Genomic DNA, 57,671 nt, shown 5'->3' with positions numbered 1-57,671 from the left:
ACGTCTGTCTACCGGTTCCTGCTCGGCGGCACGATCATCCCGTTCGTGCTCTTCTTCGTGGGGCGCCACGTCGTCGTGCGGACCTCGGTCGTCCGTCTGTTCCTGTGGTTCTCGGTCGGTCTCTCGGCCTACTCGGCCATGATGGCCTTCTTCCAGTTCAACGGGCCGGCGTCGCTCATCTGGCCCCGGTTCATCGCGCAGTCGGAGGTCTGGCCGGGGCGGGCCGTCGGCATCTTCAACCAGCCCGTGATGAACGGACTGACCTTCACCACCGGCTTCGCCGCGGCCGTCGCGCTGGCGTCGTTGCCCGGCAGGCTCGCCCTGAGAGTCGTGGCCGGGCTCGTCGCGATCGCCTCGGTGTACGGCGTCTTCGCGACCCACACCCGTGGCACGTGGCTCGCCTTCGCTGCGGTCCTCGTGCTCGGTGCGCTCTTCGCCCGAGGCATGCGTTTCGGCTACCTGGCGACACTCGGTGCGATCTGCCTCGTCATCGCGACCAACTGGCAGACGTTCACCAGTGCGGACCGGGCCGAGGGCGGGGTCGGGTCGGCCGGGGAGGTCGAGGACCGGCTGAACTCGGCGGCCACGTCGCTCTGGGCGATCGAGCAGAAGCCGCTCTTCGGCTGGGGAATCGCCCGTTTCGTGCCCGTCAACACCTATCACCACCAGCAGTGGTCGCCCGACGTGCCCTGGGAACGGGGCTTCGCCATCGCCTCGCACCTCAACGAGCTGGGCATCGCAGCCGAGCTCGGGCTGATCGGTCTCGCGCTGTGGCTGGTCGTTCAGGTGCTGCTCGCGGCCAACCTGGTCAAGGCCTGGCGACGGACGCCGTCCGAGGACCGCTGGGGATCTGCGTTGGTCTTCGTCGCCGGCGGTTCCTGGCTGGCCCTGGTCATCAGCGGTTTCACCGCGGACCTGCGCTTCTTCGACTACTCGAACTCGATGATCATGCTGCTCGTCGGCATGGCCATCGGGTGGGCGGCACACAGGTCGAAGGACGCTGGTACCCACGCACCCGCCGCTGCGACGCCCCGACCCGCGCCGACAGCTGCCCGGACGGCCGGAGTCGTGGGGTGAAAGAAACGCCGTCCGTGGTGTGGGTCTCCACGAGCCTCGACACCCGCGGGGGAGTCGCGACCTGTGTCCGCACCCTCCTGGACAGCCCGCTGAGCGAGCGTTGGCAGGTGAGTCACGTCGCGACCCACCGGAACGGGTCGGTGAGCGCTCGTGTCCTCGCGTTCCTCCAGGGGACGGGCCGGTATCTCGTCCTCCTCGCGACTCGGCGACCCGAACTCGTCCATCTCCACACCGCGTCCTACGGCAGCTTCTTCCGCAAGGCGGTACTGCTGTGGATCGCGCGTGTGGCAGGGGTCAAAACCGTGCTGCACGTCCACGGTGCCGAGTTCCACCTGTTCCACGACCGAGCTCCGCGGCTCCTCCGGCTCGTCATCCGGCGCACGCTCGAGGAGACTGCGGCGGTCGTGGCACTGGGGGATCGCTGGGCCGAGCGGCTGCGGCGCATCTCGCCGGGTGCGCGGGTGGTCGTCATCCCCAACGCGGTCCGGCCGGTCGAGGACGGAGACACCCGAGAGGCGTCCGAGCGTGTCCAGGTCGTCTTCCTGGGCGAGATCGGTGACCGCAAGGGTGCCTTCGCCCTGCTCGACGCCTGGGCCGCGGCCACGACCGGTGATTCACCCGCGCGCCTCACGCTGGCCGGCGACGGCGAGGTCGAGCGGGCACGTCGTCGCGTCACGGAGCTGGGGCTGGTGGACTCGGTCGCCCTCCGGCGGTGGCTGACGCCCCGTCAGGTCGACGAGGTACTCGCGGGGGCCGATCTCCTGGTTCTGCCGTCGCGCAACGAAGGACAGCCGATGGCGGTGCTGGAGGCGATGGCCCGCGGCGTCTGCGTCGTCGCGAGCGATGTCGGGGGACTGCCCGACATGATCGAGGACGGCGTGAGCGGAGTACTGGTCCGCCCGGACGCACCGTCCGAGCTGGCCGCCGTCCTCGGGCGCCTGCTCGACGACGCGGACGAGCGCAGACGTCTCGGGGAGGGCGCACGGAAACGCTTCCTCGCGGAGTTCGACCTGTCGGTGGTCTGGCCCCGGATCGACCGGCTCTACCGGGAGGTCATCGCGATATGACTCCCACCCGGCCTCTCCGCCTGCTCTACATCGTCCCCGACCTCGGAGTCGGAGGCGCCGAGCGGCACGTCGTGACCCTCCTCCCCAACCTGGATCCGTCGCGCTTCTCCACGGCCGCGCTGTGCCTCGGCGAGCCCGGCGCGCTCTTTCCCGACCTCGCCGTTACCGGCGTCCCGGTCGAAGCCCTGCGTCTGGTGAAACGGCAGGCGTGCCGCCAGCTACGCGGAACCGTGCGAGCCATCCGGCGGTTCCGGCCCGACATCGTGATCGTGCGCGGCTACAACGCGGAGGTCATCGGACGGATCGCCGCAGCCCTGTGCCGCGTCCCGGCGGTGGTCGTCTGGGTCCACAACGACGGGGACATCACGCCTCGGGGGCGAACCCGTGTGCTGGTCGATCGCCTGCTCGACCGGTTGACCGACGCCTACTACGGCGTGGCCTACGGGCAGCTCGAGTACCTGACGGGGGAGCTGGGGCATCCGGCGGAGAAGATCACGATCATCCACAACGGCGTCGACCCGTCCGCCTTCGAGCCGGAAGCCGCGCCGGACCCCGAGCTGGCGCGGGAGCTCGGCATCTCCACCGCCGACCCGGTCATCGGCATCCTGGCAGCCCTACGGCCCGAGAAGGACCACGCAACCCTCCTCCGGGCGCACCGTCGCATCGTCGACTCGCTTCCCGCCGCCCGGCTGCTCGTGGTCGGCGACGGTCCGGAGCGCCCTCGCCTGGAGAAGCTCGCCGCGGAACTCGGGCTCACGACGAACGTGGTCTTCACGGGGAGTCGCTCCGACGTGCCGGAGGTCCTCCGGCTGTGCGACGTGGTCACGCTGACGTCGACGAGCATCGAGTGCTTCCCCATGGCCCTGCTCGAGGCGATGGCCTCCGGCCTGCCGGCGGTGGCGACGTCGGTGGGCGGCGTACCCGAACTCGTCGACGACGGCGTCACCGGACACCTCGCCTCGCCCCGGGACGCGGAGGGGATCGCCGAGAAGTTGCTCGCGATCCTCTGTGATCCCGCAAATGCGCGGCGGATGGGCCGGGCCGCCCGCCGGCGCGTGGAGGAACGGTTCACGCTGGAGCGTGCGGTTCGCGTCACCGAGCAGGCACTGGTGGACACGGTGCGCGAGGCAACGGGCCGCAGGGTCGAGGCGCCCGTCGAACTGACCCTCGTGATGGACCTGACCTGGATCGGCGGCGCGGAGCGCGTACTGCTCGAGACCTTCCGCGCGATCGACCGGACCCGTGTCAGGCCACGCCTCGTCTGTCTGCGGGAGGCCGGGCCACTCGCGAAGGACTTCCGCGACGCCGGGGTTCCCGTCGAGGTCCTGGACCGCACCGGCCGGTACGACCTCCGTACCCTTCCGCGACTGATCCGCAGCCTGAAGAGGAGCCGCACGGACGTCGTACTCGTCGCTCACCATCACCGCGCGGCCCTCGCCCTGGGCCGGGTCGCCGCCCGGATCGCGGGTGCCCGCAGCGTGATCGCCGCCCACGACATGGACCTGACCTCCGTGGGCGGCCGCTGTCTTCCCCGATCGACGGTCGAGACCTTGTGGCTGTCGGACGCGCTCGTCCTGCTCGCCCGTAGTCAGGGCGACTATCTCCGTCGCGAGGAGGGCGTGGGCCGTTTCCCCTGGCGTCGGACGCGGGAGGTCGTCGTTCCCAACGGCATTCCCCTACCACCGGCACCGATCGCGGCCGACCGTGCCGCAGTGCGCAGCGAACTCGGATACGGCCCCGACGACGTCGTGATCGGGATCGTCGCCCGCCTCTCGGCGCAGAAGGCTCATGAGGTTCTCTTCCGCGCCGTAGGTCGACTGACGAATGCTCTTCCCCGGGTCTCCGTGCTCGTGGTGGGCGACGGGCCACGCGCGGAGGAGCTGGCGAGCCTCACCAGGGACCTCGGGATCGACGACCGGGTCAGGTTCCTCGGAACTCGCCGAGACGTTGCGCGGCTCCTGGCGGGGGTCGACATCTCCTGCCTCTCGTCCGTGCACGAGGGCGTCCCGCTCACGGTCCTGGAGTCCATGGCTGCAGGTGTACCCGTCGTGGTCACCAGGTGCGGAGCCCTGCCCGAGATCGTGGACGACACGGTAGGGCGCGTCGTACCCGTCGGCGACGACCGGGCGCTCGCTGCCGCGCTGGCCGAGCTGACGTCCGACGAGAGTCTCCGTCGTGCGTTGGGCGCCGCTGGCCGGCGTCGCGCAGAAGATCGGTACTCGGTGAAGCGCACAGCCCGCGACCTCGAGAACCTCCTCCTGTCCCTCACCCCCGGAGCGTCGTCGTGAACAAGCGCGGACGAATCGTCGTACTCGTCGAGAACCTCTCTGTTCCGTTCGACCGTCGGGTGTGGCAGGAGAGCAGGGCGCTGACCGAAGCGGGTTACGAGGTGGCCGTCGTCTGCCCCAGGGGAACGACACAGGACACCGAACCCGAGGTCGAGCTCGAAGGAGTCCGGATCCTCCGCTACCCGCTCCGCGCCGCCAGCGGAGGGCCCCTGGGCTACCTGCGCGAGTACCCGCTCGCCCTGCTGCGCACCGCGCGGCTGGTGGCGCGTCTGCGGCGCGAAGGCCCGATCGACGTGATCCACGCCTGCAACCCGCCCGATCTGTTGTTCCTGATCGCACTGGCGCTACGGCCTGGCGGTACCCGGTTGGTGTTCGATCACCACGACCTGGTGCCCGAGCTCTTCCTCTCACGCTTCGGAAACTCACGTCCGGCCCTTCACCGGGTCCTGCTCCTGCTCGAGCGCCTGACCTTCCGGTGCGCCGACTCCGTGATCTCGACCAACGAGAGCTACCGCCAGGCTGCCATCACGCGTGGCGGAGTCGCTCCGGACGAGGTCACCGTCGTGAGGAGCGCTCCCGACCTGAGCCGGTTCGTCCGGCGCGACCCCGATCCCGCGCTCAAGCGCGGAAAGCGGCACCTCGCGGTCTACCTCGGGGTCATGGGACCGCAGGACGGCGTCGACCACGCGCTGCGGGCGCTGGCCCACCTGCGCCATGTGCTCGGCCGGGAGGACGTCCAGGCCGTGCTCATGGGATCAGGCGACTGCTTCGAGGAGCTCGTCAAGCTCCGGGACGACCTCGGTCTCGAAGACCATGTCGAGTTCACCGGCCGGGTCCCGGACGAGTTCGTGCAACGCTGCCTGTCCACCGCGGACATCGCGCTGTCCCCCGACCCCAAGAACCCTCTCAACGACGTGTCCACGATGAACAAGGTCGTGGAGTACATGGCTATGGGCGTCCCGATCGTGTCCTTCGACCTCAAGGAGGCGCGCGTCTCCGCGGGAGAGGCGGCCGTCTACGCCCCGGCCGACGACGAGGAGCTGTTCGCGAAGCTGATCGACCAACTCCTCGACGATCCGTCTCGGCGGCAGGAGATGAGCTCACTCGGCCGCAAACGCGTCGAGACGGAGCTCTCGTGGGAGGTGTCGCGTCGCCACCTTCTCGACTTCTACGCGCGCGTTCTGTCGGCAGGCAGAGCCACGGAGTGACTCACGCGTCTTCTGGTCGCAGGAGGATGAGGCCGTCGTGAGGCGGTAGGACGACCGAGGTCACGGAGGATCCGTCGTTGACGATCGGGTCCTGGGCGCCGCGCAGCTTGCGGAAGGTGCCGTCGAGATCCACGGTCCGGGTCGAGTCACTCGTGTTCGTGAGAACGATGCCGTGCTCGAAGTCCCGCCGGAACACCCCGGGGGCGACGGTGCCGACGCCGCCGTCGAAAGATGCGGTGAGTTCGTCCCACGTCGGGCCACGACCCTTGGGAAGGCCCAGGTAGCCCGGCCCCGCCCCGGCCCCGTCGAGTTCGTCGTACCACGCGGTTTCGCCGTAGTCGGCGCCCATCGGCGCCCAGTACCCGTCCTGCAGGAGCGTTGCAGTGAGGTAGAACCGTGCATCGGCCAGTGACCGAGGAGAGCCGGCCGGCGCTCGCCGCACGTTGATGTTCAGGGCGACTCCGGGCTCGTGGTGCGCCTCGCTGGACGCATCCGACACGTAAGCGTGCAGGTCGTTCGTCGGGCCTCCACGGTCGGCCACCGGATCGGCGAAGCTCTCGAACACCCGGCCGTCGAGGAGTTGACGCTTGAGTGTGCGGTCGCCGTTGGCGACGAGGACAGCACCCGGCATCCGCTCGCGCAGGATCGTCTCGGCCGACGTGATTCCTCGTTCCCACGGACTGTCCGCTCCGTAGATCGCCGATGCAGGGTCGTCGATGCCGTCGTCGTCGACGTCCCAGGAGTCGCGGTCCGCCCCGTAGATCCTGTCGCCCCAGACGTCGAGGAAGATCCCGTCCCACACACCCGACGACCACACCGTGTCGACAACCCAGTTCGCTGCGTACTCGGCGTAGGTCTCACCATCGACCTCGGGCGCCGTGTCCGCGAGGTTGGCCATGACCGTGCCGGGCCACTGCGTGATCAGGGCTCCGGAAGCCGTGTGGGCGAGCCACTCCTTCGGGAAATGACTTCTCGTCGAGCTGGTGTACTGCCACAGGCGGTAGCGATCCGCGTAGTAGCCGGCGGACCCGAGCCGCGGGGGATAGTCGACGACGTTCGCATAGGCCAGCAGGAGGATGCCCGGGTGGCGGTGGCGGAGATCCTGGAAGAACGACTTGTCCACCCGGTGCGCCCACTCGCTGTCGATCACGACCACGTCGTAGCGCGCCAGCTCCTCCGCTGCGGGCAGATGGTCCTGGGTCAGCCAGTAGACCGCGGAGCGGGGAAACGGAACGCCCCCGGAGACGACGCTCTCGTTGCGCCCGGAGGACCCCGAGATGCATGCCGCGACGAAGGAGAGCACCGCGCACAATGCGGCGGCCCTCAGCGCCGTCGTCCGACGACGGCGAAGGATCCTCACCGTTCTATCGTGCCGGATCGCCCTCCCGGGCGAACACGTGGTCACCGACCGCCGACTCGTCAACCTTGACCACCACCGAGCGCAGCTTGCCGCTACCGCTGCGCTCGATCCGGCTCACGACCGTGAACGTGACGTCCTGGCCCGGACCCATGAGCTCCTCCACGTTGCGCAGTGCGCGAGCGCGGACGGTATGTCCGTCGAAAGTCGGGCCCGGTACGGCGCGGATCTCGAACCTGCCGCGACCGAGCTGGACGATCTGGACCTCTGCCAAGCCCTCGAGGTCGTCGACGACGGTCGACGGGAGGGGGATCACCCGGCCGTCGGCGGCGGTGAAGGACTCCTCCACCCGCCCCGACAGCGCGCCCATGAGCGGGAACGGCCGGCCGCACGGACAGGGCTCCGCGGGCGCGGGTCCTACCTCGTCACCCGTGCGGTAGCGCAACAGCGGGAAGCCGAAGTTGTGGAGGGCGGTACCCACGATCTCGGACCGCCCCTCACCGCCCGGGAGAGGCAGCAACTCGGTGATCCCGTAGTCGGTGAAGAGGTGGTAGCCACTGTGCTCGCAGCCGCCCGCCAGCGTCACACGCTCCGTCTGGCCGTAGTGGTCGACGATCGGCGCCTCGTACACGGTGCTCAGCAACTGTCGCTGTGCCCGACCCATCTCCTCCGAGGACGTGATGACCGCCGTCAGCGGCAGACGCTCGCCCGCGTGGTCAAGGAGCCGCGCCAGCAAGGCGAGGCTCGAAGGCCACCCCTCGACGGCTTCCGCCCCGAAAGCGCGGATCTGCTGCAGGATCTGCGGGAGTGTCGCCTCCGTCAGGTGAAAGCTCGACACGAGCAGACGACGGTCACCTGGGACGTTCAGCGTCGGTCCGTTGCCCTCGAGGAACGGGGTACCCCTCAGCACGACGCGCCTGGCCCCACGGCGGAGACCGAACCAGCCCCACTGCCGCTGCAGAGCGGCCTGCTCGTACGCCGACGAGCCGGCGGTCCGGTAGACCTTCACCGGTCGCCCGGCAGTGCCACTCGACATCGACGGCCACATCAGGCCGGGCGGTATGACGGCGAAGTCCTCGGGCGCCGCCATGAGTTCCTCGCGTCCGATCAGAGGCAGACGGTGGAGGTCGTCGAGCGTGCGGATCGACGAAGGGTCGACGCCGGACTCGTGGAACCACCGACGGTAGAAGTTGGAACGCGCGGCCACGAGTCTGACCAGCAGGCGGAGCCGACGTTCCTGCACCTCACGAATGCGCCCAGGGGTGGAGCGCTCAGCTCGTGCCAGGGTTGCGCGCATCGCAGGGCCCGTGGGATACGCCCGGCGAACGCGGTGCTTGAGGCTCTGCAACCCGCCTGGGGGTGACACCCGACGTGCTCCTTCCGACTACTTCGCCGAGCGGTTCCGCTCGTCGTGGATTCGCTCGGGACGGGCCCGAGATCCGTTACCGCCTCGACGCCGCGGTCCTTTACGGTGTCCGGCCGTGACCCGACTCTCGTGGTACGCCCGTCGACTCCGGGTGATGTCCGCCGGCGAGATGGCCTGGCGCGCAGGCACCCTGGCCCGCTCGGCCCTTCGGCGAGACGGAAGGCCGGCGACCGCCGCGCGGCTCCGTGCGGGAGCAGACCTCGACTCCGCCTACGAGGACTTCCGCGCAGCAGCCGGCCGTCCCGTGCTCCTCGATCGGCAGCGGGCGCGCGCGATCGCCGAGACGCACTCCGACGCGGTCGCTCACCTGCTCCGGGTCGCCGACGAGGTGTGCGCCGGTCGTGTCACGTACTTCGGCTACCCGGAGGCGGTACTCGAGCGGCCGGTCGACTGGAACACGGATCCCATCTCGGGGACGCGATGGCCACGCATCAGCGCCCGTCGGATCGATCACCGGAGTGCGTCCGGGGATCCGAAGTGGATCTGGGAGCTCAACAGGCTGCAGCACCTGCCCTGGCTCGCCGAGGCCTGGCTGTTCTCCGGCGAGTCCCACTACGCGGAGATTGCGCTGCAGGACCTCGACGGCTGGGTCGCGCAGAACCGGCCGGGGGTCGGCATCGCCTGGCGGGGCGCCTTCGAGGCGGGGATCAGGGCGATCTCGGTCGCGGTGGCGCTCCAGGGCCTACGGGACCACCCGGAGTTGACGCGGGAGCGCTACCGGGCAGCACTCGACATGCTGGCCGAGTCGGGGCGACGATGCTGGGCCGATCGCTCGCGCTTCAGCAGCGCCAACAACCACCTCGTGGGAGAGCTCGCCGGGCTGGCCGTCATCTCGGCGCTGCACCCCGAACTCGCCGATGCATCGGCGTGGCGACGCAAGTCCCTCGGCGGGCTCGCGATCGAGGCGGAACGACAGATCCTGCCGGACGGGGCGGGGGCGGAACAGGCCTTCGCGTACCAGCTCTTCACCGGTGACCTGCTGCTGGTCGTCGCGGCACTCCTGGCCGCCGGCGGCATCGAGCCGGTGCGCGCGATCACACGAGCTCTCGACCGCAGCGCGGACTTCCTCTCCGCGCTCGTGGGCGTCGAGGATCCGCCGCTGCGATACGGCGACGACGACGAGGGCTTCGCGCTGCGTCTCGACGCCGAACCGGTACCGGACGTCCGTCGGCACCTCGCCGCCGTCGCCGCCGTCACGGGCAATCCCCAGGCGCAGCGCTCGGGACGAGCCGGTCTGACCGCCGCCTGGTTCGGGCGGACGCAGGGATCGGCGCCGACCGGTCGGCCGGACAAGCTCGCCTCCGCCTACTTCCCCGACGGCGGCCTCGTCCTCCTTCGCTCCGGCCGGCGTCGGATCACCATGGACGTAGGGCCGTTGGGTTACCTCGCGATCGCGGCGCACGGGCACGCGGACGCCCTCGCGGTGACCATCACCGAGGACGGTGTCGAGATCGTGGGCGATCCTGGAGCAGGGAGCTACTACGGCAACCCTGAATGGCGGCGCCGACACAGGAGCACCGTCGTCCACGGGACCCTGTCGGTCGATGACGACGACCAGTCCGAGAGTGGCGGAGCCTTCCTGTGGACGCGCCACGCCCGGGTTCGCGTCCGCGGAGTCGACCTGGACCGCGGTGTGGTGGACGCGGAGCACGACGGGTACCTCGTCCTCGACGCACCCGTTGTGCACAGGCGCTGGCTCAGCGCGCCACCCGGAGACCCGACGATCGTCGTGGTCGACATGGTGACGGGCGTGGGACGGCACCGGGTACGGACTGCCTGGCCGCTCCATCCCGACCTCGATCTCGAGAGCACCCGCGACGAGACGACGGACCTCGACCATCGGTCCGACTCGTGTCACGTCGCGACTCGGGCCGGCCGTCCGGCCTTGTACATCCAGCACACCGCCCCGTCCTCGATCTCGCTCGGCCTGCACCAGGAACGTGGTGGATCCGGGCCCCGGGGCCTCGGTTGGTGGTCGGACAGGCTGGAGGCGCGGCGCCCGTCCTGGCTCGTCGGAGCGGTCGCACAGGCCGATGCACCCGCGGTGCTGGCGAGCGTGCTGCGGACCGACGGCGCCGGGCCCGTGGAGGACCTCGGCATGTCCTACGACGGTGACCTCGTCCGCCTGGAGTGGCGCGACAACGGAAGAACGAGCGGGCTGACCATCCACGTCGACCGTGACGCGAGCTGTACACGTTCGTCCTCGTGAGAGGGCGAGGGCACTCTCGTAACGGCCGTCGGTCCGGGGGCGAGCAGGCAGACGTGACGACACCCGTGAGCGCGCCGGTCGGCCGCCCCCTCTGTGTGAGTGTCTTCGGGCTCGGCTACGTCGGTTGCGTGTCGGCCGCGTGCCTGGCGTCGCGCGGCTTCCCGGTCATCGGTGTCGACGCGAACCCCGACAAGGCCGACTTCCTCCGGCGCGGGCTGAGCCCCATCGTCGAGGAGCGGATCGGTGACCTCATCGCCGACGCGGTCACCGCCGGACGACTCACGGTCGCCGACGAGGCCGCGGCCGCGGTACACGACACCGACATCTCGCTGGTCTGCGTCGGCACGCCCTCGGGGAGCGGAGGTGGGCTGTCGACGGCCTACCTCGAGAGGGTGACCGAGGAGATCGGCACGGCACTGGCCGCCAAGAACGGCCGGCACGTGGTCGTCTACCGCAGCACCATGGTGCCAGGGACGTGCGAGAAGTTGCTGATTCCGCTACTCGAACGGACTTCCGGTAAGCGGGTCGGCGTCGACCTCGGCGTCTGTGTCAACCCGGAGTTCCTGCGGGAGGGCAGCAGCGTCCGCGACTTCCTGAACCCTCCCAAGACCGTCGTCGGGCAGAGCGACGACATGAGTGGGCGGTGGGTCATGAACCTGTACGAGGGTCTGCCCGGGCCACGGTTCCAGGTCCCGATCGCCGTCGCCGAGATGACGAAGTACGTCGACAACAGCTTCCACGCGCTCAAGGTGACGTTCGCCAACGAGATCGGCTCGTTGTGCCGGGCCACCGGCCTGGACTCCCACGCGGTAATGGACGTCTTCCTCGCGGACGAGAAGCTCAACATCAGCAAGGCGTACCTGCGGCCCGGCCTGGCATTCGGAGGCTCGTGCCTCCCGAAGGACGTCCGGGCACTCACCCACACCGCGCGGAGACACGACGTCGACCTGCCCGTCCTCTCGAACGTGCTGGTGTCCAACGAGACGCAGATCCGTCGGACCGTTGAGCTCATCACAAGTCATGACCGGCGGCGGATCGCGATGCTGGGCCTGTCCTTCAAGGCCGGTACGGACGACCTCCGCGAGAGCCCTCTCGTCGAGATCGCCGAACGCCTGACCGGGAAGGGCTACGCCGTACGGATCTATGACCCCAACGTCTCGCTGGCCCGCCTCGTCGGTGCGAACCGCGAGCAGCTGGCCGCGCGGCTGCCGCACATCTCCGAGCTGCTCACGGACGACGTCGACGAGGTCCTGGCACATGGCGAGGTCGTCGTCGTCGGTACGACCGATCCCCGCGTCACCGCGGCCGTCGGATCCGTCTCCACCGACCAGATCCTCGTCGACCTCGTGCGGCTGTCCGACGCAGCCGAGCGGCGAGGCCACGAGACATACGCCGGAATCGCGTGGTGAAGACGCCGCCCGTGGACACGACCGAGCGAGAAGGACCGCAGGTGACACGACCCACTTTCAGCATTCTGTCCTCCGTGTACCGGACCGAGCCCTACCTCCCGGCGACGATCGAGTCTGTCGTCGCGCAGACGATGGCGGAGTGGGAGCTCATCCTCGTCGACAACGGGATGTCCGACGAAGTCGTGAGGATCGTCGACAAGTACGCGGGCGATCCCCGCATCCGTCTGATCCGGCAGGAGAACAAGGGCCTCGGCGGCGGGATCGATGCCGCCGCGGCGAAGGCGACCGGCCGCTACTACGCGGTGCTCGACAGCGACGACCTCCTGATGCCCGACTTCTGCGCTCGAACTGCGGCGTTCCTCGACGACCGACCCGAGGTCGACGTCGTGGGCATCGACGCCTACCTCTTCGAGGATTCGGACGGCCAGGATCAGGCCCTGAGCTACCGGGAGTCCGTCGGGATCAAGACCCCGGCCGACCCGGACCACCCCATGGACCTGGTCGAGATGATCGGCGGCAACGTCCTCTACTACACCGCGGCGATCCGCGCCGAGGCGTGGGAGAAGGGCGGCGGCTACAGCTGCGAGACTCCCAAGGTCGAAGACCTGGCGATGTTCATGCGAATGCTCGCCGAAGGCTGTGACATCCGTGTCCTGCCCGAGCGGCTGGCCCGGTACCGCCTGCGCGCCAACTCGTTCTCCCGCGATCCCGCACAGGTGGACGCGTTCGAGGCGAGCCTGGAGCGCTGCTTCGTCGAGGCCACGGCGCTGACCGACGAGGTGGAGGTCCAGAAAGCGCTCGACCGGACATTGCGCCGGATCAGGTTCAACCGGGCGATGCGGATCTCCCGCAACGCGCTGTTGGCCTCCGACACGACCACGGCCCGTCAGCAGGCGCGGGTGGCCTTCCAGCAGAGGCCATCCATGCGGCCCGCCGTGGTGTACGCCGGCCTGTCGGTGGCTCCGGGCGTGCTGCGCCGACTGCATCCGGCCAAGCAACAACTCGGTCGCGTCATCACAGCGGTCACGGTCAGGACCCAGCGACTGCGGGACAAGGCGGCGGCCTGACGATCTCCCTGTGCTCGTGACGCCGGCCTTCCGGCGCCGTCGACCACGAGACGAAGAAGGGGCCCCGGGCACTCGAGCCCGGGGCCCTCCTTTCGTGGCCTCGGAGGGAGCGACGTCAGCGCTCGACCTCGGGAGCGCCCAGCCCCGCGATGGTCGCCGCCATCAGGTCACGGCGACCGCCAGAAGCGCCCTCCCACAGCATCCACGGGCTACGACCGGCGCGGTACAGCGCCTCGAGCGCCGTGCGCTCCTTCACCGTGTCCGCCGGGTGCCAGAACCCCTTGTAGCGGTAGGCGAGCATGCGTCCCGCCGCCGCGAGGGGAGTGCACGCGTCGGCGATGAGGTCGCCGTTCTCGGGGATGAAGTCGAAGATCTCGGGTCGCAGCGCGAAGTAGCCCCCGTTCTCCCACAGGGGGAGATCGCGCACCGTGCTGATGGCACTGATGCGGTCGTCGCCGTCGGGAACCTCCACGCAGTGGAAGGCGGACTGGGGCGGAACCGCCAGCAGCGAGCCAACTGCGTCGCTCGCCTTGAAGGTGTCGATCAGGTCGTTCAAGGGCGCATCGGTGAGGACGTCCGCGTAGTTGGCCAGGAACATCTCCTCGTCGGCCACGTGCTCCTTCACCCGCCGGAGGCGCTCACCGATGGGTGAGTCCAGACCGGTGTGCACAAAGGTGATCTTCCAGTCCTGAATGTCCGATCCCAGGAGGTGGACGTCGCCGCCCTGCATGACGAAGTCGTTCGACGCGGTCTCGGAGTAGTGCAGGAAGTAGTCCTTGATGTGGTGTGCCCCGTAGCCGAGGCACAGCACGAAGTCCTTGTGACCGAAATGGGCGTAGTACCGCATCACGTGCCAGAGCAGTGGCTGCGGACCGACCATCGTCATCGGTTTCGGGATGTCGGACACGCCGTCACGCATCCGCATGCCGTATCCGCCGCAGAACAGAACGACCTTCATCGCGCAGGCCTCACGTGAGGGGACAGGATCGTAGGCGGGCTCGTCCATCGAGGAGCTGCCGTTACGCGAAGGTGCAATTGCCAGCGCACCGTCCCGACGTCATCACACTTCGTGATGCCTGTCCGATTCTCGTAGGTCATCCTCATTCACTGAGTACCCAGGTCCGACTGATCGGAGAGCGCCGTGAGCTCGACCCTCTGGCTTACGATCGCGGCGGTCGCGCTCGGATGGGTCGTGCTCGCAGTCTTCGTCTCGTGGCTCGTCGCGAGGGCTCTGGTGCGTGCCGCGGCAGCGGAGAAGAGTCAGACATCCCATGACGTAGTGGTGTCAAGCGGCGGTGGTGTGGTGGTGGGCCCAGGCGGTGGTCTCGTTGTAGCGGGTGCGGGTCTTGAGGCAGCCGTGCAGTATTCCGACCAGCCGGTTGCCGAGCTGTCGTAGCGCGGCGTTGTGTCCGATGCTGCGAGCGCGGAGGGCGTCGTAGTAGGCGCGGGCACCTGGTGAGGCCCTCAGGGCGCAGAACGCCCATCGATGGACGGCGTCACCGATGCGGCGGTTGCGGGCGTAGCGGGCCAACACGACGGTCTTGCGCCCGGACGCGCGGGTGATCGGGGACGTTCCGCGTAGTTCTTGCGGGCCTTGGCGTCGCGGTAGCGGTGCGGGTCGTCTCCGAACTCGGCGAGCACCCGGGCCCCGAGAGTCACACCGAGGCCCGGAAGGCTGGCGTAGATCTCAGCGTCCGGGTGCCGGCCAAACCCTGACCGATCACCTCTTCCAGTCCCGGCAGCTGCCCGGACAGCGCCGTGAGCAGCCGGGCCTGGGTCAACGCGATCGTCGCGTACGCCGACTCGACCGCAGGCGGCTGGCGCAGCACCGGCGCGCGCAGCGCCGTCTGGATCGCCTCGGCGCGGGCATCGACGTTGCGGCGGCGGTGCCTCTTCAGGATCGCCGCGATCTTCGCCCTCGACAGCCGGGCGGCCCGGTCGGGGTCCGGGGCCCGCTCGAGCAGCTCGACCGCGTCCGGATCGGTCAGCTCCAACCTGCCCGCGACCAGGGCGTCGAGCAGCCCCGGGTGGTACTCCCGCAGCGCTTGGCGCAGCCGCTGCAGGTGCCGGGTCCGGTCCCAGATCAGGCTCTGGTGCGTCCGGGCGACCAGCTTGAGCGCCTCGACGTGCGCGCTGTCCCCGGCCACCGGGCGGTGATGCTCGCGGTCGAGGCGAACGATCTCGGCCAGCACGTGCGCGTCCCCGGCATCGGACTTCGCCCCGGAGGTGGAGTGCCGCTCGCGGTAGCGGGCCACCGACATCGGGTTGAGCGCGAACACCCGGTAGCCGGCCGCGAGCAGCGCGGTGACCCACGGGCCGCGGTCGGTCTCGATGCCCACCACCACCGCCCCGTCGGCGAGCATCCCGGTCTGCGGGTCGAGGTCGGTGTCGTCGAGATGCTCGGCGAGCATCTCGTGCAGCCGGGACATCCCGGCCATGCCCTCCGGCAGCCGCGCTCGCCCGAGTCGTTTCCCGGCCTCGTCGACGATCTCCACGTCGTGGTGATCCTCGGCCCAGTCGTCACCGACGAACAGCAACGGCCCCACCGCCTCCCGCTTGGTCCTTCGTCGACGGCAGCGTGGAGCAGGACCCGCGACCTAATGGTCAAGTGCTCACCGACCCCGACGAGCTCGAGGGCCGGGGCACGTCATCCCATCAGCGGTTCGACCTGCTCGCGACCAGCGGGCGCACGATCTGACTCTAGAGCTCAACGCTCCGGCGACGAGAGTGCTGACCCGCTGGCCGCTACCAGCGCCGAGCCTGGCACAACCCCAGCTCGACAGAACCCATTAGGTGGCACCCTCGTTGCAACAACCGGCGCCGGTCGTACGGCCGGTGAACGAGGACCAGGACACGGCGGCAGCTCGGTCCGACGGCTCTGCGCCGGGGATCCGACGGCCGCGGCGGCAGTGACACTGCCTCAGAGAGCGTTCGCCTCGTCACCGACAAGGTCCTCGGCCACCACCCAGCGGCCTCCCCACTCCTCGACCTGAGGTAGGGCGCGACGAACCTCCTCGAGCAGGTCCGGCACGAAGAGCACCACCGTGTCGGGCCGTTCGTCCACGAGCTGCGCCGGCGACACGATGGGGATCCGACTGCCGGGAAGTCGACGGCCCCATTTCTCCTCCGAGGCGTCGGCGACGGCGAACAGGTCGGCCAACCCGATCCCGGCGGTGCAGAGCAGCGCGACCGCCCGCGAGGCGGCGCTGTAGCCCGCGACGCGCCGTCCGGCTACCAGCTCGGCGCCGATGAAGGTCGCGAGGGCCGCCGACGAGGTGGAGCACGCGTGTTGCAGGGAACGCACGCGCGCGGGGTCGAGCACGCCGACCTTCTCCTCCTCGTCGGCGATCCGACTGACTGTTCCGTCTGGTGCTCCTCCGCGCCGCGCGCCGAGGAGCACCGTCCCCCCGTACAACGGGTACCAGCGAGCGGTCACTGGCGTGAGATCGACTGATTCCAGCATCGTGACCAGGGCCGGAGTCGAGTAGTAGGCGTAGTGACCGTGTCGGAGCGCGTTCCATTGGCCGCGCGCGACGATCGTGGCGAGCGAGTGGTATTGGAAGAACGCGGTTCCGTGCGGCGCCAGCCGCGCCAGCCGCTCGCGCAGGGCGGCTGCCTGGTCAGCCGCGTGCATCATCCCGATGTTGTCCACCAGTACGTCGGCCTTCGCGCTCTCGCCACAGGGCACGGCGCCGTACTCCTGGATCAGGTCGAGCCATGAGCCGCCGTGCGGGCTGCCGAATTCGACGACGCTGCTTCCTGCCGTCAGGTACCCCGTCGAGGCAAGCATCTGAACGGCGTCCCTCGCTTGCCGGACCAGCGCCTCGGGCTCGCGACCCCGGGGTTCGTCGGGAACGGTGGGGTCTTCCGTGAGCTGAGCCAGCCGACATGCCCCGCACATCCACATCCGCAGCGGATGCAGCGCGTCCGGCCCGCGATCGTCGACGAGTGGAAAGTTGTCTCCCGCGGGCTGCAGTCCGGCGTCGAGGACCGTCTCGCCGTCGCGGGAGGCGCAGAAACGGCATGTGATCACGGCGATGCTCCGGCTGCTCAGATCGGGGGCGCGGGGACGCTCCCGTGCGAGTCGCTGTTGTCGGGGCATCCGTTACCCCTCGGCCGGGCCGAGGTCACCTCCGCGTAGCGACCGGACCGCGCTGCGGAGCAGTCCGATCTGCTCAGGTAGTCCGATGTGTGCCCGGCCGGAAGGGAGTAAACGCCCATTGTCCGCGTCGCAACTAACGGTTGGCCCGCCCGGGGCGAGACCCGCGTCACAGGTCCCGGGAGGGGAGAGTCGGCGGTGGCTCCATCAGGCTATGCGACGCTGCTTCATCGAGTCCGGCGTGCTCACCCTGCCAGGTTCTGGTTCGCTCAGCAGGCTCGACAGATCGAGGGTGCAACGTCTGCGCAGATCCGCGAGATGCAGGATCGCCGCCTGCGGCGCCTCGTCCGGATCGCCGCCGCGTGTTCGCCCTACTACCGGGAGTACTTCCGAGAACGAGGCATCGATCCCCGACGGTTCGGAGGCGTAGGGGATCTTCCCCTGCTGCCCATGCTCAGGCGCGATGATCTGGTTGCCTCTGCCGATCGATTCCTCACCGTCCCGCGCCCCCGTGTGTGGCCTGCTCGATCGAGCGGCACCACGGGGTCCGTGATCACGGCCTACCGGACTCCGTCGTCGTCGGTCTACGAGATGGTCGCTCTGGAGCGGCAATGGTCGTGGTTCGGTATTCCGGGGTCTCCGCGTCGCCTCACGCTGCGGGGAAGCGAATTGCGGGCCGATCGTGCCCGAGATGTTCTGCACGAACTGCACGGCAGTAGGCAGTTGCACGTATCGAGTGCGCATCTCACCGCGGAGCACCTTCCGGAGATACTGGAAGCCGCTCGTGCCTTCAGGCCGCAGGTGGTCGAAGGCTGGCCGTCGAGCTTGGCAATCTTCGCCCGACTGCTGCGCGAGGTCGACGCCGTACTTCCGATGCAAGCAGTGATCACCTCGTCGGAGACGATCGGAACTGCGCAACGAACGCTCTTTGCAGCTGCCTTCGGCGGCCCGATCGTCGATCACTACGGCCAGACCGAGCGGGTTGCCATGGCCGGCAACTGTGAGAGAGGCAGCTATCACGTCTTCCCGGACTACGGCTACGTCGAGCTTCTCCCGGTCGGCGAGCAGGAGTGGGAGATAGTTGCCACTCCCTTGCACAATTCAGGTTTCATACTGTTCCGCTACCGCACGGGGGATGTTGTCGGCCCCGCAGGCGAGCAGTCGTGTCCCTGTGGGCGGGCATTCCCGGTGCTCGGACCTCTCGACGGGCGGAAGGAGGACTACTTCGTCGCGGCCGATGGCAGGCTCGTGCCGTTGCCGCACAGGCTGATCAAGAATCTTACGGGCCTGACCGAAGTCCAAGCGGTACAGCTTTCTCCGGGCAGATTCGAGTTCCGGCTCGTACCCGGCCCCGGCTTCGACATCTCCAGCGTCCAGGCGATGGTGCGGGACAACGTGGGACACGTAGTCGGGCCGGGTCAGGAGGTCACCTTCCGAGAAATGTCGCACATCCCCAGAACGGTAGGGGGTAAGTTGCCCAGCACCGTGCGACTGGATTCTTCCGAAGATCGCCGGTGAGTTGCGGCCCGGGCAGAGCGACCGGTGAGTCCGAGGGGACGCGTGCTGCTGCGCCAGGGATCCGACCGGGAGGCAACCGGCGCCTGAGGTAGCGGGCAGCGAGCATCTCTGCCGAGATGACCCGTTCCTGCCGACTCCTCCTGAGGACTTCCTGTGCCTTCCCCGGTCACAGCGTCGACGAGGCGGCGCCGGGATGAGCGTGCATGTCAGCCTCGCGGCCGTGCTCGTGCTCCCCACTCCGACGACCACCGAGGCTTCTCCCCGACGGACCACCGCTCTGCTCGCCGCCGGCGTCTGTCTGCTCGGTGGGCTCTACCTTTGGCGCGGACTCGCCGTTCCCCATGCTGTTCCCGGGCAGCCCGAGGCCGGGCTGACGACCTGGTTCGGCGTCGATCGCTGGGTGTTCGTCGGACGGGGGTGGGCGATCACCTTCGCCGGCCTGGCCGCGGCCGCCGGGCTGGCGGTGTGGAGGTGGCCGGAGCGGGCGAGAATGCTCGCCGTCGACGTCAGCGCGGCGTTGGATCGGCGGGCTGTACGAGGCGTCGTCGCCCTGGTGTCGACGGGTCTCTTCTGGCTGCTCAGCGACCGCACCGAGAACCTCGACGGCTCGCTGCTGCAGGGCAAGTTCGAGGCATCACCGGGCGGGTTCGCCACCCACGACGAGATGCTCGAGCTGTTCCTGCACTCCCGACTCTGGGCCGGGCTGCACGAGTTGTGGGGCTGGGACGCCGCGCAGACCTATCGCCTGGTCTCCTGTCTCGCCGGGGGAATGGCAGTGCTGATCGCTTTGCGCATTGCCCGCCGTTTCGAGCAGCCGTTGCTGGTGCTGGGGCTGCTCGCCGGCGGCGGGTGGGTGATGGTGTTCTTCGGCGACGTCGAGAACTACACGCTCACCGCCGTCGTCGCGCTGGGGTACTTGGCGGGGGCGCTGCGGTTCCTCGACGACGAGGAGGCCCCGCTGTGGCCACTCGGGCTTCTCTTGGGGCTCGGGGTGCTCTGCCATCTCGAGACGCTGGTGCTGGGGCCGTCGCTGCTCGTCCTGGTCGTGATCGGGGTGCGGCATGGTGGGCGGCTCGACGCCGGCCTGGCGCTTACCGCGGTGCCCGCGGTGTTCGGGATGTGGTGGTTCGACCAGCACGGGCTGCCGATCGCGGAGTTGGTGTCCGGCAGCCAGATCACGGCGCAGGGCGGGGACTGGTCGCGCTTCCTCCTCCCGGACGGCGCCACGGGGTGGTGGTTGCAGCTCCAGTTGGTGCTGTTGCTCGCGCCGGCGGTCGTCCTGCTCCCGGCGTGCCGGTTCGCGGGCGTGCGGAGCGTGTTCCTCGGGGTGGCGTCGGCGGGGGCTCTGCTGCTGGTGGTCGTCTGACGGGCGCAGCTCGGGGTGTTCGATGACTGGAACCTCTACGCGATCACTGCGCCGCCGCTGATCCTCCTGGTCGCGTCCGGGCAACGGCGACCGAGCGCGCCCTGGGCGACCGCCGTCGTCGTCCTCACCGGCACGCAGACGTTGGCCTGGGTGCTGGAGAACCACTTCTAGATGATCGATTCCTTGAAGGTGGCGTGTCGATCAGCCAAGACATGGGAGGAGGGCGGCCATGATCGACTGTGACGAACGACCTGGACGCCCTCCTGACCGCACTGTATGTGGAGATCGACGATCATGTGGTCCCGGCTCGCCGAGGACGAGGACGAGGACGAGGACGAGGACGAGGACGACGACCCCGACTCAGCGACGCCGAGCTGTTGACCCTGGCCGCGGCCCAGGTGCTGCTCGGGGTCGACACCGAGCACCGGTGGATCCGGTTCGCCTACTGCCGCCTCGGACACCTGTTTCGGTATCTGCCCAAGCAGCCCGGCTACCACAAGCGCCTCACCGCGGCGGCTCCGTTGCCGGCCGCGGCGATCACCCACCTGGCCATGGTCAGCCCGTCGTGGTGCGACGACCTGCGCTTGATCGATGCCACCCCGCTGCCGTGCGGAACCTCGCGCGAGACCGCGAAACGCTCGGACTTGGCCGGACACGCCGGCTACGGGTACTGCGCGGCGCCCTCCCGGTTCTACCGGGGGTTCAAGCTCTACCTGCTCGCCGCCCCGGACGGGATGCCGATCGCCTGGTGTCTGGCCCACCCGAAACCGGCGGACGAGATGTCTGCCTGGACCTGTTGACCATCGCCGTGGAGACCGGACGCCTCGCCTCCGGAGCGACCGTGTTGGCCGACAAGGGCCTGGCCGGACGCGAGATCGAAGCCCGGATCGCCGCCCTCGGAGTCACCCTGCTGCGCCCAGACCGAGGCGACGAACGCACCCGCCACGGCAACCTCGGCGGGGCAATGGATCGAGTCGGTGTTCGACACGTTGAAGGGCCAGCTCGGCCTGGAACGCCACGGCGGGCGCACCTGCCAAGGCGTAGGCACCCGCGTCGCTCAGCGGCTCTTCGCCCTGGCCGCAGCGGTCTGGCACAACTGGACCACCAACGCCCCACTCAAGCGCAGCGTCACCGCCTACGACCACTGAACACCAACTTCACGAAATCGATCATCTAGTTGATATTTGCGCCCAGGTGAGGGAAGAAAGCCTCGTCCGAATTTCTGCACGAACTGACAACAGGCGTGTAACACGGTGCGGCCGAGGGCCGAGCGGTGTAATGCGAGTCTGTCGGGGGCCGTCGCAATGGCGCGAAGGCCGACTAGGGAGTGGTAATGCCTGCACAAAGGGAGAGTAAAGGACCTGTCGAGGCGCGGTTTGTCTCAATTGTGATCTGTGAGGGAAATCGCCTCTTCGCCGACGCGCTCTCGGCCTTGCTGTGTCAGCAGGGTTTCGACGTGCGCGCCGTCGCTCGCTCGGCCGGAGAGATCGTCGCCGCAGTGCGTAGGACGCAACCCGACATCTGCCTCCTGGAGCGCTCCCTGCCCGACGGAGACGGACTCGATGCCATCGAGGAGATCCTCGCAACGAACTCGGCGGTCAGGGTCGTCGTGCTGGCCGCCGAGAGTGAGGTGAGCTCGGCCTCCGAGGCCCTGGTCCGGGGCGCGGCCGCGTACGTACACAAGTCAAACGGGATCGGGGTTCTCACCGAGTCGATCCGCCGGGTACGTGCAGGTGCCGTCGTCGTCGACACGGTCCGGAGCCAGGAGCCTCGTTCACGTCGCCCCGTCTCGGCGATCCAGATGCTCGCCAGCCACCTCACGCTGCGGGAACGTCAGTGTCTCGGCCTGCTCGTCGAGGGCATGGGAACGAAGGCGATGGCACATCGGCTCGGTGTCGCGCCCACCACGATCCGCAGCCATGTCCAATCGGCCCTGACGAAGCTCGGAGTGCACTCGCGCCTGGAGGCGGCGGCCCTGACGGTGCGGCACGACCTCGCTTCGCCTGCGGAGGCGGCGCTCGGGCGTCTGGAACACGTGGTCTGAGGTCGGGCGTCCGGGGCCTCGCCCGGAGACGCACGACGGCAGGCGCGTCCTCTCGAGTCGGGGACGGATGATCGCCGCCCCTTCGTCTTGAGCGAAGACGAAGGGGCGGCGACTGCTGTGTGGATCTCGCGCCCCGGCTTCTGCACCTGTGCAGTTCGCCAGATTTCCGGCACCTACCACATGGACGTCACGAATGCACTCCTCGATACAGGATTGCACGTGAAATGTGTACGGCTACGCCGAAAGTAAAATCTGTGCGGGGAACTCTCGACTCCTCGCTCAGGAGGCCTCGGTGCCTCGAATCTTGTTCGATCCGCAAGGCCTGCGTACAATTCTCGGGTCGGTTCTGCTGCTGAGGGAGACGGTTGCCGTCCGCGCCGCGCTCAACTCGTCATCACGGACCAGGTGGTAGATCCCGCGAGCGGGCAGCCGCTAGGGAACGAGGACGACCCGGATGGCACGACAGACGAGGCCGAGGTCGCGCCGCAGGCCGCGACCCGCCAGGTAGTCCAGGTCGAGTGCCAGCCTCGGGTGGAGATGGTGACGCACGTAGAACGCCTCGGGGTCTCCTGCGACATCGAGCTCGTCGGCCTGTTCGCCGGCGAACAGCAGTGCGCCGGGACCGATGACTCCTGGGCGTACCGCGAGCAGCCGTCTCTCCGACGGTGTGTAGTACGGGATGAACCGTGGGACCTCGGGGCGAGGCCCCACGATGGTCATCTCGCCTCGCAGGACGTTGACCAGTTGTGGCAGCTCGTCCAGGCGGCTCGCCCGCAACATGCGGCCGACCCGGGTCACACGGGGATCCTCACGGCCGCTCACCGCCGCGCCCAGACGGTCTGCGTCGACGACCATCGTGCGGTACTTCCAGATGGTGAAGGGGCGCCCGTCGCGGCCGACTCGTTCCTGCCGGAAGATCGCAGGACCGGCACTCGTGGTCCGGACGAGGAGCGCGAGCGCCACGAGGACCGGCACGAGCAGGAGGCCGGCAAGGACTCCGAGGGCCAGGTCGGTGGCCCGGCGGGCCGGGCTGTCCGAGTACAACGGGACGGCTCGGACGGATGAGTCGACTGGAGGCATCATTGCAGCTCCCGTAGTACGTGCAACGGTTCGGCGGCGGGGCGGCCGACGCGACTGCCCCAGTAGGCGGCACGTTCGGCGAGCGCCTGGAGGGACCGTGGATGCGGATAGGTGCGGAGCTCGCTGGCGTAGCAGGCCATGGCTCGCAGCTTCGTGTCGAGGGTGTCGGAGATGTCGACGAACAACCCCGGTGTGAAGGCGGCATCGGACGTCGGCCAGGCCCATTCGGTGGAGGACGGTGTCTCGAAGACCGCGAACCGACGTAACAGAGGTGCGGCGTACGGCCGGCAGGCGGTCCATGCGGCCCGTCCGACCACACCATGGTCACAGTTCACGTCACCGGGGAAGTGGGTGTAGACGGTCTCCGGTTGCAGCTCGCCGAGCACTCGCTCGATCGTCTGCGTCACATCCACGAGTGGAAGGGCGTCGAGGCGCTGGTCCGGCAGCGAGCAGTTCCGGACCGAAGCCAGGCCGAGCACGTCGGCCGCCCGTTTGGCGGCATCGGCGAGGACATCGACCATGTCGGCGTCGTACCTGCTCGTCGCGCCCTCGGCGAGGATGACCGCGTGCACCTCGTCGCCGGCACGAGCGTGCTTGGCGAGTGTGCCACCGATGCCGAGCAGCTCGTCGTCGGGATGTGCGGCGAGGACGACGACGGTGCTCATGAGGTTCCCCCTGCCCGTGTGACCGTCACCGCCGTCTCCTCGGCTCGGGGTCTCGGCCCGAGGCCGAGGGCCCACAGAGCGGTTGCAGGATGGACGGCGTCGAAGTGAGCTCCTCGTCGTAGGCCGGCTGATCTGCACCAGCGTGAAGCGGGTTGTGGGAGAGCGCCGGGGTCGGACATGTCGGTGACGAGCAGCGAGCCGGCCCCGGTGGCCACCAGGAGCCCCTCGTCCCCGACGTGCAGCACGGTCCCGGCCGGGGCCGCCTCGTCGGTACCGCCCGGGAGCCGGCTCCCCCACAACATGACCCGGACACCCCGGATGGACGTGAAGGCGCCCGGATAGGGGCAGGTGAGCGCCCGGATCCAGTCGTGCAGCGCGCGGGCGGGGCGCGACCAATCGGTGATACCCATCTCGGGGGTCCGCTTGGGCAGCACGGAGGCGGACTTGCTGTGCTGGGGCCGACGTGGCGCAGTGCCTGCCAGAAGTGCCGGGAGGTGCTCGGTGAGCATCTGGGCGCCCGCCTCGGCCACACGGGCGTACACCGTGGCACAGGTGTCGTCCGGGCCGATGACGATGCGTCGCTGGTCGACGATGTCGCCGGTGTCGGTACCGGGATCGAGCATCATCATCGTGTTGCCGGTGACGGTCTCGCCGCGGAGGATGGCCCAGTTCACCGGAGCCCGCCCCCGGTTGTGCGGGAGGAGCGAGGCATGGAACCCCACGCACCCTCGCGGGGGCACCGCCAGGAGCGGCCGGCCGATGAGCCGCGTCCAGCCGACCACGACGATCAGATCCGGCCGGGTCTCCCGAATCGCCGCCACGTCTTCAGGGGCGTTGACGTCGACCGTGTGCAGTACCGGGAGTCCTTCGGCTTCCGCCACAGCGGCGAGGTCCACCGCCCCGGACGGTGAATGCTCGCTGATCCGGGGCACGGTCACCAGCAGGACGACCTCTGCGTCGACGGAGGCCACGACCGCCTCGAGTGCGGGCCCGGCCTCGTGCACGGCCCCGATGAACGCGACACGGCCGGGTGCGCGGGCGCGGAGGGGCCTGACGTTCGACATGGCTGTCTCCTCGTGAGGGCGTGGTTCTCCGTCAGGCGGGCGCGCACGGTACGAAGCCTTCGTCCTCGGTCACGCCTGCCCTGCTGACGAACGCGTAGTGGGCCCCGACCGCCGAGAGCGTCAGCCGTAGCGCACCCCATGCCGTGGCGGTCGAGTCGAATCCGATGGCCAGGCGTGGGTCGTTACTCTCGAGCGTGCTGATCCACTGGCCACCGGTTCCCGCCACGAACTGCGTCGTCCCGCCGTCCGCCACCTGGCCGTCGGCGTTCAGCGGCTTCCAACGCTGATAGTTGTGGGCGTGCCCGTTGATGACCAGGGGAACGTGATGGTCCGCGATGAGACGCCAGAATGCGTCGAAGTCGGGCGCCGGGCCTTCCTCGTCGAGATTGAAGCGCGGCCGGTGGTAGGTGATGATCGTGCACGGATTGGGGTGCGCGGTCAGCTCTGCGCTGAGCCACCGGTACTGAGGCGAGCCGGCACGGAGATCGACTCCGGGGCTGGCGTTGTCGAGGACGACGACGTGCCAGCCGTGGGTGTCGACGCTGTAGTAGCTCGGTGCCCCTCCCCAGTAGTCGAAGTAGGCGCGCCCTCTTCTGTCCAACTCGAACTCGTGGTTGCCCACCGTGGGGTCGGTGATGGTCCGGAACCGGCTGTACAAGGACTGCCCGTCGCCGTACCAGTTGAGGTAGTCCTCCGCAGAGCCGTGCCGGTAGACGTCACCGAGGTAGAGGAACAGGTTGGGTTGCCATCCCGCGATCAGGTCCGCGACCTGTTGCTCGGCTGCGAGGCCGGATGCCCCGTCGCCGGTCGCGGCGACGACGAACGGCTGTCCCGGGGCGGCTTCGCGGCCCGGCGTGGGCTGGAACGGCGGAGGAGCGGGCGGTGGGGACGAGGCCGCGACGTACGTCGGGATCGACACGGCGGTGGAGACGTCACCGTTGGCGAAGGCGACGGCTGCCGCGAGCGTGTGGGGACCTGGGGTGTACAGGTGGGTGTGGAGAGTGAAGGTGTAGGGCGCTTGGCCGTCGAAGGTCAGGTAGGTGCCGTCGAGCGTGAACGTGACCCCGTTGACGAGGGGGGCGCTACCGCTGGTGAGGACGCTTGCGGTGATCGGTCGGTTGCCCGACAGGATGCTGCCGGCAAGGGGCGCGGTCAGGCAGAGCTGCACCAGATAACCAGGGTGGGGGGAGCTCGACGCGCATGTCGGGCCTGGGGACGCCGCCGCGGCATCGCACGCCGTGAGCAGAAGTAGCAGGCCGAGGAACGCCTGCAGCCGTGTGCCCTTCGTCATAGCGGCTCCGCACGGCTGGCCACCACGGTGGACACGCGGCCGGTGGACGAGAATCGATAGGTCAGCCCGACGAGAACGGCCGAGGTCGCCAGGTAGGCGGCGCTGGACGAGGCGGCGGCGCCCATCGCCCCGTGGTGGGGGATGAGGACGAGGTCGAGGGCCACCGTCACGACCACGCCCAGCCCCATCGCGAAGGAGTTCGCGCCCGGTCGGCCGATGCCCCACAGGTAGGCGGAGGCGACGGCGCTCGCACCTTCGACGGCGAGCCCGACGAGCAGCACGCAGGCCGGGAGCACAGCGCCGCGGAAGGCCTGCCCGTAGAGCAGCGGAAGCGCGATCGTGGCGGCGAGGGCAAGGACGGGAGTGGCGAGTGCGGTGAGGGCGAGCGCGCGGGGAAGCAGGCGGCGGACCTCGGCGTCGGTGTCGACGCGCTCGGCGCGAGCGAAGCGCGGGTACAGCACATAGTTGGCTGCGGTGGCGGGCAGTCGCATCAGTTCGGCGAACTTCGACGCGACGGCGTAGATGCCCAGCACGGCCGGGCCGGCGAGCGCGTCGAGGATGAGGAAGTCGAGGCGAAGGTTGACCAGCCACAGCAGGTTGCCGAGCTGCGCACGCGCTCCGAACACCACGACCTCTCTCGCGAGGCGCAGGGAGGGGGCGGCGCGGCCCGTGAAGAAGCCCGTCGCAGCGAGACGCCCCACCGAGAGTGCGGTCGCGGCGGCACCCCCGCCGACCATCGCGACCACGACGGCGGTGATGCCGTGCAACCCGGCGTGCGAGACGAGCCAGTAGGCGGGCAGGAACAGCAGCTCCTCGCCGACGATCACGATGTTGGCCCCGAGCATGTCGGCCTGGCCCTGGCAACACGCCTTACCCCACACGGTGAACAATTGGGTGGCGACCGTGAGCCCGGCCAGGAGCAGGAGCCCCGGTGACAGGTCGGGGAAGAAGAGGCGATGGAGCAGGGGCACCGCAACCGCCCAGGCGAGCAGGCCGACCGCCGAGCCGGCGAGCGCCAACGTGAGCAGCGTGGGACGGAGACGAGGGTCCGACCCGGTCCGTGCGGCCAGGAAGAAGGTGGAGGCGACCGGCAGCCCTGCACTCGCGATGACGCCGGTCAGCCACGGCAGCACGCGCAGCAGGGCGTACTCGCCGAGTACCGCGGGGCCGCCCCATCGGGCGACGACGAGGCTGGCGATCGTCAGACAGCCCAGCGCCGCTCCCTGGGCCACGAAGTTCACCGTGAGGCTGCGCCTGCCCAGAGCTGCTGATCTACGGGGCGTGCCCGCGGGTGCCGGGTTGCTCATCGACTCACCCCGGTCGCCGGGCGATCGGCGGATCCCGTACGCCTACCTGGCCGGACAGCGGCGACGGCGGCGATGAAGGCGAGCAACAGCCAGGTGTAGCGGAAGTGGAGGACCTCGTAGTACACCCCCGCGACGGCCATCGCCAGCAGACCTGCCACGAGACCGACCGGCCGCGGCAGCTCCGGCCAACCGCGTGGTGCAGTGCGCAGCACCCGTGCCGCCCTGACCGCGGCTCCGGTCACCAGCAGGAGCACTCCGGCGAGGCCTATCGGCCCCCGCTCGACGAGCGCGGCGAGGTAGTCGTCGTGGGCCTCCTTGGCGTACGGATAGTGACCCTCCTGCAACAGAGGTTTGGTGCTGCCGGGCCCCGAGCCGAGGACGCCGTACCGGGCGTAGAGCTGCATCGACTCCGCGATGAGCTCACTGCGCTGGGCACTGCTGCCGTTGCTGCGGCCGATCGAGTTGACCAGGACGGGCTGGCCCGAGTCGCGCGCCCAGGTCTGCATCTGTGCGAGCGGCATGGCTGTGAGCAGCCCACCGACCAGCGCCACCGTGACGAGGGGAACGGCGACGGCGGCCGGCGCGCCGAAGCGGCGGTAGGTGGCGACAACGAGAACGAACAGAACACCGACGAGCAGTGCGAAGACGCTCCCGTTGGACTCGGTGAGGATCAGCGACCACACCAGCAGCCCGTAGCCGAGCCACCGCAGCCACCGCCGTCGTGGTCGCTGGGTTGCGTAGACGAGGAAGATCGACGTGATCCAGTAGGTACCCGCGTAGTTCGGGTCACCGAAGGTGAAGAGCGCGCGGTTGCCCTCCCGGGCCACGATCCCCTCGATCGACGTCAGGCCGAACACCGATGCGGTGACGAGCACCGAGGCCCAGCAGACGGAGGTGACGGCCCAAGCCGTCGTCAGTGTCCTCAGCACTCCCTCGCGGCTCGCCAGGTTGGTGATTGCGACAGCCCAGGCGAAGATCACCAGGTCCTGGAAGACGGCGAGCAGCGCGGTACCCGGGAGCGGGCCGGTCACCCCCGCGAGGGCACCCCCGAGGACGATGAGTGTGACGGCGACCACGTAGGGCGCGCGAATCCGTACGTGTGCTCCGGCCGCCCAGACGATCGTCGCGAGCATCGACAACAGGAGGAAGACGTCGACGGGGGAGGCGTTGCCCGGACCCGTCGGATGCAGGAACGGTTGGAACGCCACCGAGGCGGCCGCGAGCAGAACGGCGACGCGCTCGGTTGTTCCACGTTCGGGCAGCCAACGCAGGGAGCTCCGTGGCTGCGGGCCTGGTCCACGACGGGCAGCCCTCCGAGCCGCCGTGAGGGACGTGTCGACACCGGTCATCGGAGGTCCTCGCTGAGCATTTGGAACAGGGCGAGCTGGCTCGCGGCGAACGTCGGCTCGGTGGCTTCGGCGGCGACGGCGAGGATCTCGGCGAGCACCCCGTCGCGTCCACACTCGGGCGGCAGGTGCAGCCGGGCCAGGACGCTGCGGAGGAAGCCGCGGACGAGGTCGGGATACCAGCCGTTGCCGTCGAGTGCATAGCCCACGCCGCCACCGGGTGCGCCCGCGACAAGGCCGCGATGACCCCGGACGCGGCGGCCGGGCGCGGTGTGGCGATCGAGGTACTGCGAGTAGCAGAGGGCGAAGCGGGCGTGGTCGCGGAGCGGGCTTCCCGAGCCGACACTGCGCTCCCAGTCGACGACCCCGGTGATCTGGGCGCCGTCGGTCAGCAGATTGCCCGGCCAGAAGTCGCCGTGCACGAGTGCGGCCGGGGCGCGGCGCCGGCGCAGGCGGACCTGCAATGCGGCCGCCTCCTCGACGAGGTCGAAGCCCGACGCCGCCGGTGATGTCGAGGCGCTTTCGACGGCCTCGAGGGTGGCCGGGGCGAGGTCGAGGGGTCGGGACTCCCTCGCCGTGGCGGCGTGCAGTCGCGCCAGCCACCCGGCGGCACGCTGGAAGTCGCGGGTGACCGCACCACGGTCGGCGGTGTGGCCGCTGCGGTGATAGCGGACGAGCATCGGCACACCGGGCAGCGCGGTCGTCATCAGAGCCGGGCGCTCGTGGTGCGGGCGAAGCGCGAGGAGGCGTGGTACTTGCGCTCCGAGCTGCCGATCCGACAGGCCCTGGAGCAGTTCGAGGGCACGTGCCTCGCGCTCCATCCGGTCCGCGGCTGCGGCGCCGGCCGCGAGCTTCACGACCCGGTCGGGCACGGCCGAGCCGGGCTCGAACAGCAGGAGGACGCAGCGGGCATCCGGATCGTGACTGTGCTGCAGAACAACGAGCCGGTTGTCGTGGGTCCGCACGAGGGCGGCGATGTCCTGCAGGTCCGTCTCGGCCACGTCCAGCTGTCGATGGTGCCGAGGCAGCAGCCGGGATGTGCCCGGCACGCGCAGAGCCTGCCCCGCCAGGGAGTAGGCCCAGGTCGGGAGTGACGACCCCGGTGGCGTGGCGAGCAGGGCCGTCCGGACGTAGCGGAGCACCTGCGGGTCGCGGTCGGCCACGATCACCGGCCTGTGCCGGGAGGGCAGAGCGACGAACTGCCGCTCGGCCGGGAGCAGCTGCGGCCAGAGTGGACCGAGGACGCGAGCCGCCGCGAGGCCCGTCACGACAGCACCGCGAACGGGCGCATCCTCGCGACGGGGCGCACGAGTCCGTTGCCGACGAGGATGTCGAGGCCTTCACCGACCCCGAGGTCGTCGAGGTGCGCGACCCGGCGCGGCGCCGCGTCCGAGTAGGAGTAGCGCGACGTGGAACGTCCGCGCGGATCCGGACCCGATCGGCCGGAGCGCTCGAAGGCGCTGATGATGCTGCCCGTGCCGTGGCAGGCCGTGTACAGGCTGCGGCCGGCGTCGTCGCCCGGGATGCACAGGAACGACGAGGTCCGGTTCGTGCCGGGGAGCAGCAGAGGCTGTCCGGTCCGTGCGAAAGCAGGATGGCCCGCCATCATTTCCGCCGGAAGGGCCCGGGCCGCGTTGTGCCGGTGGACGTACGCGGGCCGGCCGTTCACCTGCTCCTCGTAGATGGAGTTGTGCGGGGAGTCCACGACCAGGGAGAGCTGGGCCCCGAGAGCCTCACGTGCGAAGGTGCGCAGCGCCGCGTAGGTGGCGAGCCGGTAGGCGAAGCCGTAGTTCATCGCGAGGCGCTGAGACAGCAGCAGCCGCCGGCCGTCGTCGCCGCCGGTGGGCAGCGAGGGGCATCCGGCGGTGAAGTAGGCCTCGAAGCGACGTCGGGCGGTCGCCAGATCGCGTGCACCGAGCAGATGCGTGAGCGGCTTCTGCGCGGCCATCTCGGCGCGGAGCAGCCGCGAGGCCGACCTGCGGCGGGCGTAGAGCTCACCGAGCTGACCGGTCAGCACGCCGCCCCCGTTGTGGAACTGCATCGTGACCTGCCCCTGGCGCAGTCCGAGGTGCCGGGCGGCCTCCGGATCGAAGATCTCCTCCACCTCCTGCAACTCCAGGAAGTGGGTGCTCGGACCGATCGACCCGAAGCGGAGGCGGGCCAGCTGGACGCACAGCCACGGCAGTTCCCGGCGGGCACGCTCGGCTCCGCCGAGATCGTCGACGCAGAGACGCCCGAACTCCTCGACACGGTCGAGTTCGTGGCGCTCGATGCCGTAGCGCTCGGCGGCGAAGTCGGCACCCTCCACAGCGGCACGCAGCACTTCGCCGCGCGTGAGTTCGAAACGCCAACCCGCGGGGTTCGGGAAGCGCTCCCGCACGCGCCGGTAGAACTCGCCAACGGCGCGCTCGGGCGGCTTGGCGATGTCGAGCGTGGCGAGGGCCATGCCGCAGTTCAGCGCGGCGTCGGTGAGCGTGGGACGGATCGCGTCGCGAGTGGCGACGGCGATGCTGGAGGGCATCTCCGACTTGGACTTGTGACAGAAGTCCGGGAGGACGACCGGGGGAGCGGCGAGGTCGGCGGTGGCAGTACCGTCGCGCAGTCGTGCGAGCAGTGCCGGGTCGGCGGGGGAGAACTCACTGTCGAAGACGGTGGCCGATTCTTCAGGTCGTTCCGTCGGCTTGCCGCTGACGATGTCTACGCGCACGGGATCTCCTGGGGTCGGGGCGGGCGGAGCTCGGGGGAAGGGGCGTAGGCGTCGGTCAGTGCCTGTCCCAGTGCGGCGTCGTCGAGGCGGTCGCCGATCGCGGCGAGCGCTGCGCGCGCCATGCGTTCGGCCTCGGAGGGGTGGTCGAGCAGGTGGCGTAGCGCCCGAGCCATGAGGTCGGGTCGTCGGGGCGGCACCAACAGGCCGGTCCGGCCGGGCACGACGACGTCGGGTACCGCGTTGACGGCGGTGGCGACGACGGGCACGCCACAGGCGATCGCCTCCATGATCGCCACGGGCAGGCCCTCGTAGCGGCTGGGCAACGCGAACACGTCGAGGGCGGGCAGCAGTTCCCGCACGTCCGCCCGGTCTCCGGTGAGCACGAGGCGGGCTCGCGGGAGTGCGTGCGCCGCCAGCTCCCGGACCCGGGGCGCGAGCGGGCCGTCCCCGATCCACACACCGACGACGTCGTCCCTCCCCAGGGAGACCATCGCCCGGACGAAGTCCTCGGGGGCCTTCTGGTAGGCGAGCCGGCCGACGGCGCCGACGACCGCGGCACCCGGCGGCAGACCCAGTGTCCGGCGCGCCTGCTCACGGGTCCGCGAGGTCCGGGGAGTCACGGTCCCGGAGGTGGCGACGCCGATGGTCCTGATCCGGTCCGGCGCGATCAACCTCCGCCGCACGGCCTCGGCGGCGACGCCGGCGCCCACGCACAGAGCCAGGTCGGTGATCGTTCCCAACCTGCGCTCGATCTGTACGTAGGTCGCGCGCACCGGCGCGGACTGGAACTCGTGGAACGGGAAACCGTGGAAGGTGTGCACGATGCGACCCGTGCCGGCGCGCCGGGCTGCGATCCGACCGAGCGCGCCTGCCTTGGCACTGTGGGTGTGCGCAACGTCGAAACGCCGCCCGGTGAGCAGCCGGATGAGACGACGCAGGGCCCGCACGTCGTCGCGCGGTGCGATCGGCGACACGAGGGCAGGCTCGACGACGACCTCGAGCCCGGCGTCCCGCGCGTCGTCCACCAGTCGGTTGCCGCTGCCGGCGATGATGGTCGTCTCGAATCGGGCCGGGTCCAGCGCCAGGGCGCCGCGCAGGGCGACGGCCCCGGCTCCCGCCTCCAGCCTGGTGATCACGGTGGCGACCCGGACTCGGCTCTCAGACATGCGTGGCCTCTGTCGGTGCGACGAGCATCCCGGTGACCTCGCGTGTCGGGCGTGAGGTCAACGTGATCTCCACGGCCGGCAGCCGTGCGGCGATCGCGGCTGCGGTGTCGGCGATCGGCGGATGCGCCGGGCCGATCCCGGTACCGAGCGCCAGGGTCGAGGCGAAGCCCCAGTAGCGGCGGAGCTCGCCCGCCATGTAGGTGCCGGCTGTCAGGGCACGGGCTGCGTGCGCAGCGCCGATCTGTTCCACCCGGGGCTCCGCGCTGTTCGAGCGGCGGAGGACCACGATGCGGTCCGGCTCGAGGTCGCTGGTCCGACCGGGCAGAGCGCGCTCGCGCCGCCCGTGCGCCATGCGTCGGCCGCCGCCGCCCTCGACGCGCATCGGCTCGACGAGGCCGAACATGCGGTGCGCGTCGCCGGCGACGACGTTGTCCGAGCAGGCCCGACCGCCCGCGCGGGCGGCGGCGAGCAGGACGGTGGAGCGACCGATGCCACCGGGTCCGACCAGCAGCGGCACGGACGTTCCGATCTCGACCGCGGCGGCGTGCAGCGGCACCCGGCCGCGGCGCCCTGCGTTCCACAAGGGCGGGTACTGGAGCAGGACGGCGCGAACCAGGAGATGGAACCGCGAGCGCAACACGAGGGCGGCCAAACGTTCCCGACGCGGCGGGCGCCAACGGGCGACGACCCGGAGACGGCCGTGGCGTTCCGCCCGGGCCGCGGGCTCAGCTGCCACGAGCAGGTCGAACCCGGAGCCGCACGCATTCTCCAGGACGCAGGCGGTGCCCCTCCGGTGAGCTCCGCGTGTGACGCGCTCCCAGCCGGAGACGGGGAACGCCGAGGTATCTCGCTCGACGAGGACGTCGACGTCGACGTGCCCGTCCGAGATCGGGAGCCAGGGCTCGCCGACGGCCTCCCACAGAACGCCGTCGAGCCACGACGGCTCGGACCTGATCACGAGTCGCTCACCGGCCTGGAGCAGCTCCCCCTCCATCAGAACCCGTCCGGGTAGGGGGCGTCGAACAGGCCGACCGCGGACGGTACGGCGAGCGCCGGTGGGCGGTAGTCGGGGACGAGCTCGGCGAGGTGCCCCCGTACGTCGTCGGCCACGTTCTGCTGAGTGGCCAGGTAGAGCGGCGCCAGCCGGGGCTCGAGATCGTCGAGCGGGGTCGTCGCCAGAGCCGCTGAGATCCGCGGATGGGCGGTGGGAGTCCTCTCCTCATGGGTTCCGAACAGCGACTCCTTGAGCTTCTCGCCGGGCCGCAGCCCGGTGAATGTGATGGTGACGTCCGAGGCCCCGCACTGCGCGGCGTAGGCCTCGACGAGGGAGACGATGCGGACCGGTTCACCCATGTCGAGCACGAAGGTCTCGCCGGCCTCCGCCATCGCCCCGGCCTCCAGGACGAGCCCCACCGCCTCCTCCACGGTCATGAAGAAGCGGTCCACATCGGGATCGGTGATCGTCACCGGTTCACCGGCGGCGATCTGATAGGCGAGCACGTGCAGCAACGACCCGCGACTGCCGAGCACGTTGCCGAACCGCACCGAGCCCAACGCCGTGCCCTGCCCGGCGCGGCTCGCGACGATGAGCTCCGCGAGTCGCTTCGTCGCCCCGAGCACCGAGGTCGGCTCGGCAGCCTTGTCGGTCGAGATCAGGATGAAGCGCTCACAACCGGTGTCGACGGCGGCATCCACCAGGTACTGCGTGCCCAGGACGTTGGACTTGACGCCTTCGCACGGGTGCCGTTCCAGAAGCGGCAGGTGCTTGTGCGCCGCAGCGTGGAACACGACCTCGGGTCGGAACGTGGCGAAGATCTGGTCGACCCTGTCGCGGTCACGGATGTCCGCGACGAGCAGTTCGTCGGTGTCGAGCAGGGCTGCACCACTGATCTCCAGCTGCAGTCCGTGCAGGTTCGACTCGTCGTGGTCGAGCATGTAGAGGGCGGCAGGATGGTAGGACCGGATCTGGCGGCACAGCTCGCTCCCGATCGAGCCACCGGCTCCGGTGACGAGCACCCGCTTGCCTCGGACGATCGATTGCGTGGCGGGCCGCACGACCTGGACCTCGGCGCGGCCGAGGAGAGTGGCGGGTGGAACGGCCAGGTCGCCGCTCCGGCTGTCCCGCTGCACTGCGGCGAAGAACGACGGCAGGTAGCGCACCCGCACACCGCACCGGACCGCTTCGCGCACGACGGCGGCAAGCTCGATCGGAGGAAGCGAGGGAATCGCGACGACGACGACGTCGATCGCCTGCTCCCGCACGGTCTCGGCCAGCGACGAGAGCGGACCGAGTACCGGAAGCCTGCCGATCCGTCGCTTGTGGGCGTCGTCGTCGAGGAATCCGACGACTGCGAGGCCGTACTCGTGGGTGCGCATCAGATCGCGTGCCAGCGTCCGACCGGCGGCACCGGCGCCGACGACGAGCGTCCGCGCGCCCGAGGACGTCGATCCGGTCCGGCTCGCTCTCCAGGGAAGGGGGCGCATCACTGCATGCCTCCTCGGCTCAGGTCGACGATGTGTTCGCACACCTGGTCGACGTCGTCGTCGGTCAGCCCGGGGTGCAGGGGCAGGGACAGGAGTTCCTCGAACACGCGATCCGCCACCGGCAGGTCCTGCGGGCCGAGTAACGACCGGAAGTAGGGGAAGTGGTGGACCGGGATGAAGTGCACCGAGGTGCCGATTCCCCGCTCCGCGAGGGCAGCGGCGAGGCCGTCGCGATCGAGGGGGAACCCCTTGCCCACGCGCAGGACGTAGAGGTGCCAGGCATGCCGACCGGTCACGGGCCGCGGCGGTAGGCGCAGGCCGGAGACCTCGCACAGCGCGGCGTCGTAGCGTGCGGCAAGTTCGGCCCGTCGCACCTGCCACCGGCCGAGATGAGCCAGCTGAGCGGTCGCGATAGCGGCTTGTACGTCGGTGAAGTTGGCCTTCATGCCGTCGAGCTCGACCGAGTAGCGCCAACCTCCGCCAGGGCGGTAGCGGCGCCAGGCGTCGCGGCTCATGCCGTGCAGGCTGGACGCGCGCAATCGGTCGGCGAGCTCCGGGTCGGCGGTGGTGATCGCGCCGCCCTCACCGATCGGCAGGTTCTTGGTGGCGTAGAAGCTGAAGCAGGTCGACGTGGAGGCGGTCCCCACCGGAATGTCGCCGATCACGGCGCCCAGACCGTGAGCAGCGTCCTCGACGACATCATCTTGTGTCAGGTCGGCCGCTGCGGTGAGCTCGGCGACAGCCACCGGGTAGCCGGCCATGTGCTGGAGCACCATCGCCCGGGCGTCGTGCCGAGCAGCAGCCGCAGCCACGTCGTGCTCGTTCAGGGTGAGGGTGAGGTCGTCGACGTCCACGAGAACCGGGCGCAGGCCCGCGTGGACGATCGCCTGTACCGCGCCGCAGAAGGTCAGCGTCGGCGTCAGGACCGCTGATCCGGGCGGGAGCTGCAGTGCGCGCAAGGAGAGCTCGATCGCCGCGGTGCAGGAGCTGACTGCGACAGCGTGGCGTGCGCCGACCCACTCGGCGAAATCCCGCTCGAACTCGCGGGTGAGGGGACCCGTCGTGACCCAGCCGCTCTCCAGCACCGCCAGCGCGGCGGACCGGGCCTCCGGTGTGATGTCGCACGCGCCGAACGGCACCTGTCGTGCGACCTGCGTCGTCATCGCCGCCTCCACAGCCCCTGAGGCATGGCGAGAACCTGCCGGTAGACCTGGAGCAAAGATCGTGCCAGTCGGAGTGCGGCACCCTCGTGATCTGTCGGTCGAACGGGACCACGCGGCCGCGGTACATGATCGAGGTGCGCGCTGACGGCGTGCGCGATCGCGCTTGCGGCGGGGGCCACGACATGACCGTCGCGGCCCGGGGTGAGCAGGTCCGCGGCGCTGTCCGTCGTCACCGCCACCACGGGTACCCCCATGGCGAGTGCGCACGCAGCCGGGTTGACGGCCGTCAACTCGTTCCCGGCGGCGACGAACAGGTCGGCTGCGACCAGCAGGTCCGGCAACGGCCACGGGCGCGGGGACCCGCCGGTACGTTCGATGCAGCCCGGCTGGGCCGCGAGATGGAGCACGGCGAGATCATCGCGGTGCAGTCTGTCGATCGCGGCGTCCCAGTGGGCGGTACTCCTCCCCGAGTGGCCGACCACCAGTCGCACTCCTGGGCGCAGGCCGAGCTCATGGCGGACACGTGCCCGCTCGAGGGTCGGTGTGGGAGCGCACGGAGGCAGCACCGGGAGGCAGTACACCCGCTCGCCGGCGACCAGACCGGTGCGCACGACGAGCCTGCTGGCGTCCCGACCGTGGGTGAGCCAGGCTGCGCGGGTGCCGGCGAGTCCGCGCTGCCTACGTGTCCACGTCCTGCTCGCGATCAGCTCACGACCTCTGAGCGGGATCCGGTCGACCGAGTGCACGGTGGCGCCCGTCGGAGTCGGCATCATCTCCTCGAGATCACCGACGGTGTGTAGGAGATCCGCGGGTTCACCCGGCTCGGCCCAGCGTGCCCGGCCTGCTCCTACCAGCACTCGGAGGGCGTCGACCGTGGCCGTGCCCAGCGGCGCTGCCGCGGGCCCCACGACCAGCCGGACGGAGGGGACCGTGCCGCCCGTGCCCGTCGGTGACGACGAAGTGATCGGCGGTGCGAGAACGGTCATGGCCGGTGCTCCTCCTCGCGATCCGTCGGCGCCTCGTCGCGACGGGCGGCGGACACGTCGAGCACGCCGACGATGGGCCAGCCGCATGCCTCACCCAGGTCGACGGTCGGGCGGAGGTCGGCGTAGAGGACTCCGGGCGGCACGACGACCACGAGCCCGAAGGGACCTGCAGGGTCGATCCCGGCGACGTCGACGGCCGCAACCACCTCGACGCGCTGAGGAGTCACGCCGCTCACCTCTCGGCTGGCGGCGAGGATCGCCGTCTCGGTGACCGCGCCACGCTGGGCTTCGGCCTCTCCGATCGAGGCCTCCGGCAACCCGTGGTCGGAGCTTCCGTTGAGGTGCGCGGCAGCGGAGAGGCCGCCGAGGGCCGTCCCGATGGTCGGGGTCTGTGTCTGCAGCGCCGCGGCGACCGCTCGGATCCGCGCAGACTCGAGCGGACCGGCGACAGCGAGCCTGCGTACGCCCGCCCGCTGTGCGGCGCGGCCGACGGACAGTCCGATCTCGGGATCCGAGGTGCCGACGAACTCGTCACCCTGGCTGCGCAGCCGGATCCGTCCGAGTAGCGGCACCCCCAGCTCGCGGCCGAAGGCCCGCGCATGCACCACCCGCGGGCGGATGGTCTCGGAGATCGATGCCACCAACAGCCCGGCGACCAGCCCGATCACAAGGCCGAGGCCGAGATCGGTCGCGAGGTGCGACGGTGCGGGCGTGGCCGGAGTCGCCGGCGAGAGGACCACGGCGAAGCCGGACGAGGTGCTCGCCTGCAACCTCTCGAGAGTGCCGCCGACGGCGTTGAGCTGCTGGTCCAGGTCGGACAGCCGCGCCGAGAGGGCTGCGGCTGCTGCCGGGTCGCGCGCGTCGGCGAACTGCGCCGACACACTGGATCGCTGGTCGAGAAGCTGTTTCTCGTGATCGGCCAGGTTCTGGAGGAGCTGAGCCGACGTCGGGTCACCGCCGTTGTTGTTGAACTGGACGACGGCCTCGACCAGCGCCTGTGTGAGGCTGGTGGCGACTGCGGGGTCCGTGTCGGCCACCGTCAGGTCGAACACCGCGGAGCTACCGAGCCTCGTCACGCTCACCTCGTCGATCACGCTCTGCGGATCGCGAGGCACCGACGCCTGGGTGACGGCCTGCTTGACCACCGCCGGGCTGGTCGCGATCCCCGTGACGCGGTTGAGGATCGCATCGGCCTCGGTGTCGGTGCCCGGTAGTGCGGTGCTCGCCTGCAGCCGTGCGGTCGAGACGTAGGTACGTGGTGTCATCGCCGATACGGCGCCGACGACGATCAGAGGAACCAGTATGCCGGCGAGCAGCAGCCGCCAGTGGCCGCGCACTACACGCAGCAAGATCTCGTTGACGTCCATTGCTCCCACCGGTTCGGTGCCAGTCGTGCACAGGTCATGAGGTTGCCGGCCCCGCGCGAAGGTGCCGAACGCACGCGAGGGTGTGGTAGCGAGCGCGGCATAGTGGCCCCGCGAGTTCCGACGCAGCTATCCGGTCGACGTGGCGCCGGATAACGACCGTCGAGGTTCGTCGATGCGGTGAGAGCGCAGACCGGCAGCGCGCGCAACCGCGACCGCCTCCAGTCGGCTGTGCACCCGGAGCTTGGCCAGGATGCTGCGCGTATGAGTGCGGACGGTGTTCGCCGACAAGAACATGTCCCGCGCGATCTGTGTCCCGTTCTGTCCCGCGACCATCCTGACCATGACCTCGCGCTCGCGAGCGCTGAGCAACCCGAGCGGGCCCTGGTCGGAATGAGGCCGGCGGGCGGCGGCACGCAGTTCGGTCAGAACATGTCCGAGCAGATCCGGGGGATAGCTCGCTGCCCCCTGGTGGACATTGCACAACAGGGTGACGAGTTCGTGCAGGGACACGTCCATGTCCGCCCATGCGTCGGCGCCGGCGCGCGCCACAGCGGCCGCGGTCGCACGGTCCCGGTGCTCGGCGAGCACGACGATTCGTGCGTCGGGCCAGGTCGAATGAATCTGCTCCACCAGTGAGGCCGCGCCTTCGCCCGTCGCGCTGACGGCGAGCGTCACGACGTCGGGCCGGAGAGCCCCCACGAGCTCGCCCAGCTTCGGGTCGTCGGTCCCGGCACGGCCGAGGACCCAGATGTCGGGCGTCACGGAGAGCCCTGCAGCGATGGCCTCGGCACGCATCTGGTGGTCGTCGACGAGAAGCAGGCGAAACTGAGCCATGGCCTCACCGTGCCGTGGTCCACCCGAACCGGCCTCCGTCAACTGCATGAGACCGTCTCATGCACGAGCAGGAGCCAGGGGGCGCGCGTGACGGGGCACGCTCGCCCGGTGACCCGGCGGAGCGGCACGGCGCGGAGCGGGGGCGGCCGGTTCCATCGTGTGGTGGGCGTCCTGGCCTGCTTCCCGCTCGCCGTCGCGGGATGCGCCGGGCCGTCGGCCGAGGCGCCGCCGTCGACCTTCCTCTCGGCCGTGCTCAACACGCATGATCCGAGCGCGACCGGCTACGGCTTCACCGTCCTCGATGCCACTCCGCAGGAACTCGCTGCGGTGGGTCGGCCGGAGCGTGCCCTGATCTGGCTCGGCGGCTATGACGACGTTTCGTGCTCCTTCGTCTGGAGCGACGACGATGTGCGCGCCGCGTTCGCTCGCTACAAGCTCGCGTCCGACCCACGAACCGTCGGCTACTACCTCGCGGACGAGCCCAACAGCGACGGCCGATGCCCTATCGCGAGCGACCAGGTGCGCCGGCGGGCCGAGTTGGTCCGGTCGCTGGATCCTGATCGTTCGCACTTCACCCTGGTCAACGTCGACAACCCGGATCTCTTCGCCGCTTTCCGCGACGCGGCCGATGTCCTGGCGACAGATCCGTATCCCTGCACCGCGCGCCACGGCTGTGACTGGTCGTTGATCCCGGCCTTCATCGCGCGACTCCGTGCGGCTCGCATCCCGCGCTACGTGGCGATGCTGCAGGCGTTCTCGGGCGAGCAGTGGCGCTGGCCGACGGCGCCCGAGCTCCAGCGGATGATCGACCAGTGGCGTTCCTCCGACTGGTGCGGCGCGATCACCTTCTCGTGGGCATACAGCGGCGGTCGCCTTGCAGATCATCCGGACCTGCTGGCGGTCCTCGACAGGTTCAACGCCGAGCTCCCCCAGCCGGCGCGGCCGTGTTGGTGAGCGATCCGGCCCGCCGTCCCGGTCGACAGCCGCGTCTCACGATCGCCGGCCGCGTGCTCGAGGAGGTACTGAGACGAAGGTGAAGCCGAACGGATCCAGCGCTGAGATCCGCTCACGGTCCGGGGGATCGAGGGGAGTCGGTGCGCTCCGGGGACCTGAGCTCGATGACACCCTGCACCAGGAGCGCCGAGCCCAGGGCTCCCAGCACCGCACAGCACGCCCCGCCGACGACGTCGGTCGGGTAGTGGTTGTTCGTGGCGACCAAGGCCAGGCCCATGCCCACCGACGCCGCGACGACGAGGGCAGCTGCCCCGACTGCCGCCATCCGGCGGCCCGAGAGGTTGATCAGCAGTAGGCCGGCCACGAGCGCCAGCGCCGTCACGCCCCCGGTGTGCCCGCTCGGCATCGAGTAGTCGCCCTCGAACGTCCGTCCGTCGAGCGGCTTCAGGACCGTGGTCAGAAGGCCGGTGAGGCCCGAAGCGAGGACGGCGACAGCGGCCATCGAGGCATGCCGGAGCAGGAGGCACACCACGGCGAGCGCGACCGTCAGGACGACGACGGTGGACGGCTCGCCGAGCGTCAGCAGCGTGTACGGAAGGCGACCGGGATGTGGACCGTCCTGCACGGCGCGCGCAATCGCCGAGTCGACCCTGCCGGCTCTACTCGCACCGGCGAAGACGACGAGCAGGATGGTCAGCAGGACGGCCGCTACACCCATCGCCACGAGTGCGGCACGAACTGCCCGAGCCGGGAGCACGGGGCGGGTCCACGACCCGGCTCGGCGGCTGCTCGACGGCCCCGGTTCGGCAGCGGTCACCGGATCCATTCTAAGAACGCCGTGGGTGGGATCCCGCTCCTCCCTTCGTGCGGTTCTCCGCCCGGGACCTCGTGTGACTACCCGATCATCGGCAGGGCGAGTTCGAGGTGTCGCGTGCGCTGCGGTGAGCGGGGCGCGCCCCCGGGACGGCCTCGTCCTCCACCCCGGCACGCAGGCGTTGGCGTGGGTGCGGGCGAACAACCTCATCAGATCTGTTGACTCGTGTAACACCTCTCGCCTCGGCCCTGACAAGACGATCGAGATCGTGAGACGGGAGAGGTATGCGCGAGGAACAGCCCACGGTGGTACTGGACACCGTCGGGACGCGGAGCCGGAAAGGTCGCCGGGTCCTGGTCGGCCTGCTCGTCACCGTCCTCGCGCTGATCCTGGCGGCCGCGGCGGCGATCTACATGGTCACGGAGAGCGTGGGCAACAACGTCAGTCGGGTGCCCGACGCGTTCGCCGGCATCCCCGCCGAGGCGCGCCCCGCGGCGTCGTCGGGCACGACCTTCCTGCTGACGGCACGGACACCCGTTCGTCCGACCCGACCACCGGCACGGATGCGCCCGCCGGGGTGCAGGCCGACTCGCAGCGCAGTGACGTGAGATCATGCGGCCCGAGTGGCCGCGGATGGCAGCACCGCCGCCGTCACCTCGATCCCGCGGGACAGCTGGGTCGACATCCCGGGCCACGGTACGAACAAGATCAACGCTGCGTACGCCTTCGGTGGCTCCCCGCTGCTGATTCAGATGGTCGAGAACCTGACCGGTGTGCGCGTCGACCACTTCGGGGTCATCGACTTCGCCGGTTTCCAGGAGATGGGCGACTCGGTCGGCGGGATCGACGTGCGGGTCGCGGCGGCGACGAGCAACGCCGGCGTCGACTTCCACGAGGGCCTCAACCACCTCGACGGTGCGCAGGCCCTGGCCTACGTCCGGCAGCGCTACGACCTGCCCGGCGGCGACCTCGACCGTGCCAAGCGCCAGCAGAACGCGCTCAAGGCGTTGCTGACCAAGGCCGGCGACGACCTGTCCGACCCGGTCGGCCTCTACGACCTGGTCGACGCGACCAGTCGGACCGTCAGCGTCGACGACACCCTGACCAACGGCGGCCTGCGCGACCTGGCGCTGGAGATGAAGGGGGCTGCGGCCGGGCTGGGTGACCTTCACCAGCGCCCCGGTCGCGGGGCTCGGACGGGAGGGCGCGCAGTCCGTCGTCTACCTCGACGAGCAGGCCGGGGCGAGGCTCTGGTCCGCCTTTCGCAGCGGAACGATGGCGCAGTACGTCGCCGCGCACCCGACCGATGGGCTGTCGGGCACTCCGAACTGACCGTCAGCTCATGAGGCCGAGCTGCGTCAGCATCATCTCCAGCTGGTCGAAGTAGAGGGTGTGGCCCGTGATCACGCCGTTCTCCACGAGGTAGAGCCCGCAGAAGGGGACGCGGACCGGCTTGCCCGTGGCCTCGACCATCTGCCCGTCGGGCGTCGGTAGAGGGCCGGTGTGGGTGCCCTCGAAGACCGCCTCGAGGAGGACCTGGCCGTCCTGACCGAAGAGTCGGCGCTCGACGACGCGGTTGTCGGGGAATCCGTTCTGGTAGCCGCCCCAGAACATGTGGGCGCCGTCGAGGCCCTCGAGGTGCACGCCGCCAGGGACGTCGAAGACCGACTTGTCCGAGTAGTGCGCCAGCCAGCCCTCGAGATTCCGGCTGTTCCAGGCCTCGAACTCGTTCCGGACCAGCTGCACGTCGTCCATCGTCAGCACCTCGTCTCGCAGGGGGGCCAGGGTCCTCCGCGCTGGGCGTCCTGTCGCTGCGCAGAACTGCGTACGCGTAACGGACTGCTCACCGTCGGCGAATTCCGGGCCGGGAGAGGAGGCGCCGTGCTCGCGGACATCACCGGGCTGATCGGGGTGTTGATCTGGCCGGCGCTCGTGCTCGTCGTGGTCGTTCTGTTCCGGAAGCCGCTGGCCAAGCTCCTGTCCGGGTCGCTGACGGTGAAGGGGCCGGGCGGGCTGGAGATCTCGGCGTCGAGCAGGCAGCAGGCCGCGACCGCGCTGACCCAGGCCACCGCCGCCAAGGGAGCGCCGCCGATGGACCAGAAGGCGGCGCTCGATCGTGTCGATGCCGCCGCGCGGACGTTGCAGGACGTCGGGGGTCGCGCCCGGCTGCTGTGGGTCGACGACCACCCCAGCGCCAACCGGCACGAGGCGACGGCGCTGGAGGCCGTGGGCATCGACGTCGAGCTCAGCACGTCGACCGAGGACGCCCTCGAGCGGGTCCACCGCAACCAGTACGACGTGATCGTCTCCGACATGGAGCGCCTGCAGCACCCGCAGGCCGGCTACGACCTGCTGCAGAAGCTGCGGTCGGCGGACGTGCACACCCCGTTCATCGTCTACGCGCGGACCGGGCGGCCAGAGCACTTCGACGAGGCGGTGCGGCACGGGGCCGAGGGGTGGGCGGACACACCCGAGCAGCTCATGCAGATGGTGCTTGCCGCAGTGCGGCGGGAGCGGGCCTGAGCGGGGTCAGGAGCGGTCGTAGGCCTGGGGAACGACGCCGTCGACCGACGGGCGGGGTGCGGGCACGGTGCGCGCGGGCGTGGACCGGCGCACCGCGAACAACGCCTTGATCATCCGCGAGTTCTCGGCCAGCGAGTTCGTCGGGTACGGCTGGTGCCACGGCGCCGCCCGAATGCCCGGGACCTCGTACACGGCCAGTCCCTCCTGGGCCGCACGGGCGGCGAGGAGGAGCTCGAAGCCGGTGGCGTGCCGGGTGAGGTCCGGCAGCCCGAGCCGGGGGAGGGCAGAGCGGCGGAGGGCCGTCACGCCGCACCACGGATCCGTGACGCGCGTGCCGAGACGGGCGGAGGCGACGGCTGCGAGGGCGGCGTCGGCCACCGAGCGCCGGGTGGGGCGGGAGCCTCTGGCCAGGTCGACGTCGTCGAGAGCCATGACCATTCGGGGGACCTCGGTCGGGCAGGCGGAGCCGTCGGCGTCGAGGAGGACGAGCGCGTCGCCACGGGCCGCGTGCAGACCCGCGACCATGCTGGTCCCGCGGCTCCATCCCTGCGTGACGACCCGGGAGCGCGGCCGGACACGGCGGACGGCGCCGAGCGTGTCGTCGACCGAGCCGCCGTCGGACACCACCACCTCGTACCCGGGATCCAGCTCCGTGAGGAGGCGTTCGACGTTCCGGCGCTCGTTGAGCGTCGGGACGACCACCGAGACCGCCGGCCGCGCAGTGCCCGAACCGTGCATGACGTCACTCCCCACGTCGGCAGCGCCCGACCGCCACGGGCGCCGGGACGGTGACGTCGCACCGGCCCGTATCGCGCCTATCGACGCCGGAACGACACGCGTTACACAAGGTCCACTTCTGTAAAACCGATGAACCGCACGCAGCGGACCATCCTCACATCTCGCCGAGCCCCGCCACCCGCTTGACCAGCGCCTCCGCTCGCCTGCGGCCCTCGTGGCCGAGGCGGGCAGGCAGGCGACGGGCGCGCAGCTCATGTGTGTGGTGGAGCGTCGCGCCGAGCTTGGTCTTGAAGGCCGCGAGCGCGGAGTCCGGGTGCGCGCCGCCCATGTCGTACCAGCGGCGCCCCTGGTCGCAGGCGTCCTCGATCGCGAGGCGGTGCAGCAGGTCGTTGGCCCGCAGCGGAGTCGCGAGGTCCTTGTCCATCGCGCCGCGCCAGTACTTCGCGTGCCCACCCGCGCTCAGCACGATGATCACCGCGACCGGTTCGCCGTCCCGTCGAGCGACCCAGGTCGCACAGTCCTTGCCGAACGCTGCGGCGACGAGCCCGACCTGCGTCGGGGTGGAGCTGACCCGGCTCATCCGCCAGCGACTGAGCCACACGGGCTCGCCCTCGGTCGCCGCGCGGCGGCGCACGGAGCGCTCGTGCAGCTCGTCGTAGACGTGCGTGAGCCGGCCGGTGCGGTCGACCTCCACCTCGACGCCGAGCTTCTCGGCCTTCCGGGTCGCCGTGCGGGCCGTGCCCCGGAACCGGTTCATCCAGACCTCGTCGAACCCGCCGGCCAGGTCCAGCAGGTAGCTGCCGCCCGCCTCCACGGCGTACCCGGCACGGGACGCCGCGGAGAGCCAGGCCGGGTCGGCCTCCGGGCGCAGCGTCACCTCGGTCGACAACGTCCCGCGGCGGGCGGCATCCCGCCACACCAACTCCGCCTCGTCGACGGTGATCCGGCCGTCCGTGGTGATCGGACCGCCCGTGCCCCAGATCTGTGGCCAGCTCGAGACCACCCTCGCGGCCGCCACCGCCCGGCGTCGCCGGACCAGGGGGAGCACGACCTGCCGTCCGGACGGGAAGGCGTAGTGCACACTCGCGTCCGCGAAGCGGCCGTCGGCGAGGACGGCCTCCCGCCACGGCAACGACTGCCCGACGACGGCCGCCTCGTCCGTCTCCAGCACCGACCGCCACAGCGTGGTCGGCACCGGGGAGGTGACGCGAGGCGTCACGAGAACGCCTTCGTCAGGGCTCCGACCAAGCGCTCGACGTCCGCGTCGTGCAGGTCCCCCATGGTCGAGATCCGGAAGATCGACTTGGCGAGCTCGCCCTGCCCGGCGTAGATCACGAAGCCCTCGTCCTTGAGCCCGTCGTGGAGGTCGGTGTAGGTGACGCTGTCGGGCAGACGGTACGAGCGCAGGACGACCGAGCTCGTGCCGGCCGGCAGCAGGGGCGCGACGCCGACCCGCCGCAGGCCCTCGCCCACGGCGTCGGCGTAGCGGGCGTAGCGCGCGTGCCGCTCGCGCCACCCGCCTTCCTCCCGCAGCTCCGCCAGCGCCTCGACCAGCGCGTACAGGCTCTGCACGGCCGGGGTGAAGGGTGTGTTCCGCTGGTCCTGCAGCGACGCCAGCCGGGTCAGGTCCAGGTAGTAGGCCCGCCGCGCCGCCGAGGCGAGCGCCGCGCGCTGCACCACGGCGAACGCGATGCCGGGGACACCGTGCAGGCACTTGTTGGCCGTGCCGGCGACGGCGTCGATCGGCAGCGCGAAGTCGATCTCCTCGCCGCCGAAGCTGCTGACCCCGTCGACGAGCATCCGCACGCCGTGGGCCCGGCACACCGCGCCGATCGGGCTGAGATCCGTGAGCCGGCCGGTCGTGGTCTCGTGCTGGACGACGGCGACGTGCGTGACCGCCGGGGACCCGGCCAGCCGCGCCGCGAGGGCGTCGAGATCGGGCCCCGCGAGCCAGTCCCCGGCCAGCGTCTCGTGGCCGATCCCGTGGCACTCCGCGATCGCGGTCATCCGCTCGCCGTAGACCCCGTTCTCCAGCACCAGCAGCCGGCCGTCCGCCGGCACCACGGACGCGACCATGCTCTCGACCGCCGCGGTGCCCGAGCCGGTGAGCAGCACGGCGGCCCACTCCGCGGGATCCAGGTCGTAGACCGCGAGCAGCCCCGCCCGGGCCGCGTCCTGCAGGTCGAAGAACTCGGGCTCGCGGTGGCAGAGGTCGGGTCCGAGCAGGCTCTCCCGCACGCGCGGCGACAGCGTGACGGGGCCGGGATTGAGCAGGAACACGGTCACACCTCGAGGCTCAGGCGGGGGAGTACGTCCGCGCGGGCGCGCTCGACGTCGTGCGGGAAGTCGATCTCGGTCCACGGGGCGCCGGTGACGTCGACGGCCGCGAACGGGTGCTCGCCGGCCCGCAGCAGGTCGCGGACCGCGTCCTCGTGCGGAAGGCCCGCGCCGCCGGACTGCACGGTCGACCGGACGATCCCGGCCAGCGCCGCAGCCGCGTCCTCGGAGAGCCGGAAGAAGCCGACCGACTCGCCGACGGCGTCGTGTGGCAGGGCGAGGTCGGGCTCCTTGGCCAGGTCGACCGGCGTGCCGTCGCGCAGGAGCACCTTGACCGGCTCGTCGCCGGGCTCGAAATCCCGATCCACCAGCAGCGCGGTCGACGACGGCGCGTGGGCCAGCGGCGCGAGCACACGCGCGTCGCACAGCACGTCCGCGTCCATGAGCAGGACGGACCCGCCCGCGGTGAGCTGCGGCCCCACCACGTCGACGGTGAGCATGCTGCCGAGCTCGTAGCGCTCGTTGACGACGAGCGTGGGTCGCGGCAGGTCGAGGCGGTCGACCTCGCGCTCGATCTCCTCGTGGGCGAACCCCGTCGCGACCACCACCTCCGGCACCCCGCAGGCCTTCAGCTCGTGGAGCTGACGTTCGAGCAGCGTCATGCCGCCGAACTCCAGCAGGCACTTCGGCCCGGGCCGGGTCTCGACGTCGAGCCGCTGCCCGCGGCCGGCAGCGAGGATCACTGCCCGCTTCACGTCGTCGGGCTCACTCGTCCTCACGGACACCTCCAGGGGTACGGGTGCCGCCGCGGGCGGCCATGACGAACAGGACCACGGTGGACAGGACCAGGAGCCCGGCCGCGGTCCACGCGTAGAGGATCAGCTCGTGCCGGGTCAGCACGAGCACGCACACGGCGGCGACCACCGGAGCCGAGACCGCGCGGACCGCCACCAGCAGGCCGCTGGCGCCGGAGGTCAGCATGGTCAACGTGGCGGCCCGCCCCAGCGCGGACGCTGCCGCGTACACCGCGACCGCGAGCGCGACCGGGGCCGCGATCGCCCACGAGTCGCCGACGAGGGCCTGGCCCACCGGGACCGGCACGAACGTCAGGGCGAGCCCGATCGCGAGGGCGAGCCCCGCGACGGCGCCGAACGGGCGGGCGGCCCACCAGACCTTCCGCGCCGGCGTCAGCGGGAGGTCGCGCATCCTGGGGAGCACCGTCATGCTCAGCGCGATCGCGAGGGTGCTGATCGGACCCAGTGCCGACTGGGCGAGGCGGAGGCCGCCGAGCGCCTGCGTGGACAGGAACACCGCGGTGAGCAGGGTGAGGAGCTGGTCCAGCCCGGTCGAGATCACGTAGTCGCCGGCGAGGTTGGCGCTGACCCGTCGCGGCCACGGCCGGCGCCAGCTGGTCCACCGCGACGACCACGGAGGCAGGACGACGAGGCAGGCGGCCCACGGCCCCGCGCCGAGCCCGAGGATGGTCACCAGTGGACCGAGGCCCAGGGCCAGCGCGGTCCCGACCCAGCCGATGGTGACCACGCCGGCGACGAGGTCCCCGGGCAGGAGCCGCAGGTAGGCAGAGCGTCCCTGGTAGTGCATCCGGACGGCGTCCCAGTACAGGCACCCCGGCAGGACGAGGCCGGTGCCCAGGACGACGGTCCGCAGCTCCCCCGAGAGAAGCAGGGCTGCCAGCAGCCCGACGACCAGTGCCCCGGCCCCGAAGAGGAGCTCCAGCCGACGCACCTCCGCGACCGGCTCGGTCGCGTCGACCGTCCGGTCCGCGACGATGGGGGTGAGAACGGTGGCCTGCGCGACGCCGACGCAGAACAGCACGGCCAGCTGCGCCGAGGCGAACAGGCCGAACGCCGCCGGGGGCAGGGACCGGGACGCGAGCACGACGACGGCCAGGCTCGTGAGGGCGACGAGGGCCTGGTTGGGTGCGGCGGTCTGCGCCAGCCGGGCAACCGGGCGGGGCAGGCGTGCGAGGACGTGCGGAGCCGGGGCCTCCGGCGTCACCGGCCCGGCTCCGCCGCGGACGGCTCCGCGACCTGCTCGGCGAGGTGGGACATCAGACGGCGGGCGACCTCGGGGGGCGTGACGGTCGGCCGGGGCAGGTCCTTCGGAGTCCCGGTCCCGATCCGCAGGCGCGCGAAGCGGGGCCCCTCGGCCGCGGGCGCCTCGAGCAGCGCGTCGACCACGCCGGTATCGTCCCCCTCCAGGGCCACGGGGTAGCCGCAGGCGGCGGCGACTCCGGCGAACGACACGTTCGGCGACACGGTGGCCTGGCCGCCGGTCGACTCGTGGGCGCCGTTGTCCAGCAGCAGGTGGGTGAGGTTGGGCGGGCCGTACGTGCCGAGCGTGGCGAACGCGCCCATCCGCATGAGTGCGGCGCCGTCCCCGTCGAGGGCGACCACGTGCACGTCGGGCCGGGCGAGCGCCAGGCCGAGGGCGAGCAGCGCCACACAGCCCATCGAGCCGACCATGTAGAGCTGGTTGGGCCGGTCCGCGAGCGCGTAGAGCTCGCGGCCGCAGTAACCCGTGGAGGCCAGCACCACGGTCGAATCCTCGGGCGTCCGGTCGATCACCCGCTGCAGTGCCTCACGTCGGGTCGGCAGGGCGCCGGTGGGCCCGCCGCCCGCTTCCGGTGCCGGCGCGGCGCCGGGCACGCCCGGCGGGCGTATCCCGTCGCGCAACGCGTACGGGGCGACGGTCCCCTTGTGCATCACCAACGCGTAGGGACGCCCGGTGCTGTCCATGTGCGCCACAGCGGCGTCGAGCGCCGGGCCGACGGCCGCGTCCTCGGACGGAAAGTCCGCCCAGGGGATCTCCATCGTCTCGAGCATCTGCGGCGTGATCCGCCCCATCAGCTCATGCTGCGGCTCGTCGGGGCTTCCGGGCTCGCCGCGCCAGGTCACGATCAGCAGCTGCGGGAGACGGAAGGTCCAGGTCAGCGAGGTCAGCGGGCTGACCGCGTTGCCCAACCCGGAGTTCTGCAGCATCGTCACCGCGCGCCCGCCGCCGAGGGTCACCCCGGCAGAGATCGCCACGGCGTCGCCCTCGTTGGCGGCGGACAGGTACTGCAGCCGGTCGGCCTGCAGCACGTAGTTGATGAACGGGGTGAGGTACGAGCAGGGCACACCGGCGTACCAGGCGAACCCGCGCGCCCGGGCCTCGTCGACGAAGGTCTCGGCGGCGATCACGTGGTGCTCCCGTCGGGGTCGCGACTCACGGCCGGGCGAACTCGCCGGCGCGGTCGAAGTCGTACAGGTCGTTGATGCCGCGCCAGTGGCCGTGGACGTACAGGACCTCGACTGTCTCACCGTCGTCGACGAGCGCGTTGAGCAGGTCCGGCATGTCCAGGTGGTCGAAGTCCGGCCGTTGCGCCAGGCGTTCCAGCATGGCGGTCACCCGGCCGACGCCGTCGCCCCGCACCGCGAGCATGCCGATCCACCGGCCGTCCGCCCCGCCGGCCTCGCGGGTGACGCGCCGCAGCCGCACCTGGCGGCCGAAGAGGGACCGGTCGTCCGGCTCCGAGCACTGCACGAAGTCGTTCGTGCTGCCGGCGTCGTCGTCCGTCGCGGCGGCCGAGTCGACGACCACCGCGCAGTCCGCCTTGACCTCGAGCAGGTCGCGCAGGATGTAGCCCCGCAGCATCAGGTCGCCGTAGGAAATCACGGTGTCGCGGGTCATCGCGGGCAGGGCGTGCCGCAACGACTCCAGCTCACCGGTCTCCTCGTGGCGCTCGTTGACCTCCAGCTTTAGTCCGGACGTGTCGATCGCGTCCGCCCGGTAGCCGCCGACCACGGTGATGTCGTTCATGCCCTGGGACTTGAACGTGTCGACGAGCCAGCGCAGCAGCGGCTTGCCGGCGATCGGCAGCATGACCTTCGGACGGTCCTCGGTGACGGCCTCGAGGCCGCGGCCGCGCGTGGCGGCCAGGACGACGGCGGCCGGCGCCTGGTGCGCGACCGACAGGTAGCGGCGTTCCGCGGCCGCGTACTCCTCGACGCCCTGCAGCCGGAAGATCTCCCCGACGGGTGCGACCCGGTCCTCCACGTTGACCAGGGTGCGGCTGTCGTGGATCTCACGGGCCACCGACTGCATCGCCGAGGTCGCGGCGCGCAGCAGGTGGTTCGCCCAGATCACCACGCTGATCCCGGCCTCGCGGAACACCGTGGTGGGCGTGCTGTAGTACTTGGTCGGCACGATCACCAGCGGGGCCCGGTTCCGCCACTGCGCGGCGAACTCGAGGATCTCGTCGGGGCGCGACTTGGCGCTGTGGATCAGGATCGCGTCCGCCCCGGCCTCGTGGTATGCCGCGGCGCGCCGGAGCGCCTCGTCCACGCCCCAGCCCGCGATCATCGCCTCGACCCGGGCTACCAGGACGAAGTCCTCGTCGAGCTGCGAGTCCTTGCCCGCCTTGATCCGGCCGCAGAACTCCTCGACCTCGGCCAGCGGCTGCCGGTCGCCGTCGATGAAGCTGTTGGTCTTGGGGAACTGCTTGTCCTCGATGCAGACCCCCGCCGCGCCGCGCTGCTCCAGCTTGCGCACCAGCCGGCGGACATTGTTGAAGTTGCCGAACCCGGTATCCCCGTCGAGCAGGATCGGCAGGTCGCTGGCGTCGGCCATGAACTCGACGACGTCGACGATCTGCGTCCAGCTCGCCTCGTTGTTGTCCCGGACGCCGAGCTGGGCCGACATGGCGAGGCCGGACGCCCAGATCCCGCCGAACCCGGCCTCCCGCACGATCCGGGCCGAGAGCCCGTTGTGCGCCTCCATCAGGAACTCGAGCTCGTCGGACAGCACCATCCGCCGCAGGGCGGCGGCGCGGGAGCGGGGAGCAGGGGGTTCGGGGTCGAGCCTCGGCCGGGGCAGGTCGGGACGATCGAGCCCGGGGTGGTGGAGCTCCGGGCGGTCAAGATCGGTGGGCAGTAGAGGGTCGGGCATCGGGGGATCCCCTTTCGTCCTGGCGACGGCGTTCGCGGTGGGGGCGCGGCGGGTCACCGCGTCCCGACCGGGCGCCACTCGCGGGTCCGCACGATGGCGTTGTCGTCCAGGTAGCCCCAGGTGGGGTCCGGCGTGCGCCAGTCCCCGTAGTGGAGCTCCAGGACCTTCTCGTGGTCGACGGGCTTGCGCCACGTCCGCCCGAGGAAGTCGAAGGGCTCGAGGTCGAGGCGGGGCAGCAGCCCGACGGCCTCGACCAGGCCGGCGGGACCGGTGCCGTACAGGTGGTACTCCTGCATGTCCTGTTCGGTGGGGCGCAGCCGGAAGAACTCGAAGAGCGCCCCGTGCCGGATGAAGATCCGCTCGGTCCGCTCGCCCTGGTTGTCCCGGAACGAGTACCAGCGCCGGAAGCCGGCCGCGAGCAGCGCGGGTTCGGCGCGATCGAGGAGCTCCTCGTCGGCGGCGTCGTAGCAGAAGTCCGCGTCGCCGATGTCGTGCGGCAGCAGGCGGCCCTCCCGGGCCCAGCCCAGCAGCATGCCGCCCCACACCCAGTAGCGCTCCCCGAACGCGGTGCCCGCCAGCACGTCGTTGAGCAGGCGGAGGTCCTCCTCGAACCGACGGGCGCGGCGGCGGCGCACGGTCTTCGGGATCAGCCCGAACCGGGAGAGGACGCGGTCGGCCTGGGGACCGAGGAAGTCCCGCAACGCCACGACCTCGTTGCCCGGCAGGCGTCGCACGGTCCGGTCCAGCGTCATGTTGCGCAACTGGCGGCGCACCTCGCCGACGACCCGCTCCAGCGGGGCGGGCAGTTCCACCACGGTGACTCCTCGTCGAGGTTCGGAGGCCGGAATGATCATTTCGAACGGATGAACGGAGGGTGTACGCGAAGCAAACAGTCGCCAGCATATGTCACGTCGGAAAGGGTGTCGCGCCGAGCGTGTGACGTTCCGTGGGCAGCCGTTGAATTCCTTCGTGCACGTTCGAACGGCGGTGCCGGTCCACACGTGCGTCTCCTTCGGACGTTCTCGTGCGGCCGGCTCCCGCAGGTGTTCTCGCGCGGCTCCCCGACAGGACTGTGCTAGCGGCTCCCTCCTGCTGACCTGCGAAGAACGGGACTCAGTCGCCGTCGGTCTCGAGGCGGACCCCGGTCGCGGACAACTTCCCGGCCGGCGCTGTGAGAAGGGGTGGAGCAAGGCGGGCCCGGTGCGCCCGCGCGGCTCTTCGGCGCTCCAGGAACAGCGCCCGAAGAATGCGTGCCCGATCCGAGAAGGCAGGATCTGCGTGGCATTCGTACCATTGTGCTGTTTGTACGTCCGGTATCTCCTGGATGGACAGTCCGGCGTCGATCGCCCGGAAGGCGAGTACGACGTCGAACTCCACGCCGTCGCCGAGGACGGAAGGATCCGTGGGGCGCCCCCGGCCGTCGGGCAGCCCGAGTCGCGGGAGGACCGAGCGCCGTACCGCCGTGAGTCCACAGCAGATGTCGGCGAATGCGGTGCCCAGCAGCGCGGCTGCGGTCGAGGCCAACACCAGGTCGGCGAGGGTCCGGCCGGTTCCGCCCGACGTCTTGCGGGTGCGGATGCGCGAGCCCTTCGCCAGGTCGGCGCCCGACTCGAGCGCCGCGACCGCACGCGCCACCTCGTGCGGGCCGGCCGAGCCGTCTGCGTCGAGCGTGACCAGGACGTCGCCCGTCGCGTCGCGCAGGCCGGCGAGCATGCTGTCGCCCCGGCCTCGACCGGACTGCCGGACCACCCGGCAGGACGGACGGGCAGCGTAGGCCGCCTCCGGGGTGCCGTCGACAGAGCCTCCGTCGGAGACGACCACCTCGTACGACGGGTCGACGGCGGCAAGCAGGCGGCCGATGTTGTGGCTCTCGTTCAGCGTCGGCACGACCACCGAGACCGTCGGAGCCACCGCCGGCCCCTCGTTCTGTCCGTGCATCCGGCCTCCCCGTGCCGTCGGTCCGCCCGCCGGTCCACGACTGCCTCCACGTGGTCGGTGAGGCGTCCCGTCGGCTCGTGGGATCGCTTCCGTCGAATGCGTGTCCCTCGAGCCGTGTCGTGGCCATCGACGGCACGGATGGCCCTGTGACGCGTCCGGACACGTTCCCCGACCGAAGTTGCTCCGAGCGGCCCCGCGAGTTGAACCGGGCGGCGCAGGGCGACCTCAGGCGCGGTGCGCCGCCTGCCAGGCCTCGTGCACCTCGGGCCGCAGGCGTCCCTTGTCCGGCACGGCGATGCCGTTCTCCCGGGCCCAGCGCCGGACCTCGGCGGTCGACGGCGGGGGTGCGGCCGGGGCGTCGGCCAGCGCGGACTCGCCACCGATCCGTTCGGCCGCGACGGCCTCGGTCTCGGCCCAGAACCGGGCGGCGGCGAGGAAGCGGTAGGTCCACTCCTCGGCGAGCGCGCGGGTGTCGCAGAAGACGATCGGGATCGCGGGCCAGCGGACCTGGAGCTCGGCGAGGCCGTCGGCGATCGTGGCCGGCCGGACATAGGTCTGCTTGAAGATCGACGAGTACCGCTCCTCCACGACGACCGCGGCCCGCGGCAGGGTGGCCAGCTCGGTGAGGGCGAAGCGCAACCGGCCGTCCGACACGCTGCCGACCAGGTCGGACAGCGCCTTGCGCTCGACCGCCGCGACCACCGCGCCGCCCGGACCGAGGACCGCGTAGTCCCCGCAGCTCAGGCCGCGCCTGGTGGTGGTCACCTGCTGGCCGGAGAACGAGTACGGGTACCGCTCGTGGGCGTCGACCACGATCTCGAGCCCGGCGATGCCGGAGGCGCGGGCGGTCGGGAGCCGGACGTCGGGCCGCGCCTGCTTGCGGGTCCGCGGCGACTGCCAGAACACCATCTCCCGCCCGCGGGCCCGGGTGAAGACGATCTGAGAGCGCTGCTCGCGCCCGCGGTCGGCGACGACGTCGATCGCGGCCCCGCGCCGGGTGCAGGACTTGAGCGCCACCCGCTCGACGATCTCGGCGTCGGCGGGCCACTCGTCGTCGGGAACGGGGTGGCAGTAGATCGCCTTGGTGCGCGGCCAGGTGTCCTTCGCGCGGAAGACGAGTCCGCCGGCGAGCGGCACGCGGATCAGGTACGGCAGCGAGCTGACCGGGTCCGGGTTCCGGGCGACGAGCAGTTCCACCCGGCGAGTCTCGCAAGCCGCGCAAGCACTGCTCCGAACGGCGCAGTACCCAATTCTGTCCATAGCGCGGTGATCGCCGGGGTGCTGGTCGTCGGGGTGCTGCTCGCGCTGCTGTTCTGGTCGCCGCGGGTCACGCCCGCGGCCCCGCTCGTACCCGTTGCGACCACGCCCGTCACCACCGCGATGACGGCGTCGGCGACGTGCGTCCGCCCGGACAGTATCGACGCGGCCGGCATGCCGACCAACTACGAGCCGTCGCAGGCGATCGACGGCGTGCTCGCGACCGCGTGGTGGTGCACGGGCGACGGGGTGGGGCAGAGCCTCACGCTGACCTTCGCCGCACCCACCCGCGTCGGCTCGGTCGGGATCGTGCCCGGCCTCGCGAAGATCGACCCGGTCGACGGCACGACCGGTACGCCCAGAACCGGCGCCTCACCGCCGTCCGCCTGACGACCGACGACGGCCGCTCGGTCACCACGCGCTGGACCCGTCGGTCGGGCGGCGCGGGCTCCAGTGGACCGTCCTGAGCGCGACGGTCACGAGCCGGCTGACGATCACCGTGCTGGACAGCGTCCCGGGACCGCCCAGAACGGGCAGGCCGCGAACGACACGGCGGCGATCTCCGAGATCGTCGTCGCCTGACGGCCGGTTCCCGACGCGGGACAGCGCGTGAAGACCTTACGGATCGACCTCCACGGTGCCAAGGACGAGGCCCGGGACATCGCGGTCGGCTCGCTCATCGGGTCGCGCTGAAGGACTGGGCGACGTCCATGACGTACTGCCCGTAACCGTTCCTGGCCTGCTTCTCGCCGAGCGCGTAGCAGGCGTCGGCGTCGATGAAGCCCATCCGCAGCGCGACCTCCTCGAGGCAGGCGATGCGGATGCCCTGGCGGTTCTCGAGGACCTGGACGTAGTGCCCGGCCTCGATCAACGACTCGTGGGTGCCGGTGTCGAGCCAGGCGAAGCCGCGGCCGAGGTCGACGAGCCGGGCTCGCCCCTGCTCCATGTACGTGCGGTTGAGGTCGGTGATCTCCAGCTCGCCGCGGGCCGACGGCCGCAGCGTTTTGGCCAGCTCGGCCGCCTGCCCGTCGTAGAGGTAGAGGCCGGTGATGGCGCGGTCGGAGCGCGGCTTCTCGGGCTTCTCCTCGATGGAGACGAGCCGGCCCTGGTCGTCGGCCTCGCCGACGCCGTAGCGCTGCGGGTCCTTGACCGGATAGCCGAACAGGACGCACCCGTCGCCGTCGGGACCGAGGCCGTCCCGGGCGTCGCGGAGCATCCCGGAGAAGCGGGGGCCGTGGAAGATGTTGTCGCCGAGCACGAGCGCGACGTTCTCGCCCGCGACGTGGTCCTCGCCGATGAGGAAGGCCTCGGCGATGCCGTTGGGTTCGGCCTGGGTGGCGTAGGTGATGTCGAGGCCCAGCTCGGCGCCGTCCCCGAGCAGGCGGTGGAAGCTCGGGGCGTCCTCGGGCGTGGTGATCACGAGGATCTCGCGGACGCCGGCCAGCATCAGCGTCGAGAGCGGGTAGTAGATCATCGGCTTGTCGAACACCGGCAGCAGCTGCTTGGAGACGCCGCGGGTGATCGGGTGCAGGCGGGTGCCGGTGCCGCCGGCGAGGACGATGCCCTTCACGCCAGGTACCTCTCCAGGCTCTGTCGCCAGTCCGGCAGCGTGACGCCCGCCTTCGCGGCCTTCGTCAGGTCGAGGACGCTGTTCAACGGCCGGCGGGCCGCCTCGGGCTTGTCGGCGAAGTACGTGGCCGTGGTGGTGTCCGTGACGTCATGTGCGTTCCGGCCGGATGCCGCGAAGACGAACCGGGCGACGTCCGCCCAGCTCGCGGGCTCGCCGTCGTTGGTCAGGTGGTAGGTGCCGGGCTCGGCGTCGAGGAGCCCGAGGATCCCCGCGGCGAGGTCGGACGCCAGGGTCGGCCGCCCGATCTGGTCGGCGACGACGGTCGGGCTGACGCCCTTGTGCGCCAGCGTGCGCATGGTGCGGGCGAAGTTGGCGCCGTCGCCGATCACCCAGGTCGGGCGGACGATCCAGTGCTTCGGGGTGGTCGCGACGGCCGCGTCGCCGGCGGCCTTGGAGGCGCCGTAGGCGCCGAGCGGGGCGATCTCGGCGATCTCGGGGATCGGGCCCGCGTGCGTGCCGTCGAAGACGTACTCGGTGGAGACGTGCACCAGGCGCAGGTCGTGCTCGGTCGCGAGGCGGGCGAGCGCGGCGGGAGCGAGGGCGTTGGCAGCCCAGGCCTGCCGGCGTCCGTCGGGCGTCTCGGCGGCGTCGACCTTGGTGTAGGCGGCGGCGTTGAGGACCGTGTCGAAGGCCGACCAGTCGACGGCCGCGAGCGCGGCCGGGTCGGTCAGGTCCAGCTCGGCGCGGGTCAGTGCCCGCGCGGTCGGCAGGGCCGCGGCCAGCGCCTTCCCGAGCTGGCCGCCCGCTCCGAGGACGAGGGCGCGCACGGGGGCATTCTGCCGAGCGGCCCGTCGCTACTCTCCCCGGGTGCGCGTTCTGGTCACGGGTGGGGCGGGGTTCATCGGGTCGCACTTCGTGCGGTCGCTGGTTTCCGGCGCCTACCCGGCCCTGGCCGATGAGGTCCGCGTGCTGGATCTGCTGACGTACGCGGGGCGGCGGGAGAACCTGGCGGGCGTCGACGTCGAGCTGGTGGTCGGTGACATCCGGGATCCCTC

50 protein-coding genes and 2 pseudogenes (2 of these 52 running past the window's edge) are annotated in these 57,671 nt (G+C 70.7%); 18 read left to right on the top strand and 34 right to left on the bottom strand.

The genetic code is table 11. The features are described 5' to 3' along the window. From ACQP04_RS29500 to ACQP04_RS29485, 4 genes are all read left to right on the top strand, one after another. Positions 1–1,077, top strand: partial view of an O-antigen ligase family protein gene (locus tag ACQP04_RS29500; protein WP_433503794.1) — the 3' portion only. Its footprint begins 462 nt before the window's first position; 1,077 of the gene's 1,539 nt are visible here — the last part of the coding sequence; its start codon lies off the left edge, out of view; it ends in the stop codon at positions 1,075–1,077. A 140-nt stretch (positions 1,078–1,217) separates the two neighbouring features. Beyond that, positions 1,218–2,144, top strand: a complete 927-nt coding sequence (locus ACQP04_RS29495; protein ID WP_433503793.1) for a glycosyltransferase family 4 protein — start codon at positions 1,218–1,220, stop codon at positions 2,142–2,144. After that, positions 2,141–4,432, top strand: coding sequence for a glycosyltransferase (locus ACQP04_RS29490; protein WP_433503792.1), 2,292 nt, complete (start codon positions 2,141–2,143; stop codon positions 4,430–4,432). Before ACQP04_RS29495 ends, ACQP04_RS29490 begins: the two co-directional genes overlap by 4 nt. After that, positions 4,429–5,640, top strand: coding sequence for a glycosyltransferase family 4 protein (locus tag ACQP04_RS29485; RefSeq protein WP_433503791.1), 1,212 nt, complete (start codon positions 4,429–4,431; stop codon positions 5,638–5,640). Before ACQP04_RS29490 ends, ACQP04_RS29485 begins: the two co-directional genes overlap by 4 nt. A 1-nt stretch (position 5,641) precedes the next feature. Here ACQP04_RS29485 and ACQP04_RS29480 read toward each other — a convergent pair whose 3' ends face one another. Together ACQP04_RS29480 and ACQP04_RS29475 are read right to left on the bottom strand one after the other, a co-directional pair. Then, entirely contained in the window at positions 5,642–7,000 is a 1,359-nt protein-coding gene (locus ACQP04_RS29480; RefSeq protein ID WP_433503790.1) for a putative glycoside hydrolase, read from the bottom strand. 4 nt (positions 7,001–7,004) lie between these two features. Further along, positions 7,005–8,294 carry a phenylacetate--CoA ligase family protein gene (locus tag ACQP04_RS29475; protein ID WP_433503789.1) on the bottom strand — a complete coding sequence of 430 codons (1,290 nt, stop codon included), beginning with the start codon at positions 8,292–8,294 and terminating at the stop codon, positions 7,005–7,007. A 37-nt stretch (positions 8,295–8,331) separates the two neighbouring features. On the opposite strand from ACQP04_RS29475, the gene ACQP04_RS29470 reads away from it, so the two are divergent. The 3 genes from ACQP04_RS29470 to ACQP04_RS29460 are packed head-to-tail and all read left to right on the top strand — an operon-like array spanning position 8,332 to position 13,108. After that, entirely contained in the window at positions 8,332–10,632 is a 2,301-nt protein-coding gene (locus ACQP04_RS29470; RefSeq protein WP_433503788.1) for an alginate lyase family protein, read from the top strand. A 53-nt stretch (positions 10,633–10,685) separates the two neighbouring features. Further along, a complete protein-coding gene (locus ACQP04_RS29465) occupies positions 10,686–12,041 on the top strand; it encodes a nucleotide sugar dehydrogenase (protein ID WP_433503787.1) in 1,356 nt (451 codons plus the stop codon). 41 nt (positions 12,042–12,082) lie between these two features. Then, complete coding sequence (locus tag ACQP04_RS29460; protein ID WP_433503786.1) at positions 12,083–13,108, top strand: glycosyltransferase family 2 protein; 1,026 nt, start codon at positions 12,083–12,085, stop codon at positions 13,106–13,108. Between the two features lie 115 nt (positions 13,109–13,223). Here ACQP04_RS29460 and ACQP04_RS29455 read toward each other — a convergent pair whose 3' ends face one another. From ACQP04_RS29455 to ACQP04_RS29445, 3 genes and pseudogenes are all read right to left on the bottom strand, one after another. Beyond that, positions 13,224–14,066, bottom strand: coding sequence for a glucose-1-phosphate cytidylyltransferase (locus ACQP04_RS29455; protein WP_433508461.1), 843 nt, complete (start codon positions 14,064–14,066; stop codon positions 13,224–13,226). A gap of 327 nt (positions 14,067–14,393) precedes the next feature. After that, positions 14,394–15,645: pseudogene (locus ACQP04_RS29450) on the bottom strand (IS110 family transposase). Between the two features lie 383 nt (positions 15,646–16,028). Then, a complete protein-coding gene (locus tag ACQP04_RS29445; RefSeq protein ID WP_433503785.1) occupies positions 16,029–17,141 on the bottom strand; it encodes a class I SAM-dependent methyltransferase in 1,113 nt (370 codons plus the stop codon). A 615-nt stretch (positions 17,142–17,756) separates the two neighbouring features. Here ACQP04_RS29445 and ACQP04_RS29440 point away from each other — a divergent pair. From ACQP04_RS29440 to ACQP04_RS29420, 5 genes and pseudogenes are all read left to right on the top strand, one after another. After that, the gene (locus ACQP04_RS29440) at positions 17,757–18,725 is read left to right on the top strand and encodes a hypothetical protein (protein ID WP_433503784.1); all 969 of its coding nucleotides are present in this window, start codon (positions 17,757–17,759) and stop codon (positions 18,723–18,725) included. Between the two features lie 193 nt (positions 18,726–18,918). Continuing rightward, positions 18,919–20,091, top strand: a complete 1,173-nt coding sequence (locus tag ACQP04_RS29435; protein WP_433503783.1) for a hypothetical protein — start codon at positions 18,919–18,921, stop codon at positions 20,089–20,091. Between the two features lie 15 nt (positions 20,092–20,106). Beyond that, the gene (locus ACQP04_RS29430; protein ID WP_433503782.1) at positions 20,107–20,262 is read left to right on the top strand and encodes a hypothetical protein; all 156 of its coding nucleotides are present in this window, start codon (positions 20,107–20,109) and stop codon (positions 20,260–20,262) included. A gap of 68 nt (positions 20,263–20,330) precedes the next feature. After that, positions 20,331–21,239 (top strand): annotated as a pseudogene (locus ACQP04_RS29425) (IS982 family transposase). A gap of 185 nt (positions 21,240–21,424) precedes the next feature. Continuing rightward, complete coding sequence (locus tag ACQP04_RS29420; protein WP_433503781.1) at positions 21,425–22,135, top strand: response regulator transcription factor; 711 nt, start codon at positions 21,425–21,427, stop codon at positions 22,133–22,135. A gap of 432 nt (positions 22,136–22,567) precedes the next feature. Here ACQP04_RS29420 and ACQP04_RS29415 read toward each other — a convergent pair whose 3' ends face one another. The 15 genes from ACQP04_RS29415 to ACQP04_RS29345 all read right to left on the bottom strand — a co-directional run bounded on the left by ACQP04_RS29415 (position 22,568) and on the right by ACQP04_RS29345 (position 39,595). Then, a complete protein-coding gene (locus ACQP04_RS29415) occupies positions 22,568–23,215 on the bottom strand; it encodes a sugar transferase (protein WP_433508460.1) in 648 nt (215 codons plus the stop codon). Next, positions 23,215–23,880, bottom strand: a complete 666-nt coding sequence (locus ACQP04_RS29410) for a PIG-L deacetylase family protein (RefSeq protein WP_433503780.1) — start codon at positions 23,878–23,880, stop codon at positions 23,215–23,217. Before ACQP04_RS29410 ends, ACQP04_RS29415 begins: the two co-directional genes overlap by 1 nt. Continuing rightward, positions 23,877–24,944: a methionyl-tRNA formyltransferase gene (locus ACQP04_RS29405; RefSeq protein WP_433503779.1), complete on the bottom strand. Its 1,068-nt coding sequence runs from the start codon at positions 24,942–24,944 to the stop codon at positions 23,877–23,879. Before ACQP04_RS29405 ends, ACQP04_RS29410 begins: the two co-directional genes overlap by 4 nt. Positions 24,945–24,975: 31 nt before the next feature. Then, positions 24,976–26,235, bottom strand: a complete 1,260-nt coding sequence (locus ACQP04_RS29400) for an Ig-like domain-containing protein (protein WP_433503778.1) — start codon at positions 26,233–26,235, stop codon at positions 24,976–24,978. Next, on the bottom strand, positions 26,232–27,467 hold the full coding sequence (locus ACQP04_RS29395; RefSeq protein WP_433503777.1) for a polysaccharide biosynthesis C-terminal domain-containing protein: 1,236 nt from the start codon (positions 27,465–27,467) through the stop codon (positions 26,232–26,234). The genes ACQP04_RS29400 and ACQP04_RS29395 overlap by 4 nt, the downstream gene beginning before the upstream one ends. Positions 27,468–27,538: 71 nt before the next feature. After that, a complete protein-coding gene (locus tag ACQP04_RS29390; protein ID WP_433503776.1) occupies positions 27,539–28,750 on the bottom strand; it encodes an O-antigen ligase family protein in 1,212 nt (403 codons plus the stop codon). Between the two features lie 137 nt (positions 28,751–28,887). Then, positions 28,888–30,156, bottom strand: a complete 1,269-nt coding sequence (locus ACQP04_RS29385; RefSeq protein WP_433503775.1) for a phosphotransferase family protein — start codon at positions 30,154–30,156, stop codon at positions 28,888–28,890. Beyond that, positions 30,153–31,595, bottom strand: coding sequence for an RtcB family protein (locus tag ACQP04_RS29380; RefSeq protein WP_433503774.1), 1,443 nt, complete (start codon positions 31,593–31,595; stop codon positions 30,153–30,155). Before ACQP04_RS29380 ends, ACQP04_RS29385 begins: the two co-directional genes overlap by 4 nt. Then, positions 31,586–32,761, bottom strand: coding sequence for a glycosyltransferase (locus tag ACQP04_RS29375; protein ID WP_433503773.1), 1,176 nt, complete (start codon positions 32,759–32,761; stop codon positions 31,586–31,588). Before ACQP04_RS29375 ends, ACQP04_RS29380 begins: the two co-directional genes overlap by 10 nt. Continuing rightward, positions 32,754–33,755 (bottom strand): hypothetical protein, encoded by a 1,002-nt coding sequence (locus ACQP04_RS29370; protein WP_433503772.1) that lies wholly within the window; start codon positions 33,753–33,755, stop codon positions 32,754–32,756. The genes ACQP04_RS29375 and ACQP04_RS29370 overlap by 8 nt, the downstream gene beginning before the upstream one ends. Continuing rightward, positions 33,755–35,245: a polysaccharide biosynthesis protein gene (locus tag ACQP04_RS29365; RefSeq protein WP_433503771.1), complete on the bottom strand. Its 1,491-nt coding sequence runs from the start codon at positions 35,243–35,245 to the stop codon at positions 33,755–33,757. The genes ACQP04_RS29370 and ACQP04_RS29365 overlap by 1 nt, the downstream gene beginning before the upstream one ends. Further along, positions 35,245–36,408: a DegT/DnrJ/EryC1/StrS family aminotransferase gene (locus tag ACQP04_RS29360; protein WP_433503770.1), complete on the bottom strand. Its 1,164-nt coding sequence runs from the start codon at positions 36,406–36,408 to the stop codon at positions 35,245–35,247. The genes ACQP04_RS29365 and ACQP04_RS29360 overlap by 1 nt, the downstream gene beginning before the upstream one ends. Further along, positions 36,405–37,394, bottom strand: a complete 990-nt coding sequence (locus tag ACQP04_RS29355; RefSeq protein ID WP_433503769.1) for a glycosyltransferase — start codon at positions 37,392–37,394, stop codon at positions 36,405–36,407. The genes ACQP04_RS29360 and ACQP04_RS29355 overlap by 4 nt, the downstream gene beginning before the upstream one ends. After that, positions 37,391–38,761, bottom strand: coding sequence for a hypothetical protein (locus ACQP04_RS29350; RefSeq protein WP_433503768.1), 1,371 nt, complete (start codon positions 38,759–38,761; stop codon positions 37,391–37,393). Before ACQP04_RS29350 ends, ACQP04_RS29355 begins: the two co-directional genes overlap by 4 nt. Positions 38,762–38,887: 126 nt before the next feature. After that, positions 38,888–39,595, bottom strand: a complete 708-nt coding sequence (locus ACQP04_RS29345) for a response regulator transcription factor (protein WP_433503767.1) — start codon at positions 39,593–39,595, stop codon at positions 38,888–38,890. 162 nt (positions 39,596–39,757) lie between these two features. On the opposite strand from ACQP04_RS29345, the gene ACQP04_RS29340 reads away from it, so the two are divergent. Then, on the top strand, positions 39,758–40,549 hold the full coding sequence (locus ACQP04_RS29340; protein WP_433503766.1) for a hypothetical protein: 792 nt from the start codon (positions 39,758–39,760) through the stop codon (positions 40,547–40,549). A gap of 112 nt (positions 40,550–40,661) precedes the next feature. Here the strand turns inward: ACQP04_RS29340 and ACQP04_RS29335 are convergent, their stop codons facing one another. After that, positions 40,662–41,267 carry a phosphatase PAP2 family protein gene (locus tag ACQP04_RS29335; RefSeq protein ID WP_433503765.1) on the bottom strand — a complete coding sequence of 202 codons (606 nt, stop codon included), beginning with the start codon at positions 41,265–41,267 and terminating at the stop codon, positions 40,662–40,664. Between the two features lie 380 nt (positions 41,268–41,647). Between ACQP04_RS29335 and ACQP04_RS29330 the strand changes: the two genes are divergently transcribed. Continuing rightward, on the top strand, positions 41,648–41,971 hold the full coding sequence (locus ACQP04_RS29330) for a hypothetical protein (RefSeq protein WP_433503764.1): 324 nt from the start codon (positions 41,648–41,650) through the stop codon (positions 41,969–41,971). 15 nt (positions 41,972–41,986) lie between these two features. Then, positions 41,987–42,709: an LCP family protein gene (locus tag ACQP04_RS29325; RefSeq protein ID WP_433503763.1), complete on the top strand. Its 723-nt coding sequence runs from the start codon at positions 41,987–41,989 to the stop codon at positions 42,707–42,709. Here the strand turns inward: ACQP04_RS29325 and ACQP04_RS29320 are convergent. Next, positions 42,699–43,118, bottom strand: a complete 420-nt coding sequence (locus tag ACQP04_RS29320) for an ester cyclase (protein WP_433503762.1) — start codon at positions 43,116–43,118, stop codon at positions 42,699–42,701. The two genes, ACQP04_RS29325 and ACQP04_RS29320, sit on opposite strands and share 11 nt — an antisense overlap. Before the next feature lie 126 nt (positions 43,119–43,244). Here ACQP04_RS29320 and ACQP04_RS29315 point away from each other — a divergent pair, with 126 nt between their 5' ends. Beyond that, positions 43,245–43,886, top strand: a complete 642-nt coding sequence (locus tag ACQP04_RS29315; RefSeq protein ID WP_433503761.1) for a response regulator — start codon at positions 43,245–43,247, stop codon at positions 43,884–43,886. Between the two features lie 6 nt (positions 43,887–43,892). On the opposite strand, the gene ACQP04_RS29310 is transcribed toward ACQP04_RS29315, so the two are convergent. The 10 genes from ACQP04_RS29310 to ACQP04_RS29265 all read right to left on the bottom strand — a co-directional run bounded on the left by ACQP04_RS29310 (position 43,893) and on the right by ACQP04_RS29265 (position 54,986). Next, entirely contained in the window at positions 43,893–44,624 is a 732-nt protein-coding gene (locus tag ACQP04_RS29310; protein ID WP_433503760.1) for a glycosyltransferase family 2 protein, read from the bottom strand. Between the two features lie 154 nt (positions 44,625–44,778). Continuing rightward, the gene (locus tag ACQP04_RS29305; RefSeq protein WP_433503759.1) at positions 44,779–45,843 is read right to left on the bottom strand and encodes a GNAT family N-acetyltransferase; all 1,065 of its coding nucleotides are present in this window, start codon (positions 45,841–45,843) and stop codon (positions 44,779–44,781) included. Further along, complete coding sequence (locus ACQP04_RS29300) at positions 45,840–46,910, bottom strand: 2-aminoethylphosphonate aminotransferase (protein WP_433503758.1); 1,071 nt, start codon at positions 46,908–46,910, stop codon at positions 45,840–45,842. Before ACQP04_RS29300 ends, ACQP04_RS29305 begins: the two co-directional genes overlap by 4 nt. Further along, positions 46,907–47,680, bottom strand: a complete 774-nt coding sequence (locus tag ACQP04_RS29295) for an NTP transferase domain-containing protein (protein WP_433503757.1) — start codon at positions 47,678–47,680, stop codon at positions 46,907–46,909. The genes ACQP04_RS29300 and ACQP04_RS29295 overlap by 4 nt, the downstream gene beginning before the upstream one ends. Continuing rightward, positions 47,667–48,920, bottom strand: coding sequence for a hypothetical protein (locus ACQP04_RS29290; RefSeq protein ID WP_433503756.1), 1,254 nt, complete (start codon positions 48,918–48,920; stop codon positions 47,667–47,669). Before ACQP04_RS29290 ends, ACQP04_RS29295 begins: the two co-directional genes overlap by 14 nt. Further along, positions 48,917–50,104: a phosphonopyruvate decarboxylase gene (gene aepY / locus ACQP04_RS29285; RefSeq protein ID WP_433503755.1), complete on the bottom strand. Its 1,188-nt coding sequence runs from the start codon at positions 50,102–50,104 to the stop codon at positions 48,917–48,919. The genes ACQP04_RS29290 and aepY overlap by 4 nt, the downstream gene beginning before the upstream one ends. Before the next feature lie 25 nt (positions 50,105–50,129). After that, positions 50,130–51,851, bottom strand: a complete 1,722-nt coding sequence (gene aepX / locus ACQP04_RS29280; RefSeq protein WP_433503754.1) for a phosphoenolpyruvate mutase — start codon at positions 51,849–51,851, stop codon at positions 50,130–50,132. A 53-nt stretch (positions 51,852–51,904) separates the two neighbouring features. After that, the gene (locus ACQP04_RS29275; RefSeq protein ID WP_433503753.1) at positions 51,905–52,666 is read right to left on the bottom strand and encodes a hypothetical protein; all 762 of its coding nucleotides are present in this window, start codon (positions 52,664–52,666) and stop codon (positions 51,905–51,907) included. A gap of 298 nt (positions 52,667–52,964) precedes the next feature. Further along, on the bottom strand, positions 52,965–53,789 hold the full coding sequence (locus ACQP04_RS29270) for a glycosyltransferase family 2 protein (RefSeq protein WP_433503752.1): 825 nt from the start codon (positions 53,787–53,789) through the stop codon (positions 52,965–52,967). A gap of 225 nt (positions 53,790–54,014) precedes the next feature. Beyond that, on the bottom strand, positions 54,015–54,986 hold the full coding sequence (locus ACQP04_RS29265; RefSeq protein WP_433503751.1) for an ERCC4 domain-containing protein: 972 nt from the start codon (positions 54,984–54,986) through the stop codon (positions 54,015–54,017). Between the two features lie 69 nt (positions 54,987–55,055). Here ACQP04_RS29265 and ACQP04_RS29260 point away from each other — a divergent pair, with 69 nt between their 5' ends. Then, positions 55,056–55,436 (top strand): hypothetical protein, encoded by a 381-nt coding sequence (locus ACQP04_RS29260; protein ID WP_433503750.1) that lies wholly within the window; start codon positions 55,056–55,058, stop codon positions 55,434–55,436. Positions 55,437–55,722: 286 nt separating this feature from the next. Here ACQP04_RS29260 and rfbA read toward each other — a convergent pair whose 3' ends face one another. Further along, on the bottom strand, positions 55,723–56,616 hold the full coding sequence (gene rfbA, locus ACQP04_RS29255; protein ID WP_433503749.1) for a glucose-1-phosphate thymidylyltransferase RfbA: 894 nt from the start codon (positions 56,614–56,616) through the stop codon (positions 55,723–55,725). Further along, positions 56,613–57,443, bottom strand: a complete 831-nt coding sequence (gene rfbD, locus ACQP04_RS29250; RefSeq protein ID WP_433503748.1) for a dTDP-4-dehydrorhamnose reductase — start codon at positions 57,441–57,443, stop codon at positions 56,613–56,615. Before rfbD ends, rfbA begins: the two co-directional genes overlap by 4 nt. A gap of 40 nt (positions 57,444–57,483) precedes the next feature. Here rfbD and rfbB point away from each other — a divergent pair, with 40 nt between their 5' ends. Next, positions 57,484–57,671 carry the 5' portion of a dTDP-glucose 4,6-dehydratase gene (rfbB, locus tag ACQP04_RS29245; protein WP_433503747.1) on the top strand. Its footprint extends 781 nt past the window's final position, so the window shows 188 of its 969 coding nt (coding positions 1–188); its start codon is at positions 57,484–57,486; its stop codon lies off the right edge, out of view.

It is taken from the genome of Pseudonocardia halophobica (assembly GCF_050948485.1).
Classification (GTDB): domain Bacteria; phylum Actinomycetota; class Actinomycetes; order Mycobacteriales; family Pseudonocardiaceae; genus Pseudonocardia; species Pseudonocardia halophobica.
Note: the sequence above shows the minus strand (reverse complement) of the source record. Positions and strands in the feature narration are given on the sequence as shown.

Coding starts and splice junctions, on each gene's coding strand:
- ACQP04_RS29415 (WP_433508460.1), bottom strand. CDS start 23,215: ATGCCTCCAGTCGACTCATCCGTCCGAGCCGTCCCGTTGTACTCGGAC.
- ACQP04_RS29360 (WP_433503770.1), bottom strand. CDS start 36,408: ATGACGACGCAGGTCGCACGACAGGTGCCGTTCGGCGCGTGCGACATC.
- ACQP04_RS29475 (WP_433503789.1), bottom strand. CDS start 8,294: ATGCGCGCAACCCTGGCACGAGCTGAGCGCTCCACCCCTGGGCGCATT.
- ACQP04_RS29345 (WP_433503767.1), bottom strand. CDS start 39,595: ATGGCTCAGTTTCGCCTGCTTCTCGTCGACGACCACCAGATGCGTGCC.
- ACQP04_RS29365 (WP_433503771.1), bottom strand. CDS start 35,245: ATGCGCCCCCTTCCCTGGAGAGCGAGCCGGACCGGATCGACGTCCTCG.
- ACQP04_RS29405 (WP_433503779.1), bottom strand. CDS start 24,944: ATGTCGAACGTCAGGCCCCTCCGCGCCCGCGCACCCGGCCGTGTCGCG.
- ACQP04_RS29310 (WP_433503760.1), bottom strand. CDS start 44,624: ATGCACGGTTCGGGCACTGCGCGGCCGGCGGTCTCGGTGGTCGTCCCG.
- ACQP04_RS29375 (WP_433503773.1), bottom strand. CDS start 32,761: ATGTCTGAGAGCCGAGTCCGGGTCGCCACCGTGATCACCAGGCTGGAG.
- ACQP04_RS29420 (WP_433503781.1), top strand. CDS start 21,425: ATGCCTGCACAAAGGGAGAGTAAAGGACCTGTCGAGGCGCGGTTTGTC.
- ACQP04_RS29350 (WP_433503768.1), bottom strand. CDS start 38,761: ATGGACGTCAACGAGATCTTGCTGCGTGTAGTGCGCGGCCACTGGCGG.
- ACQP04_RS29320 (WP_433503762.1), bottom strand. CDS start 43,118: ATGGACGACGTGCAGCTGGTCCGGAACGAGTTCGAGGCCTGGAACAGC.
- ACQP04_RS29400 (WP_433503778.1), bottom strand. CDS start 26,235: ATGACGAAGGGCACACGGCTGCAGGCGTTCCTCGGCCTGCTACTTCTG.
- ACQP04_RS29270 (WP_433503752.1), bottom strand. CDS start 53,789: ATGCACGGACAGAACGAGGGGCCGGCGGTGGCTCCGACGGTCTCGGTG.
- ACQP04_RS29335 (WP_433503765.1), bottom strand. CDS start 41,267: ATGGGTGTAGCGGCCGTCCTGCTGACCATCCTGCTCGTCGTCTTCGCC.
- ACQP04_RS29410 (WP_433503780.1), bottom strand. CDS start 23,880: ATGAGCACCGTCGTCGTCCTCGCCGCACATCCCGACGACGAGCTGCTC.
- ACQP04_RS29435 (WP_433503783.1), top strand. CDS start 18,919: ATGAGCGTGCATGTCAGCCTCGCGGCCGTGCTCGTGCTCCCCACTCCG.
- aepX (WP_433503754.1), bottom strand. CDS start 51,851: ATGCCCGACCCTCTACTGCCCACCGATCTTGACCGCCCGGAGCTCCAC.
- ACQP04_RS29490 (WP_433503792.1), top strand. CDS start 2,141: ATGACTCCCACCCGGCCTCTCCGCCTGCTCTACATCGTCCCCGACCTC.
- ACQP04_RS29330 (WP_433503764.1), top strand. CDS start 41,648: ATGCGCGAGGAACAGCCCACGGTGGTACTGGACACCGTCGGGACGCGG.
- ACQP04_RS29455 (WP_433508461.1), bottom strand. CDS start 14,066: ATGAAGGTCGTTCTGTTCTGCGGCGGATACGGCATGCGGATGCGTGAC.
- ACQP04_RS29355 (WP_433503769.1), bottom strand. CDS start 37,394: ATGACCGTTCTCGCACCGCCGATCACTTCGTCGTCACCGACGGGCACG.
- ACQP04_RS29370 (WP_433503772.1), bottom strand. CDS start 33,755: ATGGAGGGGGAGCTGCTCCAGGCCGGTGAGCGACTCGTGATCAGGTCC.